At 41.5% G+C, this 55,994-nt stretch carries 61 protein-coding genes, 2 pseudogenes and 3 riboswitches (1 of these 66 running past the window's edge); of the genes and pseudogenes, 8 read left to right on the forward strand and 55 right to left on the reverse strand.

Annotation, left to right across the window (positions count from 1 at the left end; all coding sequences use genetic code 11):
- Positions 1–638: 638 nt before the first annotated feature.
- Together ACFX4X_RS15200 and ACFX4X_RS15205 are read right to left on the reverse strand one after the other, a co-directional pair.
- Positions 639–833, reverse strand: a complete 195-nt coding sequence (locus ACFX4X_RS15200; protein ID WP_377384567.1) for an NUDIX hydrolase — start codon at positions 831–833, stop codon at positions 639–641.
- Positions 787–984: pseudogene (locus ACFX4X_RS15205) on the reverse strand (NUDIX domain-containing protein); the annotation flags it as partial. The pseudogene ACFX4X_RS15205 and the gene ACFX4X_RS15200, both read right to left, overlap by 47 nt.
- Positions 985–1,094: 110 nt before the next feature.
- On the opposite strand from ACFX4X_RS15205, the gene ACFX4X_RS15210 reads away from it, so the two are divergent.
- The gene (locus ACFX4X_RS15210; RefSeq protein ID WP_377384569.1) at positions 1,095–1,391 is read left to right on the forward strand and encodes a HesB/YadR/YfhF family protein; all 297 of its coding nucleotides are present in this window, start codon (positions 1,095–1,097) and stop codon (positions 1,389–1,391) included.
- A 38-nt stretch (positions 1,392–1,429) separates the two neighbouring features.
- Here the strand turns inward: ACFX4X_RS15210 and ACFX4X_RS15215 are convergent, their stop codons facing one another.
- The 7 genes from ACFX4X_RS15215 to acnA form a co-directional block, all read right to left on the reverse strand.
- Entirely contained in the window at positions 1,430–1,723 is a 294-nt protein-coding gene (locus tag ACFX4X_RS15215) for a hypothetical protein (RefSeq protein ID WP_377384570.1), read from the reverse strand.
- A 25-nt stretch (positions 1,724–1,748) separates the two neighbouring features.
- The gene (locus tag ACFX4X_RS15220; protein ID WP_061462985.1) at positions 1,749–2,180 is read right to left on the reverse strand and encodes an acyl-CoA thioesterase; all 432 of its coding nucleotides are present in this window, start codon (positions 2,178–2,180) and stop codon (positions 1,749–1,751) included.
- A gap of 146 nt (positions 2,181–2,326) precedes the next feature.
- Positions 2,327–2,572 carry a small acid-soluble spore protein Tlp gene (gene tlp / locus ACFX4X_RS15225; protein ID WP_061462984.1) on the reverse strand — a complete coding sequence of 82 codons (246 nt, stop codon included), beginning with the start codon at positions 2,570–2,572 and terminating at the stop codon, positions 2,327–2,329.
- Positions 2,573–2,628: 56 nt separating this feature from the next.
- Positions 2,629–2,772: an acid-soluble spore protein N gene (locus ACFX4X_RS15230; RefSeq protein WP_048678620.1), complete on the reverse strand. Its 144-nt coding sequence runs from the start codon at positions 2,770–2,772 to the stop codon at positions 2,629–2,631.
- 139 nt (positions 2,773–2,911) lie between these two features.
- Positions 2,912–3,040 carry an FbpB family small basic protein gene (locus ACFX4X_RS15235; protein WP_081108788.1) on the reverse strand — a complete coding sequence of 43 codons (129 nt, stop codon included), beginning with the start codon at positions 3,038–3,040 and terminating at the stop codon, positions 2,912–2,914.
- 248 nt (positions 3,041–3,288) lie between these two features.
- Positions 3,289–3,822: a TlpA disulfide reductase family protein gene (locus ACFX4X_RS15240; RefSeq protein ID WP_284470912.1), complete on the reverse strand. Its 534-nt coding sequence runs from the start codon at positions 3,820–3,822 to the stop codon at positions 3,289–3,291.
- 205 nt (positions 3,823–4,027) lie between these two features.
- Positions 4,028–6,739 carry an aconitate hydratase AcnA gene (gene acnA, locus ACFX4X_RS15245; protein ID WP_125163057.1) on the reverse strand — a complete coding sequence of 904 codons (2,712 nt, stop codon included), beginning with the start codon at positions 6,737–6,739 and terminating at the stop codon, positions 4,028–4,030.
- 385 nt (positions 6,740–7,124) lie between these two features.
- Between acnA and sspO the strand changes: the two genes are divergently transcribed.
- Positions 7,125–7,277: a small acid-soluble spore protein O gene (sspO, locus tag ACFX4X_RS15250; protein WP_034312428.1), complete on the forward strand. Its 153-nt coding sequence runs from the start codon at positions 7,125–7,127 to the stop codon at positions 7,275–7,277.
- Positions 7,278–7,393: 116 nt separating this feature from the next.
- Here the strand turns inward: sspO and ACFX4X_RS15255 are convergent, their stop codons facing one another.
- Entirely contained in the window at positions 7,394–7,657 is a 264-nt protein-coding gene (locus tag ACFX4X_RS15255; RefSeq protein ID WP_061462981.1) for a hypothetical protein, read from the reverse strand.
- A gap of 113 nt (positions 7,658–7,770) precedes the next feature.
- Here ACFX4X_RS15255 and ACFX4X_RS15260 point away from each other — a divergent pair, with 113 nt between their 5' ends.
- On the forward strand, positions 7,771–7,905 hold the full coding sequence (locus ACFX4X_RS15260; protein WP_061462980.1) for a small acid-soluble spore protein P: 135 nt from the start codon (positions 7,771–7,773) through the stop codon (positions 7,903–7,905).
- Between the two features lie 188 nt (positions 7,906–8,093).
- On the opposite strand, the gene ACFX4X_RS15265 is transcribed toward ACFX4X_RS15260, so the two are convergent.
- The 29 genes and pseudogenes from ACFX4X_RS15265 to ACFX4X_RS15405 form a co-directional block, all read right to left on the reverse strand.
- Positions 8,094–9,113 (reverse strand): thiazole biosynthesis adenylyltransferase ThiF, encoded by a 1,020-nt coding sequence (locus ACFX4X_RS15265; RefSeq protein WP_377384573.1) that lies wholly within the window; start codon positions 9,111–9,113, stop codon positions 8,094–8,096.
- Positions 9,110–9,877 (reverse strand): thiazole synthase, encoded by a 768-nt coding sequence (locus tag ACFX4X_RS15270; RefSeq protein WP_284470915.1) that lies wholly within the window; start codon positions 9,875–9,877, stop codon positions 9,110–9,112. Before ACFX4X_RS15270 ends, ACFX4X_RS15265 begins: the two co-directional genes overlap by 4 nt.
- Position 9,878: 1 nt before the next feature.
- Positions 9,879–10,082: a sulfur carrier protein ThiS gene (gene thiS, locus ACFX4X_RS15275; protein WP_061462977.1), complete on the reverse strand. Its 204-nt coding sequence runs from the start codon at positions 10,080–10,082 to the stop codon at positions 9,879–9,881.
- Positions 10,083–10,096: 14 nt separating this feature from the next.
- A complete protein-coding gene (gene thiO, locus ACFX4X_RS15280) occupies positions 10,097–11,221 on the reverse strand; it encodes a glycine oxidase ThiO (RefSeq protein ID WP_377384575.1) in 1,125 nt (374 codons plus the stop codon).
- 1 nt (position 11,222) lies between these two features.
- The gene (locus ACFX4X_RS15285) at positions 11,223–11,834 is read right to left on the reverse strand and encodes a thiamine phosphate synthase (protein WP_377384577.1); all 612 of its coding nucleotides are present in this window, start codon (positions 11,832–11,834) and stop codon (positions 11,223–11,225) included.
- Between the two features lie 40 nt (positions 11,835–11,874).
- Positions 11,875–12,651 (reverse strand): energy-coupling factor transporter transmembrane component T family protein, encoded by a 777-nt coding sequence (locus ACFX4X_RS15290; RefSeq protein ID WP_089363060.1) that lies wholly within the window; start codon positions 12,649–12,651, stop codon positions 11,875–11,877.
- Positions 12,652–12,667: 16 nt separating this feature from the next.
- The gene (locus tag ACFX4X_RS15295) at positions 12,668–14,128 is read right to left on the reverse strand and encodes an ABC transporter ATP-binding protein (protein ID WP_377384579.1); all 1,461 of its coding nucleotides are present in this window, start codon (positions 14,126–14,128) and stop codon (positions 12,668–12,670) included.
- Positions 14,129–14,140: 12 nt separating this feature from the next.
- Positions 14,141–14,725, reverse strand: a complete 585-nt coding sequence (locus ACFX4X_RS15300; protein WP_377384581.1) for an ECF transporter S component — start codon at positions 14,723–14,725, stop codon at positions 14,141–14,143.
- 13 nt (positions 14,726–14,738) lie between these two features.
- On the reverse strand, positions 14,739–15,422 hold the full coding sequence (gene tenA, locus ACFX4X_RS15305; RefSeq protein ID WP_061462971.1) for a thiaminase II: 684 nt from the start codon (positions 15,420–15,422) through the stop codon (positions 14,739–14,741).
- A gap of 136 nt (positions 15,423–15,558) precedes the next feature.
- Positions 15,559–15,686, reverse strand: a riboswitch (TPP riboswitch).
- A gap of 637 nt (positions 15,687–16,323) precedes the next feature.
- Positions 16,324–17,364, reverse strand: coding sequence for an NADH:flavin oxidoreductase (locus tag ACFX4X_RS15310; protein WP_377384583.1), 1,041 nt, complete (start codon positions 17,362–17,364; stop codon positions 16,324–16,326).
- 157 nt (positions 17,365–17,521) lie between these two features.
- Positions 17,522–18,307, reverse strand: coding sequence for an SDR family NAD(P)-dependent oxidoreductase (locus tag ACFX4X_RS15315; protein ID WP_377384585.1), 786 nt, complete (start codon positions 18,305–18,307; stop codon positions 17,522–17,524).
- A 236-nt stretch (positions 18,308–18,543) separates the two neighbouring features.
- Positions 18,544–19,785, reverse strand: a complete 1,242-nt coding sequence (locus ACFX4X_RS15320; protein WP_284470921.1) for an NADH:flavin oxidoreductase/NADH oxidase family protein — start codon at positions 19,783–19,785, stop codon at positions 18,544–18,546.
- Between the two features lie 240 nt (positions 19,786–20,025).
- Positions 20,026–20,862 carry an alpha/beta fold hydrolase gene (locus ACFX4X_RS15325; RefSeq protein WP_377384587.1) on the reverse strand — a complete coding sequence of 279 codons (837 nt, stop codon included), beginning with the start codon at positions 20,860–20,862 and terminating at the stop codon, positions 20,026–20,028.
- Between the two features lie 283 nt (positions 20,863–21,145).
- Positions 21,146–21,721 carry a TetR/AcrR family transcriptional regulator gene (locus ACFX4X_RS15330; protein ID WP_377384589.1) on the reverse strand — a complete coding sequence of 192 codons (576 nt, stop codon included), beginning with the start codon at positions 21,719–21,721 and terminating at the stop codon, positions 21,146–21,148.
- Positions 21,722–22,186: 465 nt separating this feature from the next.
- Positions 22,187–23,599, reverse strand: coding sequence for a dihydrolipoyl dehydrogenase (gene lpdA, locus ACFX4X_RS15335; RefSeq protein ID WP_377384591.1), 1,413 nt, complete (start codon positions 23,597–23,599; stop codon positions 22,187–22,189).
- Positions 23,600–23,641: 42 nt separating this feature from the next.
- Positions 23,642–23,874, reverse strand: a pseudogene (locus ACFX4X_RS15340) (2-oxo acid dehydrogenase subunit E2); the annotation flags it as partial.
- 310 nt (positions 23,875–24,184) lie between these two features.
- Positions 24,185–24,547 carry a TetR family transcriptional regulator C-terminal domain-containing protein gene (locus tag ACFX4X_RS15345; RefSeq protein WP_377384593.1) on the reverse strand — a complete coding sequence of 121 codons (363 nt, stop codon included), beginning with the start codon at positions 24,545–24,547 and terminating at the stop codon, positions 24,185–24,187.
- Positions 24,548–25,309: 762 nt separating this feature from the next.
- Positions 25,310–26,545 carry an MFS transporter gene (locus ACFX4X_RS15350; protein WP_377384594.1) on the reverse strand — a complete coding sequence of 412 codons (1,236 nt, stop codon included), beginning with the start codon at positions 26,543–26,545 and terminating at the stop codon, positions 25,310–25,312.
- A 26-nt stretch (positions 26,546–26,571) separates the two neighbouring features.
- The gene (locus ACFX4X_RS15355; protein WP_377384596.1) at positions 26,572–27,345 is read right to left on the reverse strand and encodes a 2-keto-4-pentenoate hydratase; all 774 of its coding nucleotides are present in this window, start codon (positions 27,343–27,345) and stop codon (positions 26,572–26,574) included.
- Entirely contained in the window at positions 27,342–28,361 is a 1,020-nt protein-coding gene (gene dmpG, locus ACFX4X_RS15360; RefSeq protein WP_377384598.1) for a 4-hydroxy-2-oxovalerate aldolase, read from the reverse strand. The genes ACFX4X_RS15355 and dmpG overlap by 4 nt, the downstream gene beginning before the upstream one ends.
- A 34-nt stretch (positions 28,362–28,395) precedes the next feature.
- Entirely contained in the window at positions 28,396–29,277 is an 882-nt protein-coding gene (locus ACFX4X_RS15365; protein WP_081108992.1) for an acetaldehyde dehydrogenase (acetylating), read from the reverse strand.
- 16 nt (positions 29,278–29,293) lie between these two features.
- Positions 29,294–30,076: a 2-keto-4-pentenoate hydratase gene (locus ACFX4X_RS15370; protein WP_377384600.1), complete on the reverse strand. Its 783-nt coding sequence runs from the start codon at positions 30,074–30,076 to the stop codon at positions 29,294–29,296.
- Positions 30,077–30,093: 17 nt separating this feature from the next.
- Positions 30,094–31,569 carry an aldehyde dehydrogenase gene (locus ACFX4X_RS15375; RefSeq protein ID WP_377384602.1) on the reverse strand — a complete coding sequence of 492 codons (1,476 nt, stop codon included), beginning with the start codon at positions 31,567–31,569 and terminating at the stop codon, positions 30,094–30,096.
- 41 nt (positions 31,570–31,610) lie between these two features.
- On the reverse strand, positions 31,611–32,072 hold the full coding sequence (locus ACFX4X_RS15380; protein WP_089363075.1) for a RidA family protein: 462 nt from the start codon (positions 32,070–32,072) through the stop codon (positions 31,611–31,613).
- Positions 32,073–32,082: 10 nt separating this feature from the next.
- Positions 32,083–33,081 carry an amidohydrolase family protein gene (locus tag ACFX4X_RS15385; RefSeq protein ID WP_377384603.1) on the reverse strand — a complete coding sequence of 333 codons (999 nt, stop codon included), beginning with the start codon at positions 33,079–33,081 and terminating at the stop codon, positions 32,083–32,085.
- Positions 33,066–33,626: a 3-hydroxyanthranilate 3,4-dioxygenase gene (locus ACFX4X_RS15390; protein WP_377384605.1), complete on the reverse strand. Its 561-nt coding sequence runs from the start codon at positions 33,624–33,626 to the stop codon at positions 33,066–33,068. Before ACFX4X_RS15390 ends, ACFX4X_RS15385 begins: the two co-directional genes overlap by 16 nt.
- Positions 33,627–33,671: 45 nt before the next feature.
- On the reverse strand, positions 33,672–34,421 hold the full coding sequence (locus ACFX4X_RS15395; protein WP_089363078.1) for an IclR family transcriptional regulator: 750 nt from the start codon (positions 34,419–34,421) through the stop codon (positions 33,672–33,674).
- 31 nt (positions 34,422–34,452) lie between these two features.
- Positions 34,453–35,934, reverse strand: coding sequence for a 4-hydroxyphenylacetate 3-hydroxylase family protein (locus ACFX4X_RS15400; RefSeq protein ID WP_377384607.1), 1,482 nt, complete (start codon positions 35,932–35,934; stop codon positions 34,453–34,455).
- An 11-nt stretch (positions 35,935–35,945) separates the two neighbouring features.
- Positions 35,946–36,413: a flavin reductase family protein gene (locus tag ACFX4X_RS15405; protein ID WP_377384609.1), complete on the reverse strand. Its 468-nt coding sequence runs from the start codon at positions 36,411–36,413 to the stop codon at positions 35,946–35,948.
- Positions 36,414–36,755: 342 nt separating this feature from the next.
- Here ACFX4X_RS15405 and ACFX4X_RS15410 point away from each other — a divergent pair, with 342 nt between their 5' ends.
- Entirely contained in the window at positions 36,756–37,544 is a 789-nt protein-coding gene (locus tag ACFX4X_RS15410; protein WP_377384611.1) for a protein kinase domain-containing protein, read from the forward strand.
- A 539-nt stretch (positions 37,545–38,083) separates the two neighbouring features.
- On the opposite strand, the gene ACFX4X_RS15415 is transcribed toward ACFX4X_RS15410, so the two are convergent.
- From ACFX4X_RS15415 to ACFX4X_RS15490, 16 genes are all read right to left on the reverse strand, one after another.
- A complete protein-coding gene (locus ACFX4X_RS15415) occupies positions 38,084–38,356 on the reverse strand; it encodes an HU family DNA-binding protein (RefSeq protein WP_061462953.1) in 273 nt (90 codons plus the stop codon).
- A 190-nt stretch (positions 38,357–38,546) separates the two neighbouring features.
- Positions 38,547–40,064: a cobyric acid synthase gene (locus tag ACFX4X_RS15420; RefSeq protein WP_377384613.1), complete on the reverse strand. Its 1,518-nt coding sequence runs from the start codon at positions 40,062–40,064 to the stop codon at positions 38,547–38,549.
- Positions 40,065–40,076: 12 nt separating this feature from the next.
- Complete coding sequence (locus ACFX4X_RS15425) at positions 40,077–40,613, reverse strand: cob(I)yrinic acid a,c-diamide adenosyltransferase (RefSeq protein ID WP_125162129.1); 537 nt, start codon at positions 40,611–40,613, stop codon at positions 40,077–40,079.
- Between the two features lie 14 nt (positions 40,614–40,627).
- A complete protein-coding gene (locus ACFX4X_RS15430; protein WP_061462950.1) occupies positions 40,628–41,191 on the reverse strand; it encodes a nitroreductase family protein in 564 nt (187 codons plus the stop codon).
- Entirely contained in the window at positions 41,170–41,979 is an 810-nt protein-coding gene (cobA, locus tag ACFX4X_RS15435) for a uroporphyrinogen-III C-methyltransferase (RefSeq protein ID WP_284470938.1), read from the reverse strand. Before cobA ends, ACFX4X_RS15430 begins: the two co-directional genes overlap by 22 nt.
- Before the next feature lie 35 nt (positions 41,980–42,014).
- Positions 42,015–43,409 carry a cobyrinic acid a,c-diamide synthase CobB gene (locus tag ACFX4X_RS15440; protein WP_377384616.1) on the reverse strand — a complete coding sequence of 465 codons (1,395 nt, stop codon included), beginning with the start codon at positions 43,407–43,409 and terminating at the stop codon, positions 42,015–42,017.
- Positions 43,410–43,422: 13 nt separating this feature from the next.
- Positions 43,423–44,547 carry a cobalt-precorrin 5A hydrolase gene (locus ACFX4X_RS15445; RefSeq protein ID WP_125162126.1) on the reverse strand — a complete coding sequence of 375 codons (1,125 nt, stop codon included), beginning with the start codon at positions 44,545–44,547 and terminating at the stop codon, positions 43,423–43,425.
- Positions 44,544–45,320: a precorrin-4 C(11)-methyltransferase gene (gene cobM, locus ACFX4X_RS15450; protein WP_089363086.1), complete on the reverse strand. Its 777-nt coding sequence runs from the start codon at positions 45,318–45,320 to the stop codon at positions 44,544–44,546. Before cobM ends, ACFX4X_RS15445 begins: the two co-directional genes overlap by 4 nt.
- Positions 45,317–46,024 carry a precorrin-2 C(20)-methyltransferase gene (gene cobI, locus ACFX4X_RS15455; RefSeq protein WP_284470942.1) on the reverse strand — a complete coding sequence of 236 codons (708 nt, stop codon included), beginning with the start codon at positions 46,022–46,024 and terminating at the stop codon, positions 45,317–45,319. The genes cobM and cobI overlap by 4 nt, the downstream gene beginning before the upstream one ends.
- Entirely contained in the window at positions 46,017–47,219 is a 1,203-nt protein-coding gene (gene cbiE, locus ACFX4X_RS15460) for a precorrin-6y C5,15-methyltransferase (decarboxylating) subunit CbiE (protein WP_375166299.1), read from the reverse strand. The genes cobI and cbiE overlap by 8 nt, the downstream gene beginning before the upstream one ends.
- The gene (locus ACFX4X_RS15465; RefSeq protein WP_377384618.1) at positions 47,194–48,327 is read right to left on the reverse strand and encodes a cobalt-precorrin-5B (C(1))-methyltransferase; all 1,134 of its coding nucleotides are present in this window, start codon (positions 48,325–48,327) and stop codon (positions 47,194–47,196) included. The genes cbiE and ACFX4X_RS15465 overlap by 26 nt, the downstream gene beginning before the upstream one ends.
- A 3-nt stretch (positions 48,328–48,330) precedes the next feature.
- Complete coding sequence (locus ACFX4X_RS15470; RefSeq protein WP_089363089.1) at positions 48,331–48,978, reverse strand: precorrin-8X methylmutase; 648 nt, start codon at positions 48,976–48,978, stop codon at positions 48,331–48,333.
- 12 nt (positions 48,979–48,990) lie between these two features.
- The gene (gene cobK / locus ACFX4X_RS15475; RefSeq protein ID WP_377384620.1) at positions 48,991–49,761 is read right to left on the reverse strand and encodes a precorrin-6A reductase; all 771 of its coding nucleotides are present in this window, start codon (positions 49,759–49,761) and stop codon (positions 48,991–48,993) included.
- Complete coding sequence (locus tag ACFX4X_RS15480; protein WP_377384622.1) at positions 49,758–50,663, reverse strand: sirohydrochlorin chelatase; 906 nt, start codon at positions 50,661–50,663, stop codon at positions 49,758–49,760. Before ACFX4X_RS15480 ends, cobK begins: the two co-directional genes overlap by 4 nt.
- Before the next feature lie 18 nt (positions 50,664–50,681).
- Positions 50,682–52,337, reverse strand: a complete 1,656-nt coding sequence (gene cobJ / locus ACFX4X_RS15485; protein ID WP_377384624.1) for a precorrin-3B C(17)-methyltransferase — start codon at positions 52,335–52,337, stop codon at positions 50,682–50,684.
- A 14-nt stretch (positions 52,338–52,351) separates the two neighbouring features.
- Positions 52,352–52,720, reverse strand: a complete 369-nt coding sequence (locus ACFX4X_RS15490) for a (2Fe-2S) ferredoxin domain-containing protein (protein ID WP_377384626.1) — start codon at positions 52,718–52,720, stop codon at positions 52,352–52,354.
- A 151-nt stretch (positions 52,721–52,871) separates the two neighbouring features.
- Positions 52,872–53,061: riboswitch (cobalamin riboswitch) on the reverse strand.
- Positions 53,062–53,263: 202 nt separating this feature from the next.
- Positions 53,264–53,461, forward strand: a riboswitch (cobalamin riboswitch).
- 179 nt (positions 53,462–53,640) lie between these two features.
- Here ACFX4X_RS15490 and ACFX4X_RS15495 point away from each other — a divergent pair.
- The 4 genes in view from ACFX4X_RS15495 to ACFX4X_RS15510 are tightly spaced (at most 40 nt apart) and all read left to right on the forward strand, a layout consistent with a single transcriptional unit that may run on beyond the window.
- Positions 53,641–54,384, forward strand: a complete 744-nt coding sequence (locus ACFX4X_RS15495) for an energy-coupling factor ABC transporter permease (RefSeq protein WP_061462939.1) — start codon at positions 53,641–53,643, stop codon at positions 54,382–54,384.
- Between the two features lies 1 nt (position 54,385).
- Positions 54,386–54,697: an energy-coupling factor ABC transporter substrate-binding protein gene (locus ACFX4X_RS15500; RefSeq protein WP_089363094.1), complete on the forward strand. Its 312-nt coding sequence runs from the start codon at positions 54,386–54,388 to the stop codon at positions 54,695–54,697.
- Positions 54,698–54,737: 40 nt separating this feature from the next.
- Positions 54,738–55,460 carry a cobalt ECF transporter T component CbiQ gene (cbiQ, locus tag ACFX4X_RS15505; protein ID WP_284470949.1) on the forward strand — a complete coding sequence of 241 codons (723 nt, stop codon included), beginning with the start codon at positions 54,738–54,740 and terminating at the stop codon, positions 55,458–55,460.
- An 18-nt stretch (positions 55,461–55,478) separates the two neighbouring features.
- A protein-coding gene (locus ACFX4X_RS15510; RefSeq protein WP_284470950.1) for an energy-coupling factor ABC transporter ATP-binding protein crosses the window boundary here: on the forward strand, positions 55,479–55,994 show its 5' portion. It continues 330 nt past the right edge of the window; the window shows 516 of its 846 coding nt (coding positions 1–516); it begins with the start codon at positions 55,479–55,481; its stop codon lies off the right edge, out of view.

Raw genomic sequence — 55,994 nt, forward strand, 5'->3', positions numbered from 1 at the left:
CAGGCAAAAATTCAAAGGGAATCTCAAAAAGGGGTTCGGAATTTTTTAATTCCGGACCCCTTTTGTCTACAAACTGATAGCTGCAGGAATCTGCAGCTATTTTTGTGTGCGTTCATATATGTGTGAAACGACCTTACGGATTACCCTTGAAAGGCGTTCAATTCTTCCCATTGATCTTGAAACTGAGCAATACCCAACTTCGTCGCATAATAATTTTTCCTTTTCGGTCCTTATGTCCTGCCAGTAACTATTTACATACTCTTTCTCCTCCAGTCTTTTTAAAGCTGGATATAAAACATGCTTTCTTTATAATGTAAATAACCATCACTTAGCTGTTTGAGCTGTTCGATATTCTCATACCCTTACATTTTCTTTTGAGCCAATAATGAAAGCAACACCATTCCTGTACTCCATTTTAACAGCTCTGTTTTCCGCATTCAGCTGCCCCCTCTATATAAGGAAATTAATTAGATGGCATTTCACTTTTATCATCCAAATATATACTTTCCAGAATATTTGTTACCCATTAAATATACAAATATTCAGAATTTAATTCTACCTCTTTGTGATATTTAGCCCATGAAACAAAATATGCAAAAAAACCCCTTATGGGCGGTTTTTCAATTGGTGAAAGTCATTTAAATTAAATCAGGCAACGGCTTAGGAACAGGCAAATTCCTGTGTCTGTCATCCTGTAATATATCTTTTAGATAATACTCTATGTTGGAAACAACTTCATTTGCCTCCATAACCCTTTGATATGGCTTCCAGGCAAGTTCCCCTTCATCACAGGCAGGAAAGCCCGCCTCCTGCCTCTTCAGCTCTGTAAACATACATTCCACCCGTTTGATTAAATGTCACAACCCCTCGAAAGGCCATACCCTTTACCTTCAATCCAGTTTCTTCTAGAATTTCGCGTTCCATCGATTCATCAATGGTTTCACCTTGTTCTATTTTCCCGCCTATACCATTGAATTTATGCCTATTCGGATTCTTTTGGCGATAGTCGTTTCCTTTCTTAAATCCACATTATTCGCATCTACTTCATAATTAATTTATACTTAAATAACGAACCTCTAGGAAGGAGAATTAGTATGAAACTGACCATTTCCGATCAAGCAGCTAAGTGGTATATTGATGAGCTGGGGCTTCAAGAAGGCTCTCATTTGCGCTTTTATGTAAGATATGGCGGGCATAGTTCCGTCCAAAGCGGCTTTTCATTAGGTATCATGAATGAAGAACCTGAAACTGCAGCAGCCGTAACAACTATGAATGAGATTAATTTTTATGTAGAAGAAAAAGATTTATGGTACTTTGATGGTCACGATTTACTTATTACTTTTAATGAAAAACTGACTGAACCTGAATTTCACTATGAAAAGAGTGCTTGACAATAAAGCAGCGGTGTAAACTGCTGTTTTTTCTTGCTTCAATCGAGCAGATGCTCTTTAATATTTTCCGACCTAAGAATTTCCTTTTGCTTGTCCCCTAAAAGATCGAAATGCGAGTAGCCATCCTTCCTGTGATGAATCCACTCTTTTTTAAGCCCGTATTTCTTACCCCACTCCGATAAACGCCGTAAATCTTTGCATCCCACTTTTGTAACCGTCTTGCAACCAGGAAATCGGTCGTCTAGCCAATAATGAGTTAAAAAAGCTATTTGACCTTGATCGATTTTCTGCTTCCAGGTTACTACGTCTGCCCGTTTAATCCCAAAAGCCATTTCTTAATCACCTCAATGATTGTCATTAAACCAATTCATCCTGCTTTTTATTTTTCTCATAGGCCTCATGCCAATCAGGAAACATCCGTTTAATGGATATCGGGCGGAAGGTCTCCTTTTTAACGCAAACGTGAGAAGAATGACCTGTAGCCGCCACTTCATTTTTCTCATTTACGATCTCATATCCATAAATGACCCGTAAGCCGTCATATTTTTCAATCCAGGTTTTAACCTTTACCTTATCACCATATCTAACAGGGGTTTTATACGAAGCCTGAATATCCATAACAGGTGAGAGGATGCCATCCGCTTCCATATCAGCATAATAAAACCCTAAATCATTTATCAATTTTGTCCTGCCTAGTTCCATCCATATAAAATAATTCGCATGGTAAACGACACCCATTTGATCCGTCTCTGCATACCGCACTTCAATTTCGTTTTCAGCTATGAACATTTTGTTTCCTCACTTTCATTTCTATTGCAATAAACATTTTAACATAACAACTGTTCAAATTTCATTTAAGCTGTCTCAACTGTCTGCTTCACTATATAAAGAAGGGGAGAAAGATTACGCACCTCTTTCTCCCCATTACCTATTTGTTAAATATTATCGTTATTATAACCGCTTTCCCGTGCTTCTTGTTCATCTTGCATTTCTTCCTTCATTCCCTCGATGCTCTTTCTTCTTCGGTCATTTTTGGCCTTAATTGACATTTTTTCCACCTCTGAAGAGAATGATAACGTTTCATTTGCAGCGTTTATGTTTTCTTCTGTATTTTGAATTGCATCCTGAATTTTTTCAACATTATCCAATCGGTTATCCTGATTGTGTTTATATGAGCCCATTAATTTCACCTCACGTTATTTGTTTACATAATATTATTACGATTACTATCCCCTGGTTACTCGCCTTTAGTTTGAATGACCTGAGCATGTTTGCCGGATTTGTCCTGCATTTTCTTACCGTTATTCCCACCCGCTGCTATCGGTTGTGTCCCTTGATGGCTCGGTCTAAAGTGTTTGGAATCTTTTTTTGGATTACCCATTCTATCGCCTCCTCCTCTTATCATGGATAAAAAAGCGGAAATTCATGAATGCCAGTTTTTGAAAAAGCCATGAAAAAAAAGCCAGCACTTTGAAGGGACCTTCATGGCATTGGCTCTTTTAAGGAATCTTTTGCAAAATCTATTCAGCCTTTTGCATATGTTTTTTTTCCAGACGTTCCTCAAGTCTTTCCATTTGTTTAACGTCCATCAATAATTCCTTTTTGTTTTCTTTAATTAATTCTTCAAATGTCCTTTTTCTTTTTTTCATGATTTTCACCTACTTATTTTTAATATACTATTCAGTATTGCCTAATTAACGTAAAATTATGACTATATGGTCTTCACTCCATCAATTGTCATAATTATCAGATTTTTAATCTGATAAAAATCTTCTCTACTCTCTATACTTTAACCCTTTTTTCATAAACATTAACTATATTTTTTTAATTTTTTTGATTTTTCGATTAACTTTTGACAAATTTGTTAACAAATAAACGGAACCATATAAAGGTTCCGCTACTGCATGCTATTAATGTTTCGTTCCATATCTGTAAGTTGCATGGGTGATATTACCTTATTCCTGATAATGCCTTTTTTGTCGATGAAGTACGTTGTTGGAATAAAAGAAATATTATAAAGATCATTCACTGGATTTTTTGCACTTTGACTGTCCAAAGGTATGGTAAAAGTAATTCCATTATTATTTACAAAGGACTTCACATCATTTTCCGGGTCAATATTGACAGCTAGAACGACGACATCATCACCAGCCTGTTGTGTATATTTCTCCATATCCGGCATTTCCTTTTTACAAGGCGGACACCACGTTGCCCAAAAATTCAGCATTACCTTTTTTCCCTTATAATCCGATAATTCAACCTGTTTCCCATCCAAAGTTTTCAGGGTGAAATCCGGTGCTTTAGCTCCAATTTTCAATCCGCCCAATGAATCTTTTTCGTCTTTTCCCTTCGGTTCATTATCCATCGCCTGCACGATTGCTATCGTAATAAGTGACAGTAAGACCACCAAGGCAATAATTTTTTTAATCATACTCGTCCCCCTAGTCCCATTACAATAAAAATATTAGTCCATTTCCAGAAATAGAACAACTTCCCTGTTCATCTTATCAATAAAAGGACATTCGGAAAAGTGAATTTCCTAAAATCTTATCGTGATTTCCCTCTGTTTCATAAACTTGACACAAAAAAAGCGGCAAACCTACACATGTAGGTTTGCCGCTCCTCAAAAGCTTAAATTAGCCTTTTAATTTATTACGTAATACCATTTGAAGGATACCACCGTGACGGTAGTAGTCGATTTCGATTTCAGAGTCGAAACGAACAAGTACATCAAATTCTTTTACGTTTCCAGCTTCATCAGTAGCTGTAACTGTTACGATATCACGTGGTTTAACTGTTTCGTCGATTTTAACAGCAATCGCTTCTTTTCCAGTTAATCCTAGTGTTTCAGCGTTTTCGCCTTCTTTGAATTGAAGAGGAAGAACACCCATTAACGCAAGGTTAGAACGGTGAATACGCTCGAAGCTTTCAGCGATAACTGTTTTAATGCCAAGAAGGTTAGTACCTTTTGCAGCCCAGTCACGAGAGCTTCCCATACCGTAGTCTTTACCAGCAATGACAGCAAGACCTGTTCCATCAGCTTTGTATTTCATACAAGCATCATAGATAGCCATTACATCGCCTGTTGGCCAGTAAGTAGTGTAACCACCTTCTGTACCTGGAGCAACTTGGTTACGGATACGAATGTTTGCGAATGTTCCACGCATCATTGCTTCATGGTTACCACGACGAGAACCGTAAGAGTTAAAGTCACGTGGTTTCACACCATTTTCGCGAAGGTAGATACCAGCTGGTGTATCTTTACCGATTGCACCTGCAGGAGAAATGTGGTCAGTTGTTACTGAGTCACCGAATTTACCAACTACGCGCAAGCCAGAAAGTGGGTTAACTGAACCTGGTTCTGGTGATAATCCTTCAAAGAATGGAGGATTTTGAATGTATGTTGATTTAGAATCGAAAGCGTAAATTGCTTCGTTGCTTGTTTGGATTTCATTCCAACGTTTGTTATCGTTGAATACTGTTTCGTATTCTTTACGGAATAATTCCGGTGTAACTGTTGCTTTAACAGCAGCGTTAACTTCTTCTTGTGATGGCCAGATATCAGCAAGATATACATCGTTGCCATCTTTATCTTTACCAAGTGAATCATTGTTTAGATCAAAGTCCACAGTTCCAGCAAGAGCATATGCCACAACTAAAGTAGGTGAAGCAAGGTAGTTTGCTTTCACTAGTGGATGAATACGACCTTCAAAGTTACGGTTACCAGAAAGTACTGAAGTTACTAGAAGATCTGCTTCAGCAACTGCTGCTTCGATTTCGTCCGCTAATGGACCTGAGTTACCGATACATGTTGTACAGCCGTAACCAACTACGTTGAACCCTAATTGATCAAGGTATGGTTGAAGACCTGCATCACGAAGGTAACCAGTAACAACTTTAGAACCTGGTGCCAATGATGTTTTTACATAATCCGGAACAGTCAATCCTTTTTCAACTGCTTTTTTAGCAATAAGACCTGCTCCAAGCATTACGTATGGGTTAGAAGTGTTCGTACAGCTTGTGATTGCAGCAATTGCAATCGCACCTGTTTTCATTACCGCTTCTTTACCATCGGCAAATTTAACAGTTACTTCTTTATCCAATTCAGAATTGTCCATGCCGAAACCTTGGTTACCCATAGGTGCATTGATAGCATCATGGAAAGATTGTTTCATTTGAGAAAGTGGAATCAAATCTTGTGGGCGTTTAGGGCCTGAAAGGTTTGGTTCAATTGCTGAAAGGTCGATTTCCACAACATCATTGTAAGCTGGATCTTCGTTTTCAGGAGAATAGAACAATCCATTTTCTTTGCAGTAAGATTCAACAACTTTAATTTGTTTTTCATCACGGCCTGTTAAGCGCATGTAATCGATAGCTTCTGCATCAACTGGGAAGAAACCGACTGTAGCACCGTATTCAGGAGCCATGTTAGCAATTGTTGCACGGTCAGCAAGTGGAAGATATCCTACTCCAGGGCCGTAGAACTCAACAAATTTACCAACTACGCCGTGTGCACGAAGAACTTGAGTTACTTTCAATGCAAGGTCAGTAGCTGTTGTTCCTTTAGGAAGTTGACCAGTTAGTTTCACACCAACCACTTTTGGTACTGGGAAGTATGAAGGCTGTCCAAGCATACCTGCTTCTGCTTCAATACCGCCGACGCCCCAACCAAGAACACCAATACCGTTGATCATAGTAGTATGTGAATCTGTACCGAATACAGAGTCAGGGAATACTTCAAAGTCGCCGTTTGGAGATTCAACCGCATGTACTACGTTCGCAAGGTACTCAAGGTTAACTTGGTGAACGATACCAGTTGCTGGTGGAACCGCACGGTAGTTGTTGAATGATTTTTGAGCCCAGCTTAGGAACTGGTAACGTTCTGCATTACGTTCGAATTCAAGATCCATATTAGCATCAAGAGAATCAATTGTACCTGCTTTATCAACTTGTACAGAGTGGTCGATTACAAGGTCAACTGGAATTTCCGGGTTGATTTTATCAGGATCTCCACCAAGTGCAGCGAATGCATTACGTAGAGATGCTAAATCTACAACAACTGGAACACCAGTGAAATCTTGTAGGATAACACGTGAAGGCTTGAACGGAACATCTATATCTTGTTGCTCACTTGTTCCCCACTTAGCAAGGTTCGCAACGTGTTCTTTTGTGATTACTCTTCCGTCTACTTGGCGAAGTACTGCTTCAAGTAGGACTTTAATGGAATATGGAAGGCGTGATACTTGGCCGTCCCCTGCTTTTTCAATAGCGTCTAGGCTGTAGTAGTTGTAGCGTTCCCCTTCAATTTCAAAGGATTTACGCGCTTGGTATACGTCATTTTTCGTCATGAATATTACCCCCAATTAAACTGTCAGAACTTATTCTGCACATAAAAGTAAAACCTGGTTCTCTGAAACCATGTCTACTATAAATATAAGTAAAAAAAGTTAGTTTGTCGAATTTCTTCTCTCTTCTCCCACCCTAACTCTTCCTTCAACCTAATACTAATATAGAAATGAGTATAAGTAAATAACAAGAAAGTTATTGTTTTTGATAAGTTTCTCTTATAGAAAAAAATTCTCCACATATTAAAGTGCATTTAGGAAGCCTTACTGATATGCAATTTATCGAAAATACCCCTATTTTGGCCTGATAAATTATTCCAGTAAAACATATTGGTCATTCATACATAATCATTCAACATTATCGCATTCTATGGGTGGAGGTGTCGAAATGACAAAACAAAAGGCAAATCATGTTATACCAGGTATGAATGCTGCAAAAGCGCAAGGTAATGGAGCTGGGTATAATGATGAACTGGGAAATGAACCGCCATTATCGGAAATGCAAAGGCAAAATAATAAAAAAAGAAAGAAAAACCAATGATTTCCCTCATTTCTAGGCTTTAAATAAGATAGGCTTTTTGAAATGGCAGATATACTGCATTTTTCAAGAAGCCTATTCCATTCTAAAAACAGGAAACGCCGGATAGAACCAGTCACTCAATAGTCCTCTGAATTGACCTCATTGACGATTGCCTGAATATCCTGCTCGAATTGTTTCAATTGTTCTCTCTGATGCTCGGAAGCGGTGACTAAAGCAGATTGAATTTGCTGATAGGCCTCGTTCACTTCCTGCTTCACATGTTTCAATTCCGTTCCGTAATTCGGTGCGTTCTTCTCGATGGATGAATATACATCAAATACTTGTTGATAGCTTTGCTGGGCTTCCTGGAATGTCCTTCGCTTATCTTGTTTATCCTGCATTTGGTTCAGCTCCTTAATTAGTGTCCATCCATAGCATGTACGAGGTTTGCAAATATATGTATGTGAATAAAATTTCACGGACTGATTATCTTAAGAAGTAGGAGGGATCGCACATGAACAAAAATGATGGTAAAAATAACGCACCTAAAGGAAATAACACAGGTCAACCTGCACCGTTAAGCGGTTCTCATAAGGTAAAAAATAGACAGCACTCCCGTCAGAAGCATAATAGCAGTCATGATATGTAGGCAGCTTTTATAAACGTTTCCATAACGAAGCGGTGCCGCCCTTAGGGCAGACACCGCTTTCGTTTGATGTTTACGCAGCAATCAAGTCGCAAGAAGAATGTTCGATAACTTCCTATTATAATGCAGAAATTATCGGTACCTCTTTAAAACACTTTACCTTGGATTTCAGATCCGTTCATTACAGTTATTCAGCCAAAATAACGATGATATAAAGTTTTGGCTTCTGAGATTTCTTTTGTTCCATGGATCAAGGCACGTCCATCTTTAAAAACAACCATCCGATGGGTTCCGATTGAAAATGAAAGTAAATAGGGATTTCTAATGATTTTGCCACCTTGTGGTAACAGATTTTTTTCAAGTTCCGCTAAGTCTCTTTCAAGTTTCATCGCCGGCCGAATCTGGACAGAATCCCTCCCGCATAATACGGCAGTCTTTATACGATTTGAATAGGATAGATGCGGATAAGTACGATTTGTCCCACAAGACAAACAACTGTCTTTTTTTAATTTCGCTACATCTATGGACGAATGCTCATTTTTCCAAAGATCGAACGAAACGATCTTGTTTCTAAGTGATGCATAATCTTCTACAAGGATTTTTAAGGCTTCCGTCATTTGGTGGGCAACGACCGTTTGAACAGCAGGACTAATGATTCCCGCCGTATCACAGGTCATTCCTCCAATCGGAACCGTTTCCAGCAAACAATTCAAGCATGGGGTCACCTCTGGGATCACCGTGTAACTTATCCCATAACTCCCTACACAGGCCCCGTAAATCCAGGGTATTTTATATTTTTGTGCGCTATCATTAATTAGCATCCTGGTATCGAAATTATCAGTGGCGTCCAATATTAAATCCACGCCTTCAACGAGCTTTGCCAATTCATCCACCGAAACATCCGCAACATGCGATTTTACGATAACATCTGAATTTAACGCATTCAAACGATTCTTCGCTGCCACAGCTTTCGGTATTCTTTTTTCAGCATCTTCTTCACAATAAAGCTGTTGTCTTTGCAGGTTGCTCCACTCTACATAATCTCTGTCAACAATGGTCAGTTTCCCAATTCCTGCTCGTACAAGGCCTTCTGCACTTCCCGTACCGAGAGCACCCGCTCCAATCACCAAAACGTGTTTATTGCGAATTTTCAATTGTCCTTCATTCCCTATAGGGCCAAAAATTTCTTGTCGTGAATAACGTTCAGTCATCCAATGCTCATTCCTTCAACTGGACTGCTTGCAATGGCGTACTCATTTTTTTCTATTCTGCCCGCTTCATAACCCATGCGACCTGCCTCAATGGCAAGTTTCATTGCTTTCGCCATTTTGATTGGGTTTTTTGCTCCGGAAACTGCAGTGTTAAGCAACACGCCATCCGCACCTAATTCCATGGCAATTGCCGCATCGGAGGGTGTTCCAATCCCTGCATCAACAATTACAGGAACCTTTGATTGTTCCATGATGAATCGCAAGTTCAGTGGGTTTATAATTCCTTGACCTGAGCCAATCGGTGAAGCACCAGGCATTATTGCATGACAGCCCACTTCTTCCAAGCGTTTTGCAAGCAAAACATCATCCGAAGTATAGGGTAATACAGTGAATCCCAGTTTCACTAATTCTTCAGCAGCTTTTAAGGTTTCAATCGGATCAGGCAGAAGTGTTTTTTGACAGCCGATGACTTCCACCTTAATCATGTCACATAAACCAGAAGCCTTAGCAAGTTGGGCAATGCGCACTGCTTCTTTTGCCGTCTTGGCTCCTGCTGTATTGGGAAGGAGTGTATATTTTTTCAAATCAAGCTTTTCTAAAAAATTTGGTTGACTGGCTTCGAAAATATTCATTCTCCGAACTGCAAATGTTAATATTTCCGTCTCCGAAACCTCCACTGATTGCTTTTGAACATCGAAGTTTGGATATTTCCCAGTACCTAATAATAACCTAGAAGAAAATTCATAAGAACCAATCTTTAACATATCATCCGCCTCCTACAAAATGTACAATCTCGACCTTGTCCCCATTTGACAAAAGTGTTTCACTTTGATTTTCTTTTGCTAATATTTCATCATTCAATTCAACGATCACTACTTTTTGATGTAAATTAAAGTGTTGCAAAAGTCCTGTAACTGTTGACTCATCAGCAGGAATACGTATTTTTTCCCCGTTAATAATCAATTCCAATTCATTCACCTCCATTATGAAAATTGGGTCTGTATCGAACGCTCCAATCGAAAAGCGGACCATTCAGGGTTTGTCTTCCCTTCCACAATATCCGCAATAAGTACACCTGTAATTGGAGAAAGCAGGATACCATTCCTGAAGTGACCCGTTGCAATGAAAAGTCCTTTGTATGCTGGATGTTCACCAAAGTACGGAAGGCCGTCCCCTGTTTGGGGGCGTATACCTGCCCATGTCTTTTCCCACTCGGTTTCTTTAATTGCCGGAAGCAATTGCGTTGCCTTTTCTATTAACGTTGAGATCCCTTCCATACTTACCTTTTGATCGAAAGTGTTCGCTTTTACCGTTGCCCCGACAATGATTCTCCCGCCAACTTTGGGTACAAGATAGCAGCCGTGTGAAAAGATCGTTTTTTCAAGCAATGGACGATCAGTCAGGACGGAGAAGCACTCCCCCTTTATCGGATAGGTATCGAGGTTTATTCCTGACTTTTCAAGGAGGAAAGCACTCCACGCCCCACTTGCCACAATTACATTTTCACTTGAAAATTCGCCTATATTAGTGGACACTCCTTTTACATATCCATTTTCCGTACGTAAATCAAAAACATGGACAAATTCCTTTATATCCACACCAAGGGCAGCTGCAGATTTATTAAAAGCGAGCGACAGCCTTGTTGCTGAAACTTGTCCATCCCCCGGAATGAACATGCCTCCCTTAATCTCATCCGATAGAAGCGGTTCCGTTTTCCTCATTTCGGCAGTAGATAACCATTCCGCCTCAAGTCCCGCATCTTGCTGGACTTTGATCATTTTCTTCAACTCTGCAACCTGGTTATCCGTAAGCGCCACCTTAAACATACCCTTATTCACTAATTCGATGTCTATTCCACTTATGTCTTTCAATTCTTTCGACAGTGCAGGAAACATCCCCCTGCTTCGGCTTGCCAATGTAAAGAGCGGGTTATCTGCATCCAGCTCAGCCTGTGCTCCTAACATCCCGGCTGCAGCACTTGAAGCTTTACTGGCAAGTCTATCTTTTTCCAATAAAAGGACCTTTTTACCTCGTTTGGCTAATTGAAAAGCAATGGATCCACCAATTACTCCTCCCCCAACAATGATTGCATCATATATGGAATTCATCTTATGTCTCCTTTCCTAAAGACTTCGAATATTCTTTAACGGCTCTAACCGGATTTTCCGCTTCAAGCACACCTGACATGACTGCAATTCCTTGTGCCCCAGCATCCCTTACAATTTGGCAATTGGAGGGTGTTATTCCGCCTATTGCAATAATCGGAAGATTGACATTTTTTGTGATTGCATGAAGCTCCTCAACTCCCTTAGGAGGAAGGCCGCGTTTTGAATCCGTTTCAAAAACATGACCATAGATCGCGTAATTGGCCCCATAGCGGAAAGCGGCTTTTGCTTCATCCATGGAATGGATCGAACAGCCAACACTCATCCCAGGAAATGCTCTTTTTACGACTCCTGCATCTAAACTATGAAAAGCCAATTGCACACCAAATACGTTGCGCGCCCAGGCTACATCCACCCTGTCATTAATGATGATCTTAGACAGCGGAATCTTATTATTATGTAACAGGGTCACTGCTCGATAGAGTTCTGATGCATTCATATTTTTTTCCCTTAGATAGAAGAAATCAACATGTTCTTGAATGTTTGAAGCGATTTCTACGAACTTTTCAATTGGCTGTTTTCCAGTAGAAATAATATGCAATTCTTGTGCATTCATACTTAGAACCCCTAACTAGTAAACTTGCAATCTCATAAAATCAAATAGGAAGTAACGGGAAATGAACCGATAGATAAAACCCTGCCAACAGCAGGATGATAAAATACAGAATGAATCCATGGTCTTTTATTGAAAACCCAAATTCATAATAGTATGTTCGATCCCGAGTGTCTGTAAATCGCTTCGCCTCCATCGCAACCGCGATTCTGTGAGCACGTCTGATGCTTCCGGATAACAATGGGATGGAATAGGCTTTCATTTTATAATATACCGATCTGATCCCTTTTCCCCTTTCGAAACCGCGTACCTTCATCGCGTTTCGTATCGTTTGTAACTCTTCCATCATGATGGGGATGAGCCTTAAAGCTGCCATGAAACTATAAGCATATTTCGGTTTAAGCTTAACTTGCTGCATTAAGGAATAAAACAAGTTCACAGGTCTCGTCGTCAAGGAAAAAGTTAAACCAAGTGCCGCAAAAAGCAAAGCTCGAAAGCCTACCAGTAATCCCCTCATGAAACTTTCTTCCGTAATCGATATAAGACCCCACTTAAACCAAAGTGTCTCACCTTTACCGAATAAAATCATTGCTAGAGAAGTGGATATAAAAATGAAACAAAAAGGGATTGACAAAAGTAAGATGCGTTTCATCGAATGCCCCGTAAAACACAAAAATAAGAATAAAACACCAATGGTCACATTCATCATATAATTCAGATCATGAATGAATAATGCCACAATGCATAAAACAAGCAATGCGCATAGTTTAAGGCTTGGATTAACCTTATGGAGCCATGTTTCTGCACTTGAAACATTCATCTACATGACACTCCTTTTAAAATGATAAAACTTTGGTCTCCATAAATCCGGATTGCGTGTTGACCTTTTCATCACTTATTACATTTCCGTCTTTAACCGTCCAGATCCTGGTTGCAAAGTTTCTTGAAATATGATCGTCATGAGTTACCATGATCACTGTTGTTCCGCGCCTTCGATATTCCTCAAACCATTCCAGTAATGCAAAGGTATTTTTCGAATCTTGGCCAAAGGTAGGCTCATCCAAGAGAATGATTTTTTTGTCTATGACGATAGAGGCAGCTACGCTTAAGCGACGCTTTTGACCCATTGATAATTGAAATGGATGTTTATCCCGATGGGCCTCTAGGCGGAACACTTCAAGCAATGATTGAACTCTCTCCATTATTTCTTGGTGTGGCCTTTTTCCAATTCGCAATGAATAAGCAATCTCTTCATATACAGAATTTGCAATGAACTGAAACTCAGGATTTTGAAAGACAAACGTCATATGATCGGTTAGATTTTTCACCCTTTTAATAGGGGCTCCCATTAATTCATACGTACCATTCGTTTTTATGAACTGCATCAGTGCATGCAAAAGAGTACTCTTCCCCGCGCCATTTTCTCCCCTGATTACAATCCATTCCCCTGAATGGACCATCAATTCTTCAACCTTGATTTTTTCCTCTTTATTCCGAAAACCGCTAAAGCCCTGCACATGCACTAAGGGTGAACCGTCTGCAAATTGTTGTTCCCGAATGGGGGCATTCTCTTGTATATATTCATCCCAAACACCAGGGAACCAAATTCCATGTTCTTTCATTTCCTTTTTATATAGTGAAAGAATGGTATCTCTTGGACCATCAGCCATGATTTCACCTTCACCGTTAAAAAGCACGATTCGTTCGATGAATTCTAAAACATGGTCGATTTTATGCTCGACGATAATTACCGTTTTGTCTCGACCGACTTCCTTCAACAAACCCCAGATTTCTTTAGTTCCTTCCGGATCAAGCATGGCGGTTGGTTCATCTAAAAATATCACTTCCGGTTCAAGGGCCAATACTGAAGCGATTGCCAGACGCTGTTTCATCCCGCCTGATAATGTTTCTATACTTGTATGGCCTAGGTTCAATCCTACTTTACGAATATGATTTTGGATTTTCTCATTCATTTCTTCTTTAGGGACGGAAAGGTTCTCAAGGACGAAGGCAATTTCCTCATCAGCAAATGGCATGCAAAACTGACTATCAGGGTCTTGAAAAACATATCCCCATGAAGAAGCGCATTTCAATTTCTCCGCTTTCATCGGGACTTCGATGGAATTCGGAATCAATCCGCTTAACACTTGCAAAAGAGTCGACTTACCACATCCTGATGGTCCCAACAATAGAACTTTTTCACCTTTATCAATCGAGACTGATAGGTCCTTGAAAATCAAAGACCCATCACCTGGAAATTTCATTCTTAACTTCTCAACAGAAACGATTGGTTTCATGGCCATCAACCTCTACTTTTGGTCCAGTTCTGCATAATCTTTACTTGAAACGGGACGAACTAGATTAGTTACTCCTGTTGCTTCCAGGACTTTAACTAGATAAAAAGCAGTTACACCTGCAAAGAATATGGAACCCACAAACCTCGCTATCATGAATAACGATAAATTCCAAAGAGTGAGAGCACCTATTTCCCCGTAGGCAAAATCCATTAATACTGATGCAAGGCAGGAAGCTATCGCAGCTAAAACGGCCACCGGCATATTGAATTTTTTATATTTGAACGCCATGAATACCAGTTCAGCGAACAAACCTTGGACCACCCCATATAAGAGTACGGACAGCCCCCATGGTGAACCTAGAAAGAATTCACCTGAAGCTGCAGCTATCTCTGCCAGAAGTGCCACACCCGGTTTCCGTAAAATCAAAAAGGCGACGGGGCCAGCTATAAACCACATTCCATAAATAAGTTGATCTAGATGTAATCCTAATGGTTTAACGGAATAATAAATCGAACCCCAAAGGATATAAACGATTCCAAATGCTACGGCAATCACGATCGTGACTAATATATCCGTTAATTTCAATCCTTTTTTCATATTTCAATCTCCTTTATACTTCTAGTGTTTCCTTATGCACAGGCCATGTCTCTAAACGATAAGCCATTTCCCAAAATGAGTACTCATATTGGCTGCTAAGGATAAAATGCTCCTTCATTCTTTCCTTATCTTCATCTGTTACCTTTTCAGCAATCTCATCAAGCCTCGCAATTTGTTCTTCTACCAAAGAGCGGAACCACTCTCCGCCGTAAGCCGCTATCCATTCTTGATAAATCGGCTCTTCCGGTTTACACTCTTGCAGCTTTTCACCTATTTCATAATACAGCCAATAACATGGCAAGATAGCCGCAATAACGTCACCTAAATGTCCAGAATATGCCGCACGATACATATGGGAAGTGTAAGCATAGGCAGTCGGGGCAGGTTTGAAATTTTCCCGTTCTTCTTTGGTGATGCCTAATCTCTCAGAAAAATTTTCATGAAGCTTCAACTCCGCTTCATATGTTCCCTGTGCGTGGCCGGCAAGCCTGCTTGTTGTATGTAAATCTGTAGCCTTGACTGCTCCTAAAGCTTGAACTCTAGCAAAATGAGATAAATAATAGGCATCCTGCTTGACATAAAAACGAAAACACTCTATTGGCAATGTGCCATCTCCTATTCCTGCAACAAACGGGTGATTAAAGCTAGCTTCCCAAATATGATCAACTTCCTGGCGGATTTCCTCTGAAAACTTCATGTCCATTACCTCCAAATTCTATTTTTTTATGAATGATACGGATAAAAGCCTTTTATAACCCCTTTTTTTTGCAAATAAAAAACCACTTTCTTTAACGTAAAGAAAGTGGTTGTACTTGAAAAAATACAGAAACGTATTGTCCCAGACCCCACTTCCCTACGCTGGTATAAACCAGATCAGGTTCTAAGGGTCTTAAAGTCATACTTTAATCTCAGCTTCTCAGGTAAAATCAGTTTTACCTATAAAGCACCCCTAGTGGTACAAATTGTATATATATTTCATTTGCCTTTATATTAACACGATAAATCCAATTGTCAAACGTATTAGAAAAGTTTTCAATCAAAGATGTTCATTATTAATCTTTTGGATTACTAGTCTTTCAATCTTCTAATACGTTAAGGATGAAGAAAAGAGGATGCCGCAGCCCCCCCATTCTCTATGGAATAATAAGATACTCTTATCCTCTTTTTTTAAGGCTGTTTTCACATACTTTGTTGCTATTTACCAGGTAGTGAGTTGTGGTTGATTTCCCCTCCAGATGCTCGCTTTCCGCGGGGCGGGCGGTGAGCCTCCTCGGCGTAAACGCCTGTGGGGTCTCACGTGTCCTGCTGCTCCCGCAGGAGTCTCGCACTTCTGCTCCAATCAACCTTAAATAGTTTCGTTTTAAAAACAACAATCTTTACGAAAAGAGCCTTTTTTAAAGACAGACATAACAAAATATTAAACATCAAAGTATTGGATAGATTGGATCTACTTAATTTGAATTCATAGTTTTTCGTCTACAATCCCTACAACTTTATCGCTGTCATGAATCTCCATATGCTTCGCTGTGCGGCAATCGTACAGCACTTTTATCCATAAACTCCAGAATGTATCTTGTGTTAACTAATCAAACGGAGGCTTAATGAAGTGTTCTCACTGACTCAGATGTAAAGGGAACCAATTCTGCTGTTCGGCCGTCACGAATCTTGTTTACCCAAGCAGGATCAACCATTAATGCCCGACCCACGGCTACCAGATCAAATTCTTCACGTTCAAGCCTTTCGATTAACCCGTCGATCTTGGTATTTTTGGCACTCTTTCCTTCCGTAAAGTGACTCGTAAAATCGTTATCCAGACCGACTGATCCAACCGTAATCGTCGGTTTACCCGTCAGCTTTTTTGTCCATCCGGCGAGATTCAGATTGGAGCCTTCGAACTCAGGCTCCCAGAAACGGCGGGTCGAGCAGTGGAAAATATCGACGCCCGCATCGGAAAGTGGCGTCAGGAACCGTTCCAGCAGCACCGGCGTTGCTGCCAGTTTCGCTGTAAAATCCGTCTGCTTCCATTGCGAGAACCGCAGCACAATCGGGAATTCCGGTCCGACGGCACGGCGGCAAGCTTCGATGACTTCGACCGCGAAGCGGGTGCGGGCAACCATGTCGCCGCCATAGCTGTCGGTACGCGGGTTCGTTTTCTCCCAGAAGAATTGGTCGATCAAATATCCATGCGCACCGTGAAGCTCAATGCCGTCGAACCCAAGCCGCTTGGCTTCGAATGCTGCCTGCGCAAAGGCTTGAACGATTGCGGCGATATCCAATTCCGAATAATCGCCAACATGGCCTCGCGCACCCATATGCCAAATCTGCGGAATAATCCGTCCGCCTACTTCGTGTACAGCAGCCACGACGTTTGCCCAACCGTTTAATGCAGCTTCGCCATAGAAATGCGGTACATTGGCTTGATTGGACGAATCCGAATGATTAATCACCGTACCTTCTGTCACGATAAGTCCAACGCCATTTTCAGCCCTGCGGCGATAATAGGCGGCCACATCAGGACCAGGCACTCCTTCAGGAGAAAATTGTCTCGTCATCGGTGCCATCACTATACGATTTGCCAGGGTCGTATTTCCGAATGCGAATGGTTTAAACAAGTTTTGAATAGATTGAGAATAATTCATAATTGACCTCCAAATAATTGAAATAGTGTTGTAGAATATATCCGCAACAGATTAGTAATTGCGTTCTTTGCTGAGAGCATCGTTCGGATAAGTTGGGAGCCCTTGGCTGGGTTGTCAGGCCGTAATCAACAGCCAATCCTGGCCGCCCTCCATAAGGTCAATCCCCCGTTCTGTCCTGCATGGATCTGACCATACGGGTCACCATCTTGCGCGGCATTAATCGCGGAATGAACGCCACGAACCGGTTGCGAGCCCCTGGCATTATGAGTGTCTTCCCGCGAAAGAAGCCTCGGTACCCTTCCTCAGCCACCTGCCCGGCCTCCATGATGGCCCCACTCTGGAACAGCTTCGAGGCGCCCATACCCGAACGATCGACGAATCCGGTTGACGTCAGCCCCGGACATAGTGCCGTCACAGTAACACCCGTGCCGCTCACCTCGTTCTCGAGAGCCTCGGTGAACGACAGCACGTACGCCTTCGTCGCGTAGTAAACCGACATCATAGGTCCCGGGAAAAAACCCACCAACGAAGCAACATTCATAATGCCCCCTTGGCCCCGTTTGACCATATCTGACAAGAACAACTTCGTCATAACAGTCAGAGCCTTGATATTGACATCAATCATATTCGTCTCTTGGTCCAACTTCGTTTCCAAGAATGTCCCGTACAAACCGAAGCCGGCATTATTGACAAGATAGTCGACGACAACCCCCTTCTCCTTAAGCTCCGCGACAATCTCCTCCGGTACGCCGGGTGATGCGACATCCTTGGCGATGACTGTCGTTTGGATGCCATATTTATTCCGATATTCCTTCGCTAGTTCCAAAAGTTTACCCTCGCTCCGCGCCACCAGCACTATATCATGTCCATCTTTGGCGAAACGATCCGCCAACTCTTGGCCAATCCCACCCGACACTCCAGTGATAAGTACAGTTTTTCTCATTTTGCAATCCACCTCTGTTTTTAGTGTAAAACTTTAAACCGTTTTGCAGCGTTTTCTAACCCCTGATTGTGACTATGGATGGTGTTTAGCCATACAGCAGAATCCGCTGGTCGGACCGTACTCAAGAAAAGTTGCCCGCCTCGCCCAACATTAAAGAACGAACATTCTAGTAAAGTGAAAAAATAGTAACGCAAACAGTTTTCTCAAAAGATTTCATTGACATGAAGTAGATACTCTTATGCTCTTCTTTTTTTAAACACTGAAAGTCCATTCTTAGAAATATTGTGAAGTAGGGACAACCAAACACTATAATTAGGTTTAGGAAGTTTTGATTTGCCTATTCGTGCTAATTGCTGCTCATACCAACCTAGCTCTAACATAGATGACGCTTTTTTATCTAAACTTGTAATTCCTGTCTTAATTGGTTTAATCTTTACCGTTTCATATTTCCCCTCAAAGATTTGGTTTGGTAGATCGGGTACAAGTGCAAATGGTTTTGCTAAGCCAACCATATCTATCGTCCCACTGGCTATAGCTTCAGTCATACCTTCTTGAGAACGAAACCCTCCTGTAACAACTAATGGTGTAGAGACTAATTTTCTCGCCTTATTAGCATATTCCAAGAAATAAGCTTCCCGTTTCTTTGTGCTTTCTTTCACTTCGCCCCCCATCATCTTGGGATTTTCGTAATTCCCCCCGGAAATTTCAATTAAATCAATACCGACTTCAGATATTCTCTGAAGAACCTCCATTGATTCCTCTTCCGTGAAACCACCTCGTTGAAAATCAGTGGAATTTAGCTTGATACCAATGGGGAAGTTGTCGCCTACTTGATTACGTATTTCCTGATAAATTTCCATTAAAAATCTCATTCGATTCGTTAAACTTCCACCCCATTCATCTGTACGTTGGTTATGATATGGCGATAAAAATTGATTAACTAGGTATCCATGGGCTGCATGAATTTGAACACCTGTAAATCCAGCATTTTTTGAAATTTTAGCTGCATTTCCGAAGCGTATAATCAGGTCTTTGATTTCCGGTGTAGTAAGGGCGCGCGGTTTATTAAAAAAGTCCTTAACATCCCCAGAAAGTGGGACAGCACTTGGCGCGACAGGTTCCTTTGATATGGTCTTAGGTGACTGTTTTCCAGGATGATTTAATTGCGTCCAAAGGTGGGTTCCATTTTGCGTGCCAGCTTTTGCCCATTTCTTGAGTTTGTCTAAGTCACGCTCATCTTCAATAACAACGTTTCCAGGTTCCCCTAAGGCTTGTCTATCAATCATAACGTTTCCTGTCACCAGAAGCCCCGCACCGCCATTTGCCCATGTTTCGTATAAAGTAATTAAGGGCTGTGTAGGATTATTATCAGCTGTCGCTAGTGTTTCACTCATGGCTGATTTAAAAAATCGATTTTTGATGTTTACTCCATTTGGGAGTTGTAGAGAATTTGCTAAGATAGTATTGTTATTTTTCATTTTTTTCTCTCACCTCAATTAATTTCTTTTATATAAAGAGCACCTATACTCTTCCTTTGTTAACAAATATTATACCGACTTGACCATCTTTTAATTTAGGGTAAATGTATTTTAATCCATTCTAATCCTTCATTTTAAAATCACATTCTTTAATGTAAATATCACCAACTGTAAGAATCAGGATATAATAAGTTGGTGCCTCGCTGTACAGAGAGGCAAAACTGACGATCTCACCTGAGACTATGCATCAAGAAACAGCTTCACATGTGCGGCAAACAGTTCAGGGTATTGGAACAGGTGTCCATGCCCGGAGTCCTGGTAAATGATGAGCTGTGCGTTAGGTAGTTGCTGAGCAAGAATGTAACTGTTTTCGGTAGGAACCATGATATCCTCAACACCGTTAGTTACAAGCACTGGTTGCTTAATCTTATGCAACCATTCATACGATTGGTTAGGTAACCGATCAGCCCACTGTTCTATCGCCTTCAATTGTGCGTCGCGTACCTGCAGCGAACTTTCAAATTTTTTCTGGGCAATAATACGCTTCAGTGAAGCACTTCCAGCCGCGCGACTAGTTTCGGTAGGATTATAAAAAAGGAACATGAATCTTTCGAAGGCGCCATTAGCATCTTCGCTAGGCATAGCCTCATTAACATCCTGCCGAAATTTATTAACGCCTGATTGTGGAGCGGTACCCGCCAATACTATACGGCGAATTAAATTCGGATGTTGCAATACTAACTCCTGAGCTACGAACCCACCAATTGAGAAGCCAAGCACATCGACCTGTTGTAAACCAAGGGCTCTAATGAAGGACGCTGCATCTTTGGCCATTTCAGCTATAGTAGAAGGAGTTTCGCCACTGGTTTCACCTACACCGCTATTATCGAAAAGAATAATGGGTCTATCTTCAGCTAGAGCCCCAATAAGCTCTGGATCCCAGTTTTCCATTGTTCCTCGGAAGTGGATAAAGAACACCAGTGGAATACCAGTTTCTTTGCCAAACTTCCTATAGGCAAACCGAATTCCCTCCGCTTCGACATATCTTGTTGTACTTGGAATAGTAAATGTTGACATAATTTTTTCTCCTTTCGAACTAATCGTTCGGGTAGTTGTTGAAGCGAGACATCGCCTTACGCAATGATTAACTTGTTGATTACGCGAATAGTTCCCAGTCATGTTCATTACTAATGCGGCGAAATTATCTGCTTCTAGTTATTATTTCATCACAATGTTTCACTTTGGATAAGCAAGCGTTAACGCACACGCTTGGCTTGTTGGCTTTTTGACAAGTGTGGGTGCCGTTGAAACACTTATAATTTGAGAATGACCGTTCTTAAATTATCAAAAAAAAGAAAACTTAATCCAAGACAGACAGTGTTATGTCGATAATGTTTTCCAGTTTTTGTTTGTCATCGGTGGTTTTCGCCAAGACGCGTAATCCCACTAATGAATTATGGATAAACTGGGAGAGCCTTTCCACAGTATGATGTTCGGATACTTCCCCCGATTTTTGACCACGCAACAATAGCTCATACAGCAGACTTTCTGTCTTGGTAAAACTCTCCACAACCTTTTCTGCTGCTTCTTCGTCATGCAAAGACAATTCAACTGCTGTATTCACTGTCAAGCATCCGATCTGTTGTTTTTCGTTTGTGTGGATCACCATCTCAAATAAACGCCTGATAGCCTTCTTGACCGAACCGAGCTGCTTTACTTGGGTGTCAATTTGGGTTTCTACTACCTCGTCATAGCGTTCCAATGCTTTCATGAACAACGTATGCTTGTCACCAAATGTATCATAGATACTTCTACGGTGAACGCCCATATGGTTCACCAAATCTTGCATGGATGTTTTTTCATAACCCTGCTGCCAGAAAAGCTCCATTGCTCTCTTTAATGCTTCTTTTTCATCAAATTCTTTACTTCTAGCCATGTAGTCCCACCTTAGAACGTATTATCTCTTACTTCTGAAAAGGTCTGAGAATCATTTGTCGTACTTAGATTGCAACAATTTTTTATCACCCCTCCCTCAATCAATTCTTCAGAATTAAAGAATGATCATTCTCATTTGGAAAGGGAAACAAAATTGTAGCTTGCTTTAAGCATATCAATTTAAGAACGATCAGTAAAGAATTATTAATGATGGTGAAAAACATTAATTTCAAACTTGTTAGAACTTATTCATGCCGATGAAAGCAAAAAGCATCTTATTCCTCAAAATACGTATAACGCATTAAAAGTAATGGTTGGGAGTTCTTTATTGAACTCCCCTTCAATTCAAAAGTGATTTTACGACTGAGACCATATTTTAGTTATTCAAGAAAATGGCGCTTTTCTGGAGTACAGATTGCAAGTTTACTTTTGCTTATATTGATTAGTTCGGCACATAATCCATAAATTATTTAATGATATGAATTGGGGTTCCAAGTGCAACTTCGGCAGCTTCCATTGTCATTTCTCCAAGTGTGGGATGGGCATGGATTGTCAAAGCGATGTCTTCAGCTGTCAATCCTGTTTCAACAGCCAAAGCTAACTCCGAAATGAGATCTGATGCATTTGCTCCGGCAACTTGCGCTCCGATAATAAGTCCATCTTCTTTACGAGTTACAAGCTTAACGAACCCTTCTGTGCTGTCAAGTGACAACGCACGTCCATTTCCCGCATATGGGAATTTTGCAGCTACTACTTCAATACCTTCATTTGTTGCTTGTTGTTCAGTATAACCTACAGTTGCAAGCTCAGGGTCTGAAAATACGACTGCTGGAATGCCTATATAATCAATTTCAGATGGATGTCCGGCAATCGCTTCAGCAGCAATTTTTGCTTCATAGAATGCCTTATGTGCTAATTGCGGACCTGGAACAACATCCCCGATTGCATAAATATTAGGAACATTCGTGCGGCATTGCTTATCGATTTCAATAAGTCCACGGCCAATCACTTTTACGCCTGTTTGTTCAAGACCTATTCCATCCGTATTCGGGCGGCGTCCAACCATTACAAACACATAATCAGCGTCTATTTTCTGTTCTTCGCCTTTTACCTCAAAGGTTACAGTGACGCCATTTTCTGTTTCTTCTACACCTTTTGCCATTGCTTTGGTATAAAATTCTACACCTTTTTTCTTCATACTCTTCGTAACAACGGCTGACATTTGTTTTTCAAAACCTACGCCTAAAATTTCATCTGCACCCTCTAAAATCGTTACTTGGGTACCAAAGTTTGCATAGGCACCGCCAAGTTCAATTCCGATAACACCGCCGCCAATAACAACGATTTTTTCAGGAATTTCATTTAAGCTGAGGGCACCAGTCGAATTTAGAACGCGTTTTGAATATTTAAATGTAGGCAACTCGATTGAACGCGATCCTGTTGCAATAATTGCATTTTTAAAGGTGTATGTTTGAGCATTTTTTTCGCCCATTACGCGTAATGAATTACTGCCTACAAAGAATGCTTCACCACGTACAATCTCAACTTTATTTCCTTTTAATAGTCCTTCGACACCACCAGTTAACTTTTTCACTACACTAGCTTTCCACTCTTGTACTTTTGAAAAATCAACCTTTACATTCTTTGCTGTAATCCCAAATGCATCCGAATGCTTAGCTGTTTCATAGCGGTGACCAGCGGCAATTAATGCCTTTGAAGGAATACAGCCGACATTACAACATACACCGCCCAAATATTCCTTTTCAACAATTGTTACTTTTTGTCCCAGCTGGGCAGCACGAATTGCTGCTACATAACCCCCAGGACCTGCACCGATGACTATAGTATCTGTTTCAATTGGGAAATTTCCGACAACCATTACTTACGCCTCCATTAACAATAGTTTTGGGTCGTTTAATAATCACTTAATATGATTCATTGCATTCAGCGCTGTAGCTCCGTCGATCCTTCTGTGGTCAAACCTTAATGAAAGAGTAAGTACAGGCGCTATTAGAATTTAACCATCTGGAACAATTGGTTGCTAAGCAATACGGCCAACCCACGAATAGCCTATTTCAGGATGGTGTTAATAACAGTTGTAAACCATTGTCAGTCAGCTGAACCAATGTCTGAAATCTTACTGGTGCACCCCTCATTTCATTCGGTGCAAGTTTGTAAAAGCATATTCCATCGCAGCAGCTTTATCACAGTAACCCACAAGTAGCATGCCCCTCAGATTTCGATTCTTCCAGAAAACCCCACCCCAATAACAACTCTGCCTTCTTCACACATCTACAATCTTAAAACCAAGCACTTTTGCAACTGGAGATTCAGGTATTTCACCCGTCCTCATTTTCTTATAGAATATAACTCACTAAAAAAACCAAACGGTCTTTTTTTATCCAAAAAAAGAATCAATAACTGAATTAGAAAAGAATCGCTTTTATCTGCATGATAACCATGTCTAAAAATCGCTAATCCTTACCAATCTACTGAGGATCAATGCACCTATAGAAGAAAGGATGAACACTGCCATCTGTTCAGAATCAATCTGTTTATCAATTTCATTTTGACTCTTTCCAAGCTCAATAATGGCTTTGATGGTATTTATTAAGCCAGTAAAACCCTCCTTAATTGAATCTTCAATCAAAATATTTGAGTCATCTGCTTCAATGGCCGTATTCATTAAAGGACAGCCACCCACTAATATATCATTTTGGAACAAAGTCATAAAAATAGAAGTAAAAGCCTGAAATTGTTCGTTTGCAGTTTCCTTGGATTTAATAGCTTGTAAATAATTTTTTTTCGTTCGTTCACCTTTATTCATCTTTTCTAAACTCCTTTTCTAAAAAAAGAACAATCGGTCTTTTTTATTATTTAACATCATTAATACCGTTTATGTCAAGTATTGAACATGATAATAATTTAATGCACTTTTTGTTCTACGCTTAAATCAATTCGCGAGCCGCGTTCACCTTTTTTCATAATCTGGATAATCCGTCATTCCTTAAGGGATTCTATGTACCGAATCAAGTTGTTCTCGGCCAGAACGAATATAAGAAGTTAATCCAATTAGAGTGCTTTAATGAGAACTTCTGACTCCCACCAACCCTTTACATTCTTATCTCTTTAGTGATCTTTACGTCTAGAAAAGATAATCCTAAGGTTAAGCCAAAAGTTGTACCAAAATCATAAACGTCAATTTCAGATGTTCGAAAAATATAATTTAAAATATATGTCGCAGCACTAAAGAAAATAAGCAAAGTAATTATTTAAACGTCAAGTAGCTCCAAATACACGATAAAAACTGTGTTTTCGGGACTACTTTTTGTTGCTTCCCTTTTATCACATAAAATAACCTCCACATATTTGTAAGGAGATTACCACATTTATTGCCCAGCAAATACTATAACAAAAGGGGTATTCATTTCGGAAAGTTTACTCATGAATTCAGTCGGTTTACTCGTGAATTTGACGATTTCACTCGTGAATTCTTTTTCTAAAAAATGGCCTATATGTCAGGGAACAGTCTGCATGTCTGTCACCTGACATATAGGCAATCTACTACCCGAAGAAAGCATAATATTATTTATACATTCGATGTTGCTTTTAGTTTTATATTTTCCTCCATCTGTGGTTTATCATAGCTACCATACCTCTCTTTTACAACCAGTAACGCCAAGGCCCAACCTATCCCGGTGGTCCTTATCTCCCGTGGATAATACTCGGAAATATACGTATTGGCCAAATTCATCGTACCCACTGTACAGGCACCTCCAAAAGCGATTAAAATATATAATGCTACTACATTTGAGGTTAATCCTAATATTACAAAGCAGACCGTACCAATGGCACAGAGGGATACAAGCACTCTTCTATGGCCCATTTTCCCAACTAAGTACCCTCCAATTATCGATCCGCCAATTTGCCCAATCCCCGATATAAGATTGAAAGATAAACTGGATGTAAGGCCGTATCCGGACTGCTGCATGATTTTTGGTAACCATGTATTGAGTCCGTATACCATAAGTAAACAATTAAAGGCAGCTACCCAAAACGCAAATGTACTAAGAGTACGCTTATCTTCAAAGAGTTTCTTGACTGGAAAGCCCTTTGCCTTTTCTTGGACTTTGGCAAACTCATAATCGTCCAAATCTTTATAGTCGCCCTCTGGATCAATGCGGTTCAGAATTCCGGCAAGCTTTACCCCTTGTTTTCGAATAGCATAATAGGAAAGGGATTCAGGAAATTGCTTCATGAAAAAAGGAAGTGCCAATAAGGGAAGCGCCCCAATCCAATACAAAACCCTCCAGCCCATTTGCTCCATCACATACATTCCAATTAAAGAAGCCAGTATGCTTCCTATGGAATATCCACAGTACATAGAGGTTACAATGAGCACCTTGTTCTTTTTGGGTGAGTATTCCGCCATTAAGGAGATAACGTTTGGCATTAATCCTCCCATTCCCAAGGCTGCTATAAATCGCATAATCGAGAAAAAGGCAGGATTTGGGGCAAAACTTGAAAGTAATGTAAAAACACTGAATATACAGATGCAAATGGCAAGCACTCTTTTTCTCCCCATTTTATCCGCCAGGGGTGCAAAAATAAGGGCTCCTACCATCATTCCGAACAATGAATAACTTGCTATTCCGCCAGCTTCCACTGGCGTCAAGTTCCATTCCTCCATCATCAAAGGCAAACCTACTCCATACATGGCTATATCAAAGAAGGTAATTGCGAACAAACACCACATAAAGACCATTAAATGAAAACGGCCAAATTTACTATTACCCACCACTTCTGAAGCATTTACTTCACGCAATTAATTCCCTCCTCTTAGCCCTTAGTTCACGTTATAACATGTAAAGTCAGTTTCCCTAATTCACCATAATCAGCTATAACTTCATCGTTTGCCTGTATGGGAATGGCATCTGTAATCCCGCCCACTAAAACAATCATTCCAGCCTGGATGGAGAGTCCTTCACGGCTAATCATTTTTACAAGTTCCACAATCGAATGAATCGGATGATCCAGTACAGCTTCTCCAAGACCTTTCTTTTGTATTTCACCATTTTGATAAAGCCTAACTTCTGCTTGAGCCCAGTCCGTGTGATACGGTGAAAAAGCTTGATTGCTAAGCAAAATCTTAGCTGAGGATGCATTATCCGCTACTACATCTGTAAGTGTAAAGGAAAAATTTTTATAACGGCTGTCAATAATCTCTAAAGCTAGAAATACGCATTCTACAGCCGGCCAGACATCTTTCGCCGTTATATTTGCACCTTTCAGTTCTTCTTTGAATAAAAAAGCAAATTCGGGTTCCACTCTTGGATGAATGAATTCCCCAACTTTTAATACTGGTTTGGTTAGTTCCATGGCAGATGTCAACCTGCCATAGATCGCTTCTTCTACCCCTACTTGCTGTTGTTTGGCTTTGCTGGTCAAGCCCATCTTCCACCCGATGAATCTGTTATCACCAGTGATCGTCTCATTTATGCTCAACTTCTGAATTTCATATGCTTGATTTACTGTTAGTTCAGGATTGGATAATGTAAGCTTATCCATTTCACGGCCATTTTTTTGAGATTCGGCTACCCTTTTTGCTAGTTGAACTAGTTTCATCTTAAAGTCCCTTCCTTCTGCAGCGCCATTTGCTCAGCTACTTCAATTATGGTATCTTCCTGACCACCAACCACTTTTTGTCGACCCAGCTCCATCAAAATATCCCGGGCGTCCACTCCATACTTTTTCGCCGCTATGTTTGCATGCAATAAAAAACTGGAGTAAACGCCACTATAACCCATGATTAAACTCGAGTCTGTTATTTCCTGGGGCTTTGGCATGATCGTATTTCCAACTTCCTCCGAAAGATCAAGCATTTTATATAAGTCAATATCAGTACGGATACCCAGCCTATCCAGCACGGCAACAAGCACTTCGGTCTGGGTATTACCAGCACCTGCACCGAGACAGCGAATGCTGCCATCGATCCTATTTGCCCCCTCTTCAATTGCCACAAGGGAATTTGCCACAGCAAGAGATAAATTATTGTGAGCATGAAAACCGATATCGATATTCAGTTTTGATTTTAATAACCTGATCCGCGTCTTGACTTCATTTGGCAAAAAAGATCCAGCGGAATCAACAACATACACAGCATCTGCTCCATAAGATTCCATTAAACTGGCTTGCTCAAGAAGTTTTTCCGGTGATGCCATGTGAGACATCATTAAAAACCCGATTGCTTCCATACCGAGATGTTTCGCAGCTTCCAAATGTTGCTTTGAGACATCCGCTTCCGTTACGTGGGTTGCAATCCGCGCCATTTTCGCCCCAACGTGAGCAGCTTCCCTTAATTGATCAATTGTCCCGATACCAGGAATTAAAAGCACTGAAATAATCGATTTTCCGGCAGCTTCAACAGCGGCTTCCACCAATTCAATATCATTCACTTTTGAAAATCCATATTGCAAGGATGATCCGCCTAGGCCATCTCCATGCGACACTTCAATATAAGGGACACCTGCAGCACTAAGTTTCCCAGTCATGTTCTTTACTTGATCGATTGTATATTGATGTGCCACTACATGGCTCCCATCCCGCAATGCAACTTCAGTCACCAATACATCTTTACGCAAATGAACCCCACCTTTACAGTTCCGATTACTTTTTTCAAACATAATGTTCGAATTGGCTTTTAGCGATCTCTTCCCCTACTTTTACAGCTGAGGCCGTCATTATATCCAAATTACCTGCATATACGGGAAGAAAATCTCCTAACCCTTTCACTTCCAGAAGGACTGTTATTTGTTTCCCATCAAATATCGGCTCTGTCTTAAGACGGTAACCTGGAACATATTCAGATACCTTTTCCGCCATCTTATTGACAGACGTTGTTATCTCTTCCACATCAAAGGAATCTGATTGAAGCAGACAATGAATGGTATCCCTCATAATGAGGGGCGGTTCGGCCGGATTTAGCAGAATGATAGCTTTTCCTTTTTTTGCTCCACCCACCTGTTCCAGGGCCCTTGCCGTCGTTTGGGTAAACTCATCAATATTAGCCCGAGTTCCGGGACCGGCACTCTTGCTGGAAATTGTCGCAATTATTTCGGCATATTCGACTTGGGCCACTTGACTGATTGCATGAACGATAGGGATTGTCGCTTGACCGCCGCATGTAATCATGTTAACAACCGCTTCATTCAAATTTTCTTTTAAATTCACGGAAGGAACGATAAACGGTCCGATCGCGGCAGGTGTCAAGTCTATCAGCTTCTTGTTCATCTTTTTCAAGGCTTCGCAGTGAAAAACATGCGCCTTCGCAGATGTGGCATCGAATAAAATGTCTGCAAGTTCAGACTTTTCCAAAAATCCATCCATGCCATTTTCAATGACATGATGTCCGTGCATCCTAGCCTTCTTCAAACCCTCTGATTCCTTGTCGATACCAATCATTACCGACATTTCGAGAACATCCGACCGATGAATTTTCATCATTAAGTCCGTGCCGATATTCCCTGATCCAATAATGCCTACTTTTAGTTTTTTCAAGGCCGCTGGGCTCCTTTCACTCAAAATTAACCGAGACCTTTCCAAGTTTATCTCCAAAGTCAGCAGAAAAACGGTCACCTGGTTTCGCTTCGATTGCTGCGGATAATGCACCGGATAAAATTACTTCGCCCGCATTCAATGAACCTTTAAACCCATTTAGTTTATTTGCGAGCCAGGCTACGCACGTTGCTGGATTTCCAAGTACTGCATCACCTGTCCCTTGGTTCATGAATTCGCCATTTTTATATAGGCTCATTTGAATGGAAGGGAGGTCGATTTCACTCAAGTGAATTTTGCGATCTCCCAGAATATATAAGCCCGATGATGCATTATCCGCCACAGTGTCCTGGAGTTTAATCTTCCAGTCCATCACACGGCTATCAACGACTTCGATCGAAGCAACCACATAATCAGTGGCTTCGATTACATCATCAACCGTAATATTTGGACCGTGCAGATCCTTCTTTAAAATAAAAGCCACTTCTGCCTCCACTTTCGGTTGAATTAACCGGCATCTGGGAATATATCCGTTATTTTGCACTTTCATCCCATTAAGTAAATGTCCGTAATCTGGTTCATTTACTCCAAGAACCTGTTGCATAGCCTTTGAAGTCAAGCCTATTTTCTTACCTGATACTTCCAGACCGGACTGGATTTTGCTTCGAATGGTTTCAAGCTGAATTTGGTAGGCATCCTCCACATCCAAATCCGGAATTTCACTGGTGGGGGCCGAAATTCCTATTCCTGTTTTTTCCGCTTTCAAAAACCTGGCAGACCATTCTGTTAAACTAACGATCATGATGCTTCCCTCCTTCTTTATAATTTAATCGTGACGTTAGACAATTCACTGTAAAATTCGAAACTATGGGACCCACCTTCACGGCCGATGCCACTGTGTTTCATGCCCCCAAAAGGTGTGCGCAAATCACGTAAATACCAGGTATTCACCCAAATAATGCCCGCTTCTATTTTAGAAGCGACACGATGCGCCCTCCTTAAATCATTGGTCCAGATCGTTGCCCCCAGTCCGTAATGAGTATCATTAGCGTGCACTAGTACCTCTTCTTCCGTTTCGAAAGGCATGACCGTTACCACAGGACCAAAAATTTCTTCCCGTACGCAACGGGATTCACGCGTAACTCCGGCAATAATTGTCGGTTCAATGAAAAAACCTTTTTCAAACGGACCGGCTCTTCTTCCTCCAGTTAATATTTTCGCTCCTTCTTCTTTCGCCAGATCAATGTAACTCATCACTTTTTTATAATGTTCTTTTCCTATTACAGCTCCTACTTCCGTTTCGGAATCAAACGGATCCCCGACTTTCAATTTTTCTGTACGCACAACCATCTTTTTAAGGAATTCTTCATATAAACCTTGCTGAACGTAGATACGTGATCCACATAAACAAACTTCACCTTGGTTCATGAAGCTTGATTTCAATGTCGTTTCGATCACTTCATCGAGATTCGAGTCTGCAAACACAATATTCGGATTTTTCCCGCCCAGTTCAAAAGAGATTTTTTTCAACGTGGGCGCGGCAGCTTTCATAATCGCTGTTCCCGTTTTTGTTTCCCCAGTGAATGTTATCGCATCAACGTCAGGATGTTCGCTTAGAGCAGCTCCAGCTGAATTTACACCATATCCATGCACAAGGTTGACTACCCCGTCCGGAACTCCGGCTTCCTTACAAATTTCCATCAATTTTGTCGCTGTCATCGGGGTCAGTTCAGCTGGTTTCATAACCGCAGTATTGCCGGCTGCCAGACATGGTGCCAACTTCCATGTCAACAATAACAATGGTAAGTTCCAAGGATTAATCATCCCTACCACCCCTACGGGTCGTCTAATCGAATAATGAAGGGCAATGTTGTTCTGATTGTAGGATTCATTACCAAGTGTAGTGATATAATCAGCAAAAAAGTGGAAATTGTGAGCTGCACGCTTGATGTCCATTTCTAGTGCAAGGCTATACGGTTTCCCTGTATCGAGGGTTTCCAACATGGTCAGTTCTTCTTTCTTTTCTAAAATGAGATCGCCGATTCGCCTTAGAACCGCAGAGCGTTCATTATCGGTAAAAGATTTCCAAGGACCTTTAAGCGCATGCCTTGCTGCAGAAACAGCTTGATTCACCTCCTCTTTTCCTCCTTCAGCAACCCATCCAAGTTTTTCTTCCGTTGCGGGATTGATATTGTCAAAAGTTTTAGATTGATTTGGATTCAGGAATTCCCCGTTAATAAAGTGCCGGCAATCTATTGATTTAACAGTATTTATACTATCTTTTGCTGCTTGCATGAAACATCCCTCTCTCTTTATTGAGATAATTGCAAAAGGTCTCAATCTTGTATTTCCACAATCATTTCAATTTCAATTGCAGTATTATTTGGAAGCTGGGCCATTCCCACCGCTGACCGAGCATGTCTTCCCCTCTCTCCAAACACGTTAACAAGCAGGTCTGATGCGCCATTCAAAACTTTAGGCTGTCCTGTGAAATTTTCGGCTGAATTAACCATGCCGAGAATTTTGACTATCTTCTTCACTCTGGATAGTTCGCCAAGCTCAGCCTTCAGCACCCGCAGAAGATTAATCATTGACTGCCTCGCTGCCTGATACCCTTCCTCTTCCGTCAGCTCTTTGCCAAGCTTGCCGTGAAAATCATCAACACCTTGTCCGGATGTGAAAATCAAATTTCCCACCCGTACGTGGCTGACGTAGTTGCCGACCGCTTCCCTTGGCATATCAAGCATGATTCCAAGTTCCTCAAGAACTTGTTCCGGTGCTTTAATCTGTTTTTCCATGCTTCTCCCCTCACGATTCCAAATTTAAAAACCTCAATGCATTTTTCCCAAGAAGATTCGCTTTCACTTCATCTGAAAGATTTAGAGCGTCATCAATTACTTTACCTGGAGGCTTTTCTCTTAATAAAAATGGATAGTCGGAACCCATCAGCACTTTCTTATAACCAAAACGTTCAACCAGATACTGAATATTCCGGATATCATAGTTCAGGGAATCGAAATAAAACTTTTGTGCATAATGGCTTGGCGGCATTGAGGTTTTTCTTAAATCAGGCCATACTTCCCATCCCTGATCAATCCGCGGTAAAATATATGGGAATGAGCCCCCGCCATGAGCAAAACATAGTTTCAGATCCGGGAACTTTTCCATGACGCCACTCCATAAAATGCTTGCTGCCGCCAGTGCGGTTTCACCCGGCATCGCGATTGTATACATAAGGTTATGCCGTTCCGTTCGGTCTTTTGCCATTGTCTCCCAAGGGTGTATAAACAGTGGGACATTCCATTTTTCAGCCATTTGGAAGAATTCTAATAAAACAGGTGAATCTAGATTCTCTCCGTTTACGTTTGTACCAATCTCAATCCCCGCCAAACCAAGTTCAAATTTACAGCGTTCCATTTCGCCAATTGCCACTTTCAAATCCTGAAGCGGAACAGTCCCGAGACCGATGAACCTGTCAGGATGCCTGTTCACAGTCTCAGCAATAAAATCATTCTGGAATTGGGACATGTATAGCGCCTGGTCTATTGGCGCCCAGTATGAAAATGTCACTGGCACCGGTGACAGCACCTGCATATCGACTCCTTCGGCATCCATATCCTGAATGCGTTTTTCCGGGTCCCATACCTGGTCAGTCACTTTCCTGAACAGCTTCCCGCTTACCATAATATCCGCCCCGCATGAACATTTCTGCTCTAACACCGGCCAGCGTCCCTGACCAAATTTTCCGGTTAAGTCCGGCAGATCCAATGGCAGAATATGAGTATGAAAGTCTATTCGCATTTCCAAGCCTCAACGTTTTCTGACATAACATGACCACATTCATGACAAGTGCGAAGTTCCTTACTTCCGTTGAAAGCCTCAATGGCTTCTTTCACCTGAACCTCAATATTCGTCAATTGGATCGTAACTTTGTGCATCTCATGATTACATTTCCCACAGAACCAAACGAAATCTTCAAGCTCATCTATTGCACGCTTGCGCTCTATAACAATGCCGTATGTATCCGATACCCTGTGAGGGGAATGGGGTACATCAGCTGGCAGCATGAACATTTCCCCCTCTTTCACCTCCACTACTTCACGCTCGCCGTTTTGGGTAATGCATTCTACATAGCAGGAGCCTTTTATCTGATAAAATAACTCGTCTGAAGGGTCAACATGAAAATCACGCCTGTAATTCGGGCCACCCAGAAGCATGACAATGAATTCGGAATCTTCCCAAAGTACTTTGTTATTAACCGGCGGCTTCAATAAATTTTTATTGTCTTCAATAGCTTTCATTACATTTAATGATCTAGCCTGTAATTTTAAAGATTGAGCATATCCCTTCATAAATAAACTACCTCCCGTTTTCATTTTCGTAATATTTGCGAAAATTCACACTAACGACATATAACCAACCTGTTTTGAAATCATTTGTGCCGATCGAATTACAGATTGAATAATATTCGTCTTCTCTCTCCCAATCATATAATTTCGATCTCCGACAAGGTTAAGTGCTGCAATAACTTGACCATTGTAGGATTTAATGGGGGCAGCAACCCCGTATAACCCAAAATCATTTTCATCATCACTGATCGCAAATCCCTGTTTGCGGATGGCCTTTAATTCTTCATTCAATTGGTTAATGCAAGTAATCGTATTTGTTGAGTGCTTCAAAAGCCCTTTTGCAAGCGTAGGCTGAATAAAGGATGGGTTAAAAGCAAGTAATATTTTCCCGCTGCTCGTACAATACGCTGGTTTTCTTGCTCCTATATATGTGGTCATATGCTCAGCATGAGGGGACGACATTTTCATCACAAACCTGACTTCGCCTTCGTGAAACATTCCAATATGAGAATTCCCTCTAAATTGCAGGACAAGATTACTTAAAATAGGTCCTGCTTCATAATGAATATCCTGCTGATACATGACTTTACTGCTCCACTCAAGTAGCTTCCACCCAAGCCGGTATTTTCGATCTTTGCCCTGGATCAGCATCCCTTCCTTACACATCGTTTTCACGAGATGATGTGATGAGCTTGGACTCATATTCAATTTTTCAGCAATTTCCTTATTTCCAAGTGAGGGTTCTTCATTAGTGAATAAATCAAGTATCTTTATTACCTTCTCAACGGACGAAATCATGACGCCCCCCCTCCCTATTCAACTATTAAAATTACTGGTTGATCGCATCGATGGCTACTTGTATCGGTTTGTTAAGCACTTCATCTACCATGGTGAAGTTTTTGTTTTTCTTATATTTATTATAAAAAATGGCTCTTTTCCGAACTGGATCACCCGTGTAATAGCGCTCGTATTGAAGGAGGCGCTGCCCGAATGCTTCCCCGCATAAATCCCAGGCAAGTTTAAACACCCGTACGCGTTCTTCCGCTGAAACTCCGCTTCGTCCTCCATAATATTTATCGATATCACAGCGCAATTCCGGATTATCAAAGTCCGCCCCTGTCGGTGACATCAACAGCCCGCCAGCCCCAATTGTCTGGATAACCTCTATGGCACGGGGATACATCTCTGGAAGGAAACCGCGAATCGATTCCAAGGCATCTGGATTTGGCCGGGCCTCACCGTAGTCATTAATCGTGTACTCATATTCCGCTACCCGAAGCAGTGAACGGATGACTTCGACGGATTGAACAAGTTCACCCAAATCACGTTGGACATGCAGGAATCCATCAACTCCGATAGAGTCTGCCACTTTACAAGCAACTTCAACGGCAAATGCCAGTTTAATATATCCACGGACACCTGATTGGTGTGCAGGCTGTTCAGCGATTCCTGTCATTGGATACAAGCGGTTTGCCGCCTCTACATTGTTGTATAAGAAGACGCGATTCCAAGGAACCAATACATCATTAAATACAAGCAGGGCATCCATTTCCTCATAGCGTGAGGCCAGTGGATGGTCAAACATCGAGCGTGTTCCGTCCTGCATTGGTTCCCGGCAGATTATGCGCAGTCCCGGCGTATCGATCGGCAGCGCAAATGCTACCGCATGACGCTCATCTCCTGGTGTGAATCCCGGGAAAGAATAGATAATTACTTCATCAGTAATGGGAGCCAGGGTTGCTAACATTTTTGCACCTCGGACAAGTATTCCTTCTTCTTTTTCCTCAACGGTCCCCAAGTGTGTATATGTTTCTTTTTGCTCATGAGATTCCTTACTTCGATCATTTTGAGGATTAATGATTGCATGCGTAAGGAATAAATCATTGTCACGAATATAGGTATAATAATCCTTGATGTTCTTAGACCAGTCTTTGTTGTATTTATCAAGAAACCAGGAATTATGCGCCATGGAAGTGACTACAACATTTAAAAAGTCAGGCGTTCTCCCCATAAGTCCATATGTCATCCTGGCATACACTTCAAATAACTTACTTCTTTTTTGCAGGTCATCCGAAGTCTTCGGGAATAAAAAAGCATTATTAACAAGTTCTCCGGTTTCTTTACAAATGTGGGTGATTTCACCTTGATATTCCGGGTCATGTTGAATGTCATACAACTTCGCAATTTCTTGTATCGGCTGTTTAAAAATTGGTTCATTATAAATATCCTCAACCACTCTTCCACCAAGCCAGACTTCTGGCTTTCTGGATTTAATTCTATTAATATATTCTTCGCCGGTTTTAATGCCCATAAGAATCCCCCTTATTTTACGAGTTGTTTAGCAGACCCCATTTTCCCTTGATAAAAAGTAAGCGCTTCCAAATATTCGAAATGTAATTCCTGGATTTCACCTATGAACAAAACATGATCACCCGCATCATATTCTTTCCATGGTTTGCATTCCATCCAGGCGACACTTCCTTTTATTTTTGGTGAAATCCCCTTGTTATCCCAGTCAATTTCAAGTGCTTCCCGTTTATTGCCCGCAAATTGCCATGCAATGGATTCTTGTTCATCCGACAAAATGTTAATGGTAAATGCTCTATCTTTCATGCTATTGCAGGCTTTTGCTTCTTTATGAATTGACACTAAAGCAAGCGGGGGATCCAAGGAAACCGAAGTGAATGAATTCACAGTAATGCCATTTTGAACTTTCCCATCAAACCAGCTCACTATCGTAACTCCGGTTGGGAATTTACCAAAGCAATTTCTTAACTCGCGCCCATCCATCTTTTCACCTCCTACTCTTTGATTATGAATTCATTATATTAAACTTAAAAATTTAAAAAATCCAATAATTTCATAATATGAAATTACGAAAATTTTTTATTTTCAATAGTCATCTTTAATTTGTTCTTTTTTCATTGATAGGGAATTTATTTCCATAGATATATTGATCAACATTTTATTGAATATCGTGTAAAAGGACACTACCGAAGAAAAGACTTTCATTACCGCAATATCAAAAATCAATGGTACACTATCCATGATCATTCATATTTCCAGTTTAGTTATCATAATGGTCTTTTGAGTTTTCCACTCAAATATATGAAAGTGGTGAGGGAAGTTTCAATGTTGCGTTCCATTCGAAAGATCTATCAATTTTTTGTGGATATACCTTTAAAAAAAGGCGTGGTTTTGAAAAACCGCTACGAAGTAACGGCTGTAATAGGAACAGGTAGCTACGGTATTATCTATCTTTGCATTGATTTAAAAACGAATGTGAATACCGTAATCAAACAGCTCCGGACAAGTAAACGCCGCAGCAAAAAAGAGCTTGAACAGTTTGAGAATGAAATCTCCATATTACGAATGTTAAACCATAAAGAAATGCCTAAATTTCACGAGAAATTTTCACATGACGGAAATTATTATTTTGTGATGGATTTCATTGAAGGGGATAATTTGGAAGACCATATTTTTTTGAATCATATAACGTTCAATGAGAAAGAGTCTCTACTATTTCTTGGTGAGTTGGTCGAATTAGTATCTTATCTGCACAGCCATTATATTTTCCATCAAGATTTACGTATACCAAATATCTTACTTAAAGACAATCAGCCCATTTTGATAGACTTTGGTTTGTCTAAACGTGCCGTTTCGGCCGATCTCGCAAAAGAAGCCATTTTGCAGCTGAAAAGGCAGGATTTTTACGACTTGGGAGAAATACTCTTATATGTACTTTATACGACATACACTTCCAAAAATAAAATGGCTCTCCCTTGGACAGAAGAGCTTTCGTTGGAAAAAGATACCGAGCACATACTCAAAAGGTTATTAAGCATCCAAGAACCTTATTCTGATATCCAAGAAATCTCAATGGACCTGCATGCAGCATTAGAGACAAAGGAATTGAATTAGCTGCTACTGCCCCGCCCTTTTCTCTTGTAGCGGTCACTTCCACTCATGGGAGATCGTTTATACCCTCTGCTGCTGCTACTGCTGCCTCGGCGATAATGACCATGCCTTCGCTCACTGCTGCCTTGGGAAAGTTGTTTGATTTTTTTCATTATCTTTTTCAACATATTTATCACCTCTTTTATTTTGGTTTTAAAGCTTGTTATTCATTTAGCCTAACATAGCCTCAGTTTTAACCTTATTAATAAGTACTATAAATTCTTTTCATTTGTGTTACATTCCATGACTGTCTCCCTTTTTTTCATGGAGTGAGCTTATTTTCTTTCTTTGGTCAAATGATAAAGAAAGATTAAATAGCCATCATCATCCAAAATCACCACATTTTCAACACGATGGATTTATGCCAACTAATACGTTAAATCAAGCGCTTTTATACATCCTATAATCCATATCTTGTCACCAACCCTATTTGGAATGAAAATCAGGCAGTAAACAAAAAACCTGGCGAATATTGATCGCCAGGTTTTTCTTTGTTCATTTTTTTATTTTACAGCTTCTTTTAATTCCTTACCTGCTTTAAAAGCGGGTACTTTGCTAGCTGCAATTTGTATTTCTTCACCTGTTTGTGGGTTTCTTCCTGTACGAGCTGCACGGTCGCGCACTTCAAATGTACCAAAACCAACTAGTTGGATCTTTTCTTCTTTAGCAAGTGTAGTCGTGATTGTTTCAAACAATGCATCCACTACTTTTTTTGCGTCGTCTTTTGTTAGTTCAGCTTGTGCTGCCACACTACTCACTAATTCTGTTTTATTCATATGAACACCTCATCCTTTTATATTCTTAAAGTATGTAGAGAAGACAACATAACATATCTTATATACGTCTGTCACTTAATATGGCTAATTAAAAGGAAGTTTACCCTTATACCAATGTGTTTCCAGTCCATTTCATATAGGTTAAAAGGCTTTGATCAACAGGATAAAATGATTTTGCCGAGACCATTTTTCAGCTTTCCGTGGTTTCAAGCTGCAGCCATTGATAGATGGTATCCATATCAATGTTTTCCTCCAAATGGGATGCCAAGAGATTGTACGCTTCCTCCCTACGCTCCGAGTCGCTTTGGACGTTTTCCTTCACTTCTTCCAACCCCTTGTTCCGTCGAATTTGGTTAACTAGTAATCTAGTGAACAGGCGATTATGGAATATCCCATGAAGATATGTTCCCATTACTTTGTTGTCATTGGAAATGGCTCCATCTTCTCTTCCATCCTTCAATAAAAGAAAGGGCCTTACTTGCGACTTCAATGTCGTTCTGCCTAAATGTATTTCGAAACCGATAAGATTCATTCGACCTTCCATTATCCCGGCAGAAAGGACACCTTCCATTTGTACCGTTTTCTTTTCTGCTTGAAATACGGTTTCCACCGGAAGAAGCGAAAGCCCATCTGCGTTCTCACCGTCACCTTCGACCGCGTCAGGATCGAAAAGTTTAGTCCCTAGCATTTGAAAACCGCCGCATATGCCAAATATCATCGTTCCTTGTTTCCGCAGTTCATTGATGGCCCGATCCAACCCCCTACGATTCAACCACTCTAAATCTTCCATCGTGTTTTTTGTACCAGGCAAAATAAGCAGATCGGGATTACCTAACTCATGGACACTGCTTACTAGGCGGACACCTACTCCGGGTTCATCAAAAAAAGGATCCACATCTGTAAAGTTGGAGATCCGCGGAAATCTCAAGACGGCTACATCGATCGGAAACTCAGCCTTTTTAGGTTTTTTAAAACGTAAGGAAGAGAGGGCAAGTGAATCTTCCGCTTCAATATTCACGTCAAGATAGGGCAGCACCCCGAGAACCGGAATCCCGGTTTCCTTTTCCACCCATTCAATGCCATCGTCCAACAGTTCACGCATGCCACGAAATTTATTGATGATGATCCCCTTTACACAATCGCGTTCATCTTTGTCCAATAAGGCAAGTGTCCCGATGATGGAAGCAAATACGCCACCACGGTCAATATCTGCCACTAAAATGACAGCCGCATCCGCGAGTTTGGCCATTCGCATATTCGCAATATCCCGGTCCTTAAGGTTAATTTCAGCTGGACTTCCTGCGCCTTCCAGTACGATGATGTCATATTCATCTTGAAGTTTTTCCACCGATTTACGGATGATGGGCATGGCTTCTTGGACAAAATGATTCCGATAGCTTTTTGCATTCATATCAAGAAAATGCTTTCCGTGCACGATGACTTCCGAAACCATATCCTTCTTCGGCTTCAGTAATATTGGATTCATATCAGTTGTTGCCGTGATTCGTGCTGCCTCCGCCTGTACTCCCTGCGCCCGTCCGATTTCACCGCCATCCAAGGTTACATAAGAATTCAATGCCATGTTTTGTGATTTGAATGGGACGACACGTAATCCTTTATTAGAAAAAACCCTGCAAAATGCCGTGCAAATCAAACTTTTTCCTACATCAGATGACGTCCCTTGTATCATGATGGACCGTGCCTTCATTCCGCTCACCCCCTAAAACTCTAATCCTTTGACAGCTCCGATACCCTCGTCATAATAATGCTTGGTCGCCTCAATGGATGAAACCAAATCCGCCATTTCCATAAGCTCTGGCTTGGCATCCCTACCGGTAATGACAATATGCATATGAGCGGGACGATTACGAATCGCCTCGATGATTTCAGCCAATGGCAAGACATCTTCAATAGGGAATTTGGATATGGCTAACGCATTGTTCAACTCATCCAAAACGAGTAAATCAATGTCAGGATCACTAAGGGCCTGTTTCGCCTTTTCCCAAGCTAACGATAATGCGCTTCGATGCTCATCTGGTGTTTTGGTCCAGGTAAAACCAATACCAAGCTGTTCCATTTCAACGCCTAATTTTTTTAAAGCCAACGCTTCTCCATATGTACGCTCTGGAGATTTTATGAACTGAAGGAATTTGACATTCATTCCTCTGCCGATTGCCCGTAAAGTCACCCCTAATGAGGCAGTCGTCTTCCCTTTCCCATTTCCCGTATAAATAAGCATTAATCCTCTGCGTGCCACTCACTCACCTACCTTCATAACCAAACTGTTTTTTCTATGTATGAAGTCCTTTGAGTAGCAGGAATTGGTTGATCCCCTTTCGGATATCCGACAAAAATGGTGCCGATCACTTTTTTGTTTTCCGGTGAACCGATAAACCCGTGAAGTCGTTCATCCCTGACAAGACCCACTCCTCTAGTACGCCAAACGAATCCAAGACCCAGTTCTTTTGCGGCAAGCCACATCGAATGGACGGCACAACAAGAGGCAAATACATTATCTTCGGATGAATCTGGATCATCAGGCAAAATATCAGAAGTCACGACGATGATAAGCGGTGTCGTCTTAACAACTTCCAGTGAACTGTCTATCAATTTTGGTTTGGTCGGGAAGCGTTCATGTAAATACTTTTCTGCCAATCTTTCATAACGGTGCTTCGCTTCACCCTTGATTACATAAAAGCCCCAAGGTTCACGTAATCGGTCGTTAGGGGCATAGGTAGCCGCTTCCAATAACATCCTGATTTTTTCATCTTCCACTTCTTTATCTTCGTAGTTCCTTATTGCCCTGCGTTCCTTCAATTCCTGAATGATGGACATTCAGACTCATTCCCTTCTATAATGGATTCTGATTCAATCACTCTTTCAAACCATTGGATTTTTTCTCTTAATTGGACGACATCGCCTACTAGGAAGATTGACGGATTTTGAATTTTTTCTTTAATAGCAAGCAAAGGAATCGAACTCAACGTACCGGTGATCGTCCTTTGTTTATCTGTCGTGCCCCATTCAATGACAGCCACTGGCGTTTTACCGTCCCTGCCATGCTCCATCAATTTTTCACATATAAACGGCATATTACCTATCCCCATATAAAAAGCGATGGTATCGATGCCTTGAGCCAATGCCTGCCAATTCAGGTTATCCTGTCCCTTGTAATCACGGCCATGTCCTGTCACAATCGCATAACTTGATGCATGTTCACGGTGGGTAACCGGGATGCCCGCATAAGCCGGGGCCGCGATACCCGCTGTGATTCCCGGGACGATATCATATTCAATTCCGTTAGCAGCCAGTATCTCAGCTTCCTCACCGCCCCGACCGAAGACAAATGGATCTCCGCCCTTTAGTCGGGTGACATTTTTCCCCTGTAAGGCTTTTTCCACAAGAAGTTCATGAATTTCATTTTGAATGAGATGATGTTTCCCTGGTGATTTCCCGCAATACACCAGTTCTGCATTTTCTTTTGCATAGGTTAATAGTTCTGGATTGACAAGCCTGTCATATGCGATGACATCCGCCTTTTGGATACATTCCAGTCCATATACCGTAATCAGTTTCGGATCTCCGGGACCCGCACCGACCAGATGTACTTTTCCCGGTTTCATGCTCGTGCCTCCTCTTAATCTTCAAAAAATACCTTTTACTTGATGATAGTTTCCTGGGTAGATCTGTTTTTTTGTTTTAAGCAAGCATCGATCCAGTTCTTTGCAAGTTTTGGATTGGAAGCAAAATGAAAGTGGGTATACCCGGCAACAAGGTTACCTAATACACACCCTTCTTGTTTCAAACCGAATCTGCCTTTGGCTTCATAAGCATGTGTAAGATCACCATCTGCTTCAAATGTCGAATAGTGGAACTCATGACCTTTTGCCTGCTCAATTTCATTGATCAAAAAGTTGCTTTGTGTTCCTGTAATTTCACGATATCCAAGTGCTGCAAGTTTTTTCTGCATCTTAATCCTGCCTGGTATTATCCCTGCCATCTGGTGCGTTTCTCCGGAAGTTGTTTCAATTGATTTGCTCAAAAACATGAAACCACCACATTCCGCTAGAGTCGGCAACCCCTTTTCAATAGAGCTTCGGATGGATTTAATAGTACCCAAATGACCAGAAAGTTCGTCTGCAAATTCCTCTGGAAAGCCGCCTCCAAGGTATAAACCATCAGCATCCAATGGAACTTCTTCCCCTTTTAATGGAGAAAAATACTTGATGTTTGCCCCATTCGCTTCAAGCAACTCAAGGTTTTCCTGATAATAAAAATTAAAGGCCGCATCTTTTGCGACGGCAATGCACACGCCTTTTTTATTTTGGTGCTGAAATATATTTGAATTCCCACTGGAAACGGCGCTAGTCATGGACAAACGGTACAACTGATCGATATCAATCGTTTCCATGACTAAGTGTGCAAGCTTATCGAAAAACGGGTCAAGTTCCCCGCGCTCAATAGCAGGAATTAAGCCCAAATGACGGCTAGGAATATCAATATCCAATTCCCGCTTCATATATCCCAGCACCGGAACATCGCATTCTTGCTCGATGGCCGCTTTGACAATTTGGTAATGCCCTACACTTCCCACTTGATTGGCAATTACCCCAATGATGTTCGGACCGGTTGAAAAGTCCTGAAACCCTTTTACAATGGCTGCGGCACTTCTCGCCATGCTGGCACAGTTGACTACCAACAAGACAGGGCTTTGGGTGATCATGCTGATTTCAGCCGTCGATCCTGTATTGGCTAAAGGACTTTTGCCATCGAAAAAACCCATGACTCCTTCGATGATCGAGATATCAGCTCCGATACTTGCTTTGTTAAGAATTTCTCGGACGGTATCGTGTTCAAACATCCAACTGTCAAGATTGCGTGAAATTCGTCCTGTAACTGCGGTATGATAGGTTGGATCAATATAGTCAGGACCACATTTGAACCCTTGAACGGTATAGCCTTTCTTCTGGAGGGCTGCCATGATTCCGATGGTCAATGTCGTTTTCCCGACACCGCTTCCGGTACCTGCAATCACCAATCTTCTATCGTTCATTTATATTCCCTCCTTAAAAAGGAATGATCCCAACTGATATGGTTACATTCCCCGATTTTTTCTTAACCAGCTCCAATTGTTCAGCTTTAGTATAAATCCTGACAGCCGGTTCACTCACACCGTATGCACCTGTATATTTAAAAACTGTATCGGATGGCGCTTCGATTTGAGCTTGATTAAGCTCTTCCGGTTCATAATATACAAATTCCCAGCCAAATTTCTTAACTACTTCAATCAAGCCAATTTCGTCTTTCTTTAAGGAAATTGTACAGATCGCTTTAACGCTTTTTAAGGAAAACGATAATTCCTCTAGTGTTTCTGTAATCACATGCTCTATTTCAGCAGCCGATGTTCCCCTATTGCACCCGATACCAAGAACAATTACTTGAGGACGATAAACGATCCCATTTTCCAGGATCCTCTTTTCCGACTGGCTAAGCATGCGGTGAGTGACGACCAGAGCTGCTTGTGGCTTTGCTTGAAGCGCTTCTTCAATTGAAGGGTATATGATTATACGTTCAGGTAATGGCGTTTCATACGACCACCAGTTCCGTTCACCTGACTCCTGTACAACGGCAACATGCTCTTCATTTACAACGGACGCACTTACTGGCGTCAATTTTTCTGCTGAATCCCAAATCCAGCCAAAGCGCTGGCCAAATAAGTCGACAGGAATCGTTTTCTGTACATCCGAAGCCGTAGTGATTATAGCTTTTGCGTCAAGGGCAGCAGCAACTTCCTTAGTCAGTTCATTTGCTCCGCCAAGATGCCCTGACAATACACTTATAACATTTTCCCCTTTGTCATCAATGACAACCACACCTGGATCCGTTTTCTTATCCTTCAAAATGGGAGCAATCATCCTGACGACTGCCCCGAGTGAAATAATTAATATGATTCCTTTATATTCCTTGAATAAAGCTGGTAAAAGCATACGGACGCTTCCCGAAAAAAGCTGGATCTGTTTATGCTCTTCGTCCCCTTTTTCAAACTTGCTCATGTAATATAGATCGGAATTCGAAAAAACGGTATGTAATTTTCGTGCCAGCTCGACACCGTGCTTTGTAATTGCCACGATTGCATAAGTATGAGACTGTTTAATGGGAGCAAGTTCCTCTTCCTTCAATTCAATGATCATGGCTTAACACCTTTTCTGAAACCGTGGGTAAAACTCGCATCATATAGTTTTGAACGGTATTCATCTTTATCATGGATAGTAGGGTCTAACGCCCATCCAGCCAAAATCATTGCATGCTTGCGGATACCATTTTTACGCATATCATCATCTAAATTAACTAACGTGGTACGGACTATTTTTTGGTCCGGCCATGTTGCCCGTTGAATGACTGCGACCGGCGTATCATCCTTCCAACCGGCTTCCTTGAGTTCTTTAACGATTTTTTTAGTCAAGGTCGCACTCAAGAAGAGGGCAATCGTGCAGTGATGACTTGCCAAATCACGTAACTTCTCAAATTCAGGAACAGGAGTACGTCCTTCAGCCCTCGTCAAAATGAGTGTCTGGGTTAAATCCGGGATAGTCAGCTCTGCTCCTATTGCCGCTGCCGAGGCGAATACTGAACTTACGCCAGGAATCACCTCATAACCAATATCCTCTTTCTTCAATAGGACAATTTGTTCCATGATCGCCCCATACATAGCAGGATCCCCTGTATGGATTCTGGCAACCATCTTTCCTTCTTTAACACGATCAACCATAATGCCAACAATTTCTTCCAAATGCATTCCAGCCGTTTTTAGCACCTCAGCATCCGGTTTTGCCTTAGCAATTAATTCCTCATTCACTAATGAATCCGTATATAAAATCACATCAGCAGTTTGGAGAATGTTCAATCCTTTTACAGTAATCAAATCCGGATCTCCTGGGCCAGCACCTACAATATATATCTTCATTTTCTCACCACCATCAATGTTAAGTATTCTAGTTCAAGTCCTTCCAATTCACTCACTTTCCAAATCACTTCTTCATCGGATGTGACTTTTGTTACGACCGAGGCCTTTTCAAGCAAGTTTAAATCTTTTAAAACAGTAATCATTAAATCGATGACTTTTGCCACTTTGATGAACACCACAGCATCATGATCTTCAATCGCCTTCCTCATCGCTTCATAATCATCCCTTGCCGGAACAATCGCCACATGATCATCACCATCCGCCAAAGCGATACCTAACCTTGACGCTGATCCATTAAACGAAGAAATGCCCGGGACTGTCTTAATTTCGACTTCAGGATGTAACTCCTGCATCAATTTCATCATATGTATGAACGTACTATATAAAAGGGGATCACCTTCCGTAACGAAAGCAACATCTTTTCCTTCGTATAATTTTTGCCAAACCTTTTCAACCGTTCCGTTCCATTCCCGATCCAAAATTGCTTGATCTTTCGTCATCGGAAAAACTAGGCCCAGCATTTCCTTCTCTTCAGGACGAATGTAAACTTCAACGATGCGATGGGCGTAGCTTTTACTCCCTTTTCTTTTTTTGGGATATGCAATGACAGGAGACTCCTGAATCACGCGAAATGCCTTTACTGTAATAAGCTCTGGATCGCCCGGGCCCACGCCTAGGCCATATAATGTACCAAGATTACTCATTCATGTCTTCCTTTCGTTGTGCAGTAATGATATAAACCGGATTAAGCGGTACGAATCTGTTCATTCCCAATATCGGCTTACTTCGGGAAATTTGCGCATGCATGATGGAAGTGTGAAAACCAGCTTCCCCAAATGCCTCATTAGCCCGGTAAAGATTCTCGATCGTTGCAGCATTTAGAACGATCCTGCCGCCTTCTTTCAGCCGTTTGCAGCAAGTATTGATTAGATCTACCATTTCGCCGCCGGTCCCGCCAATAAAAATCGCATCAGGGTCTGGAAAAGTTTCCAGGCCTTGCGGAGCTTTTCCATGAATAGCTGTTATATCGGTACGGAATTTTCGTTGGTTTTGATAACAGTTTTCTAAATCAGGCTCATTTTTTTCAATTGCGAAGATTTGACCTTCTGATGCAAGCTTAGCCGCTTCAATTGCCATTGATCCCGTACACGTCCCGACATCCCAAACTATGCTATTTTTTTCGAGTTTCAACGCATGCAGGCTCAATACTCGAATTTCCTTTTTGGTTATGAGTCCTTTATCCGGCTTCCGTTGCAAAAATTCTTCATCATCTATCCCTAAAGACCAGCTTGGACCTTCTGATTTTCTTTTTAAAATGACAACATTCAACGGGGAGAATTCCCGCTCCATCATTTCATCAAGTTCATACCAGCCAGAGTCTTCAGTTTCTCCTTGAAGATTTTCAGCAACGAATGCCCGATATTCTGTCATTCCGTATGAAAGGAGATATTTAGCCAGTTGGTTTGGACTATTTTCGATGTCAGTAAGCAAGGCAACTTTTGCTTTCCCATCAATCCTTTGGGCCAGCCCTTTCATACTGCGGCCATGAATACTAACTAGGAAAGCATCTTGCCAGCTTTCACCCATTTTTGCAAAAGCAAGCTGAATGGAACTGAAATATGGGTAAACTTCCATGTTGATCTTGCTGGAAAGATAGCCTCCCATTCCGTAAAACAATGGGTCACCGGAAGCTAAGACAACAGTTGGACGAGTTTCATCCTGCAGTTGTTCCACCACTTTCTTCAAATCGCCCTTTATGACAATCTTCTGGCCAGAATAGTTCGGAAAGAAGGATAAGACCCGCTCGCCTCCGACCAGCACTTCACTTTCTTCAATCCATTGGGCATATTGCGGCAGTAAGCTTTCCTGACCGTTATCCCCTATCCCGATTAATTTCATCAATTGACTCAATTCCAACAGCCCTTCCCAGTAATTGTCCTTTCAACGAATAAATCGCCGTTTCCATTTCAATGCCACCCTTCACTTGCTTTATGGCAGAGTGACAGCAGGATTCACATAGTTTATTAAAAAAATCAAAATTATTGATCGCCGACATCATATCCCCAACTTGTGATGCTGTGTTTGCATTCTTGATTTCAAGAACAAGATCATCTCCTGCTCCAACGCTATGGGCTATCTCCGATAGAAAACCGAAGTCGACCGGGGCACTCTTTGAATGCACCATCATCACACCTTGGGCAACTTTAGAAAATTTCCCCATCATGCCGACCAGTGATACCTTTTTTATTCCCTGCCTCTTACATTGCTTAAGTGAGAAGCCCACAAAGTCACCCATTTCAATAAAGGCTTCCTCCGGTAAATCCTGAAGAAGGCCCATTGCATACTTTTCACTTCGCCCGCCAGTCGTTAAGACAAGATGCTCACAACCACTCGCTTTGGCGACACTTATAGCCTGGACGATACTTGCCATGTAGGCCGAACTGGAAAAAGGGACGACGGTGCCCCTTGTTCCCAAAATGGAAATACCCCCCACAATCCCCAAGCGGCCATTTAATGTTTTTTTTGCTATTTCTTCACCTGCGGGCACGGAGATGACGACTTTCACTCCTCTATTGATCTTAAATTCTTCCAATGTTTGTTGCACAGTGGTTAAAATCATTTTGCGCGGTACAGGATTAATGGCCGCTTCCCCTACAGGAACGGGAAGCCCGGGTTTGGTCACACGACCAACTCCTGTCCCTCCATCCAAGATAATCCCAGGTGCATCGGACCAGCTGACAGTAGAGATAATATGGGCCAGATGTGTGGCATCAGGATCATCTCCGGCATCTTTAACCGTTTCTGCACTAACCGCATTTTCCGATATTTCATATTTCTCAATAGTGAAAGTGGCATCTCGGCCAATTGGCAAGGAAATCGTTGCTTCCTCCAGCGCATCCCCCGTGATCAAGGCGGTCAATGCCGCTTTGGTCACGGCTGTCGAACATGCTCCCGTCGTATATCCATGACGCATTTGTGAGGGGTCTTTTTTCACTTTCTTTTCCATTTTTTAACTATCAGCTAAAAGGGAAATCGCGTTCAATGCGGCAACAGTGACAGTACTTCCACCTTTTCGGCCAATATTCGTAATGAATGGAACTTCTGTGATCTTAGCCAGTTCCTCTTTAGATTCCGCTGCAGAAACAAACCCAACAGGCATTCCAATGATTAAGTCCGGTTTTGCAATCCCTTCTTTAATAAGGCGAATGAGCTCAAGTAATGCTGTAGGTGCATTGCCAATGGCATAAATGCCCCCTTCATTTTCCTTTACGGCTTTTTGCATCGAAATGATCGCTCTAGTCGTATTCAAACGTTTTGCTTCGACCATCACATCTGGATCTGAAATATAGCAATGCACGTCCCCGCCATGTTTTTGAAATCTTTTTTTGCCTGTTCCGCTCTCGATCATTTGCACATCCGCAATGACATGCCTGCCTTTGCGAATGGCTTCCACACCAGCTTGAATAGCATTTGGATGGATGATGACACTTCTTCCCAATTCAAAGTCCGCTGAAGCATGAATGACCCGGCGGACGATCTTCCATTCATCTTCGGAAAAATCATGATTCCCCATTTCTTCAGCTATCATTGCAAAGCTATAATCATATATTTTGTCTGGATCTACCGTCAGTGGTTTAAAATCCGTTTTAAAGTCCATCTTGCATTCCTCCTATTTTTGATTTAGCTGTTTATTCAATTCAGAAATGACATGATCAAAACTTGAATGGACATTTTGATAGTCCACATCCGGTCGCGATATCATAATCGTCTCTATTCCACATTCCAAGGCGGCTTCCAATTTCTCATCAACCGCACCAACTTTGCCACTTTCTTTCGTTATCATCAATGTGACGCCATACTGTTCATATAGAGCTTTATTTAATTCCTTGGAAAATGGACCTTGAATCGCAACGATATTTTTTTGTTCAATGCCTAGCTCCACACATTTTTCCATATTGTCCATGCGTGGCAGCATTCTTGCTATGACTCTGGTATTCTCGAGTCCGACCAATTCTTTTGCGAATACAGCTAGGGTTTTACTTCCGGTCGTAAGCATGATGATTCCCCGTTTTGCCGCTGCAAGCTTGGCAGCTTCCTCATAATCACGGACAACTATCAATTTGTCATTCTTAAACCGTTGACTTTCACGCTCATAACGAATATATGGAACATTTGCTGCCTTTGCTCCGTTAAGGGCGTTTTTGGATGCTTCTTCCGCAAATGGGTGACTTGCATCAACTACAGCCTGAAAACCTTTTTCAGAGATTAAAGATGTCATATCCTCTGCAGTTAATCGGCCAATACGGGTGGATATCCCTTCATCTTGCAAACTCTTCGCCGCCGACCCGGTTACAACAGTTGCCAAAACCTCGAATCCCACCTGCTTCATCTCAATCGCTAATTCCCTTGCATCACTTGTACCCGCCAAGAACAAAATCATTTTGATGTCCCCACTGCTTGCTCATCGTGGTCGTGGTCGTGATCATGGTCGTGGTCGTGGTCGTGGTCGTGGTCGTGATGATGATGGTGGGCATGTCCATGTTCTTCGACATGTTTACGATAGTTTTCCAAATCTCGGACCCCACTTGATCTGCCTTCGCTAGCTTCAATTACACGTTCTTGCAAAATGTTCTGTAAGGTTGGATGATACCCAAAATACTTCGCCAAAATAAATTCTCGATCACGATATTGCTCTTGATAGCCTTTCAGCATATCTTCCATTCTTTCCATTAGCACACCCGTGAAAAGGAAATATGGCAGCATCACTATTTTTTTTGCCCCTAAGCGGATGCATCGATCAATGCCTTCATCCACGTGCGGTTCCGTTACACCCATGAAGGCACTTTCGACCCATTTCACGTTTAATTTTTCCCATAATAATCGTGAAATTTTATATATATCACTATTTGCATCAGCGTCACTGCCACCTCGGCCGATTAGCAAAATTGCTGTCTCAGGCTGTTTTGAGGATGTATCGAAACCAACTTCCTCAAGACGATCTGTCAGGATCGTCAATACATCATGGTGGACCCCGATCGTTTGACCATATGTGAATTTCACTTCTGGATACTTGGTTTTCCCATCCTCTATTTCAGCCGGGATATGTAATTTCGAATGTCCTGCATGCAACAAAATGATTGGTATGACGATAACTTCCGTAGCCCCTCGTTTTACACAATTATCAATGCCTTTAGATATATTCGGTGCCGCAAACTCCAAGAAGCACGTTTCTACCAAAAAGCCGTCATCCATTGCCGGAATCATATTTTTAATAAAATGAAGGACTTCTTCGTTTCCTGAAGCCAAGCGGCTTCCATGTCCTACGAACAAAACTGCTTTCATTTACTTTCCCCCTCTTGATTAGTCTTCACAAGGCGCAGGCTCTATGTTTATTTTGGGAGCAATGTCCTGATAAGAAAAACTCTGTATCTTTTTTGCACGTTTGAAGTATTTAAAAAGCCGCTCATTTGGATGGGCATTTTGCGTATACTCCCCGACAATGTCCGTAATCAGTTCAACAAGCTGTTCCGGTTCAATGCCTTCAGCAACCAGCTGACCTGGATGGGCTGTTCTTCCAACCGGTTTAGCTCCAAGAAATAAGTCGAACTTCCCTTTTCGGAAGACAATCCCGATATCATCCATCACAGCACTATAACAAGCCATTCCACACCCATTAAAACCGATGTTCAGTTCCTTAGGCATTTTCATTCCGCCGAGCACCCGGTGTATTTCATCCGCAAAAGGAATGGATTCCGCTTTTTCCCCATCACAGAAATCACAGGCTTTTAATGTCAGTACATCTCCAATCGGCGATAACAGAAAGTTTGCTGATTGCAATTTCCCCGTAATGACTTCCGGATCCGTTGTCGGAATCTTTAATACGATCTTATGGTTTGGCGTGTATTCCATCGATCCCTTTTCCCCAACAACTTCCGCAAGTGTCATCATTTGTTTGGGAGTGAATTGTTTATTCGCCACACCTGGACTGACCGCAAGTTCGAATACCGACTCCATTTTTTGCTGAACAAACGGCTTAATGGGTTGCTGAACGGTTTGGCCCTTAACTATAGACAGGGCTTCCATCGCCATTTCAAAAGATGTCGCCTTCTTTTCTGGTGCTTTTGTAAGTAATCCAACCCCTCCATCAGGCTCAGCGTAGGCTTCTTGCATGGAATCGGCTTCTTGATCTAATGCCCACGGTTCTGCTTCTTTTTGCAGACGCTGATGCGGCTTCAATGTTTGCTTTTCCGAATTCAATGTATATTTCCTCTGATAACCTCTTGGTGTGATGATTTTGTCATCATATAAAAAGGTAGATGAATTACCAATAATGACGGTGGTCAACATTCCAATATCGTGATTCAACATATCTTTCAAATTGGTTATGACAATATCCTGCCGATCGCGATAAGCACTTTTCACCAACCCGACAGGTGTATCCGGTGAACGGTAGCGAAGGAGAATTTTTTGTGTTTCTACAATTTGCCTAGTCCGCCTTCCGCTACGCGGGTTATAAAGTGCAATGACAAAGTCAGCCATTGCAGCAGCTTCCACCCTTTTAGCGATAAGTTCCCAAGGCGTTAAATGATCACTGAGGCTGATGGTACACGAATCGTGCATGACAGGTGCCCCAAGTAAAGACGCACATGAGTTGATTGCAGAAATACCAGGGATGACTTCAATGCCCACTCCAGTATCTTCTTTCCACCCTTTTTCAATCAATACTTCATAAACCAGCCCTGCCATCCCGTAAACTCCGGCATCACCACTGGAAATTACAGCCACTTTCTTTCCCAGCTCCGCTTGTTTCACTGCTTCCTGAGCACGTGATACTTCTTCAGTCATTCCCGTACTAATAATCGTTTGATCTGTAAGCAGTCCCTGAATGAGTTCAACATAAGTTTTATAACCAATGATGTAGTCACTTTCTTGAAGGGCTTCGACAGCACGTTTGGTAATGTGTTCAAAATTCCCTGGCCCAAAGCCCACGACGAATAATTTACCGTTAGTACTCATTAAGACATCTCCTTTTACGATTTGTTCTTTGAAATACCCGTATGAGCAGGAAAATCTGGATTAGGGATCATTTCCCCATCACTGAATTGGTAGATCATCTGTGGCACAAACTCTCCATCATCGATATTACTTACAATCTTCCGACCGTAATCTGGGGTATCCACCCGATACCATCTCCCTTGGGGATACTCAATTACAACGCAGGCGTCCTTACATCTTCCGTTACAGCGTGTCCTGGTTGTATGAACTTTCATATCCAGTCCCTTTGAAGTAATTTCATCGCGAATCGCTTGGGTTACTTCTTCCCCGCCTTTTTTCATGCAACTGCTTCCATTGCAAATCAACAGATGCGTATTAGTACCCTGCAAGTTCCAAGTAGTCATCTTCTTCCTCCTGAGTTCAGGGAAAAGGCAAAATAAAAAACCTTAACATAAGAGTTAAGGTTTTAAAAAAACTATATGAATGAGGAGCCTTCGGCAAATATGCTGAATCTCCCAAAATCGTCATAGTCCTTCTACCTTTCCCTCCGAAAAGTATCATACAATTTCAAAAGCAGGTTTCCTGGCTTACGCTTCATTTTACTTTGTCCCTTCCCGGCATTAAGCCAGTGGTCATCGACAATTTCATCAGCGTTTACAGTAGCGGGGGCTGCATCGGATTTTCACCGTTTTCCCTATTATCCCTTGATAATTCACACAAGAGCACTTTTAAAATGAAATATTTGGTTTTATTATACATTTCTAGCTAACTTTATCTATCATATAACAACTTTAGCAAAATTCAAAGTTTATTCCGACTGTTTAGAAAAGTTTAATAGGGTAAATCCAGCTCCATGCCTCGCTTCTCTGCGTTATTAGTCTTTTTAAAAAAAAGAGAGTGTAGCTGGAATTATTTCTTTATGATAAACTATACGAGATTTTTCAAAATAATTACATAAGTTTTATGGTGTTGAATTTTCTCGGAAATTCAGCTTAAAAGGGAAGCCGGTGAAAATCCGGAGCGGTCCCGCCACTGTAAAGGGAAGTCCTATTGCCTTAAGGTTAATCCACTGTCAAATGAGATGGGAAGGATGTAATGGGATGATGAACCAAAGCCAGGAGACCTGCCATGAAGCGTGAAACTGTTTCAGCCTACGAGGATGGGTGTGCGGATCAGGCAGAATAGCCCGTGGTTGGTTTATGCTGAGGAATTCCTGTTCATTACGCACTTCTTTCTTTTTTAGAGAAGTGCTTTTTATGTTGGGCGCCGCTTTTCTTCTAAAAGCCTTGATCAGAAAAAATTAAAAGTGTTGAAAGGAGAAAGAATGAAAAAAGACAATTGGAAAATTCTTTATTTTGTCATTTTATTGCTTCTTGTACCAAAACGTGCTATGGCCATGCATATTATGGAGGGATTTTTACCGATTGAATGGGCCATATTCTGGTGGGCCATTATCCTTCCATTTTTAATCTTGGGTTACCGGTCGATTAGGTCCAAAGTAAAGGAAAACCCAGAAACAAAAATGATACTCGGCCTATCGGGAGCATTTGTATTCATATTATCGGCCCTGAAGATTCCTTCCGTTACGGGAAGTTCTTCACACCCTACAGGAGTTGGTTTGGGTTCCATATTATTCGGACCATTGGCCATGAGTGTCGTGGGTTCCATCGTACTGTTATTTCAAGCTGTATTACTGGCTCACGGAGGGTTGACGACATTAGGGGCCAATGCATTTTCCATGGCAGTATGCGGACCGTTCATTTCTTACTTTGTCTTCAAGGGCGCGACTAAATTGGGGTGGTCTTTTTCTCTTGCCGTTTTCTTGGCAGCTGCTTTTGGAGATTTAGGAACCTATGTGGTAACTTCCGTTCAACTTGCTCTTGCTTTTCCATCCGAGGTAGGGGGATTCATGGCCTCATTCACTAAGTTTGCAGGGATTTTTGCCCTGACCCAAATTCCCTTGGCAATCAGCGAGGGATTATTGACAGTCGTTGTGATGAATTTCTTAAAAAAATACAATCTAGGCGAATTGAAATTGCTGCGAGTTTTATCTAAGGAGGCCCGTTAATATGAAAAAAAGTTTACTGCTGCTTTTCCTGGTCGTCATTCTTGCTACCATACCGTTAATCACCCAACAAGGAACGGAATTTGGCGGTGCCGACGGCGAAGCTGAAGAAGCCATCACAAATATCCATCCGGAATATAAGCCATGGTTCAACAGTATTTGGGAGCCACCAGGTGCAGAAACAGAAAGCTTATTATTTGCGCTGCAAGCTGCAATCGGAGCTGGTTTCATTGGATATTTCATTGGCGTAATGAGACAAAGGAATAAGCAAGCCAAACAAGCCATGCCCGAAGAATCCAAGCATGTTACTCATTGATAAATATGCCTATTTCAATGGGCTAAAGGATGAACATCCGTTGGAAAAAATGATTTTTGCACTCTCCCTTTTGCTTTTTTCCTTAACTGTAAGGGATATGGCCGTTTCGCTCATCACTTTTACGGTGATGAGTGCTTTAATCATTTTTGCGGCAAGAATCCCACTTTCTTATTATCTGAAATTACTCTTACTACCGGGGTTCTTTATATTATCAGGTACAATTACCATCCTTTTTTCTTTTACAAGCAAACCCACTTCAATATCCAATATATGGTGGTCCTGGAAAGCCGGAAACTGGCAAATATTCATCAGCGATGACAGCATTGGTACAGTGATCAATTTGATCACTGTCGTATTTGGCAGTATAAGTTGTTTATATTTCTTAACCTTAACAACACCCATTACCGTCATTCTATCCGTGCTGCGGAAACTTAAATTGCCGTCTTTATTGATCGATTTAATAGAATTGACCTATCGCTTCATCTTTATTTTTTTAGATACAGCTTTGGCCATTCACCTATCACAAGCTTCACGACTTGGATATGGCTCGATAAGGCAAGGCATTCGCTCTCTCGGGTTACTAATCTCATCATTATTTTTGGGAGTATTCCAGCGCTCTGCGCAATTGACGATGGCCATGAATGCAAGAGGATATCAGGAAAACCTATCATTTATCGATGATACTTACACCTATTCCTCGCGCAATTGGCTGATCGCCATTATCATACTAGGAAGCTTAATCTTTATTTATGGATATATGTAAATTGGAGGCAATTCAAAAATGGAAGAGCATATTTTTAATATAGAGGGCCTCACCCATCAATTCGCAGATGGAACGTTCGCTATAAAAGATCTTTCACTAACGGTTCAACAAGGTAAAAAGATTGCATTATTAGGCAATAATGGAGCTGGCAAATCGACTCTGTTCCTCCATTTAAACGGTCTTTTACAACCAACATCAGGAACTATCAGATATAAGGGGAAGAAAATTAAATATGACCGTAAAGCATTATTATCATTAAGAAAACAAGTCGGGATCGTTTTTCAAGATCCCGATTCTCAGCTTTTTTCCGCTAATGTGCAACAGGATATTTCGTTTGGACCGATGAATCTAGGATGGGAAAGAAACGTAGTCCACGAGAAAGTACAATGGGCGATGGCTCAAACGGAAGTAACGGAATTGAAGGACAGACCCACCCATTTTTTGAGCTTAGGGCAAAAAAAACGTGTCGCCATTGCAGGGGTACTAGCCATGGAACCCGATGTTTGGCTCTTGGACGAGCCTACCGCTGGATTG

It is taken from the genome of Peribacillus sp. YIM B13481, assembly GCF_042787985.1.
In the GTDB taxonomy this organism is placed as follows: domain Bacteria; phylum Bacillota; class Bacilli; order Bacillales; family DSM-1321; genus Peribacillus; species Peribacillus simplex_A.

What these genes read in the sequence shown, in the direction of transcription:
- lpdA (WP_377384591.1), bottom strand. Translation starts at nt 23,599, where the DNA reads ATGGTTGTCGGAAATTTCCCAATTGAAACAGATACTATAGTCATCGGT.
- ACFX4X_RS15430 (WP_061462950.1), bottom strand. Translation starts at nt 41,191, where the DNA reads ATGTCCATCATTCAGGAATTGAAGGAACGCAGGGCAATAAGGAACTAC.
- ACFX4X_RS15285 (WP_377384577.1), bottom strand. Translation starts at nt 11,834, where the DNA reads ATGAATGCACAAGAATTGCATATTATTTCTACTGGAAAACAGCCAATT.
- ACFX4X_RS15215 (WP_377384570.1), bottom strand. Translation starts at nt 1,723, where the DNA reads ATGGCTTTTGGGATTAAACGGGCAGACGTAGTAACCTGGAAGCAGAAA.
- cobK (WP_377384620.1), bottom strand. Translation starts at nt 49,761, where the DNA reads ATGATTTTGTTCTTGGCGGGTACAAGTGATGCAAGGGAATTAGCGATT.
- cobJ (WP_377384624.1), bottom strand. Translation starts at nt 52,337, where the DNA reads ATGAGTACTAACGGTAAATTATTCGTCGTGGGCTTTGGGCCAGGGAAT.
- ACFX4X_RS15500 (WP_089363094.1), top strand. Translation starts at nt 54,386, where the DNA reads ATGAAAAAAAGTTTACTGCTGCTTTTCCTGGTCGTCATTCTTGCTACC.
- cobA (WP_284470938.1), bottom strand. Translation starts at nt 41,979, where the DNA reads ATGAAACCGGGAAAAGTACATCTGGTCGGTGCGGGTCCCGGAGATCCG.
- cobI (WP_284470942.1), bottom strand. Translation starts at nt 46,024, where the DNA reads ATGAGTAATCTTGGTACATTATATGGCCTAGGCGTGGGCCCGGGCGAT.
- ACFX4X_RS15405 (WP_377384609.1), bottom strand. Translation starts at nt 36,413, where the DNA reads ATGGATGGGCGCGAGTTAAGAAATTGCTTTGGTAAATTCCCAACCGGA.
- ACFX4X_RS15230 (WP_048678620.1), bottom strand. Translation starts at nt 2,772, where the DNA reads ATGGGTAATCCAAAAAAAGATTCCAAACACTTTAGACCGAGCCATCAA.
- ACFX4X_RS15480 (WP_377384622.1), bottom strand. Translation starts at nt 50,663, where the DNA reads ATGAAAGCAGTTTTGTTCGTAGGACATGGAAGCCGCTTGGCTTCAGGA.
- tenA (WP_061462971.1), bottom strand. Translation starts at nt 15,422, where the DNA reads ATGAAGTTTTCAGAGGAAATCCGCCAGGAAGTTGATCATATTTGGGAA.
- thiO (WP_377384575.1), bottom strand. Translation starts at nt 11,221, where the DNA reads ATGAATTCCATATATGATGCAATCATTGTTGGGGGAGGAGTAATTGGT.
- tlp (WP_061462984.1), bottom strand. Translation starts at nt 2,572, where the DNA reads ATGGGCTCATATAAACACAATCAGGATAACCGATTGGATAATGTTGAA.
- ACFX4X_RS15355 (WP_377384596.1), bottom strand. Translation starts at nt 27,345, where the DNA reads ATGAAACTAGTTCAACTAGCAAAAAGGGTAGCCGAATCTCAAAAAAAT.
- ACFX4X_RS15255 (WP_061462981.1), bottom strand. Translation starts at nt 7,657, where the DNA reads ATGCAGGATAAACAAGATAAGCGAAGGACATTCCAGGAAGCCCAGCAA.
- ACFX4X_RS15410 (WP_377384611.1), top strand. Translation starts at nt 36,756, where the DNA reads ATGTTGCGTTCCATTCGAAAGATCTATCAATTTTTTGTGGATATACCT.
- ACFX4X_RS15380 (WP_089363075.1), bottom strand. Translation starts at nt 32,072, where the DNA reads ATGGAAAAACAGATTAAAGCACCGGAACAAGTTCTTGAGGAACTTGGA.
- ACFX4X_RS15470 (WP_089363089.1), bottom strand. Translation starts at nt 48,978, where the DNA reads ATGGACTTTAAAACGGATTTTAAACCACTGACGGTAGATCCAGACAAA.
- ACFX4X_RS15495 (WP_061462939.1), top strand. Translation starts at nt 53,641, where the DNA reads ATGAAAAAAGACAATTGGAAAATTCTTTATTTTGTCATTTTATTGCTT.
- ACFX4X_RS15235 (WP_081108788.1), bottom strand. Translation starts at nt 3,040, where the DNA reads ATGAAAAAAAGAAAAAGGACATTTGAAGAATTAATTAAAGAAAACAAA.
- ACFX4X_RS15490 (WP_377384626.1), bottom strand. Translation starts at nt 52,720, where the DNA reads ATGACTACTTGGAACTTGCAGGGTACTAATACGCATCTGTTGATTTGC.
- ACFX4X_RS15390 (WP_377384605.1), bottom strand. Translation starts at nt 33,626, where the DNA reads ATGAAGGGATATGCTCAATCTTTAAAATTACAGGCTAGATCATTAAAT.
- ACFX4X_RS15325 (WP_377384587.1), bottom strand. Translation starts at nt 20,862, where the DNA reads ATGTCAACATTTACTATTCCAAGTACAACAAGATATGTCGAAGCGGAG.
- ACFX4X_RS15220 (WP_061462985.1), bottom strand. Translation starts at nt 2,180, where the DNA reads ATGTTCATAGCTGAAAACGAAATTGAAGTGCGGTATGCAGAGACGGAT.
- ACFX4X_RS15330 (WP_377384589.1), bottom strand. Translation starts at nt 21,721, where the DNA reads ATGGCTAGAAGTAAAGAATTTGATGAAAAAGAAGCATTAAAGAGAGCA.
- ACFX4X_RS15270 (WP_284470915.1), bottom strand. Translation starts at nt 9,877, where the DNA reads ATGTTAAAGATTGGTTCTTATGAATTTTCTTCTAGGTTATTATTAGGT.
- ACFX4X_RS15420 (WP_377384613.1), bottom strand. Translation starts at nt 40,064, where the DNA reads ATGAAGGCACGGTCCATCATGATACAAGGGACGTCATCTGATGTAGGA.
- ACFX4X_RS15310 (WP_377384583.1), bottom strand. Translation starts at nt 17,364, where the DNA reads ATGAATTATTCTCAATCTATTCAAAACTTGTTTAAACCATTCGCATTC.
- acnA (WP_125163057.1), bottom strand. Translation starts at nt 6,739, where the DNA reads ATGACGAAAAATGACGTATACCAAGCGCGTAAATCCTTTGAAATTGAA.
- ACFX4X_RS15445 (WP_125162126.1), bottom strand. Translation starts at nt 44,547, where the DNA reads ATGATCATTGAATTGAAGGAAGAGGAACTTGCTCCCATTAAACAGTCT.
- ACFX4X_RS15465 (WP_377384618.1), bottom strand. Translation starts at nt 48,327, where the DNA reads ATGGAAAAGAAAGTGAAAAAAGACCCCTCACAAATGCGTCATGGATAT.
- ACFX4X_RS15295 (WP_377384579.1), bottom strand. Translation starts at nt 14,128, where the DNA reads ATGAAACCAATCGTTTCTGTTGAGAAGTTAAGAATGAAATTTCCAGGT.
- cbiE (WP_375166299.1), bottom strand. Translation starts at nt 47,219, where the DNA reads ATGAAATTAATCGGGATAGGGGATAACGGTCAGGAAAGCTTACTGCCG.
- ACFX4X_RS15260 (WP_061462980.1), top strand. Translation starts at nt 7,771, where the DNA reads ATGAACAAAAATGATGGTAAAAATAACGCACCTAAAGGAAATAACACA.
- ACFX4X_RS15400 (WP_377384607.1), bottom strand. Translation starts at nt 35,934, where the DNA reads ATGGGCATTAAAACCGGCGAAGAATATATTAATAGAATTAAATCCAGA.
- ACFX4X_RS15290 (WP_089363060.1), bottom strand. Translation starts at nt 12,651, where the DNA reads ATGAATGTTTCAAGTGCAGAAACATGGCTCCATAAGGTTAATCCAAGC.
- ACFX4X_RS15320 (WP_284470921.1), bottom strand. Translation starts at nt 19,785, where the DNA reads ATGAAAAATAACAATACTATCTTAGCAAATTCTCTACAACTCCCAAAT.
- ACFX4X_RS15395 (WP_089363078.1), bottom strand. Translation starts at nt 34,421, where the DNA reads ATGATTTCGTCCGTTGAGAAGGTAATAAAGATACTTGATTTATTCACT.
- ACFX4X_RS15240 (WP_284470912.1), bottom strand. Translation starts at nt 3,822, where the DNA reads ATGATTAAAAAAATTATTGCCTTGGTGGTCTTACTGTCACTTATTACG.
- ACFX4X_RS15300 (WP_377384581.1), bottom strand. Translation starts at nt 14,725, where the DNA reads ATGAAAAAAGGATTGAAATTAACGGATATATTAGTCACGATCGTGATT.
- ACFX4X_RS15345 (WP_377384593.1), bottom strand. Translation starts at nt 24,547, where the DNA reads ATGAATAAAGGTGAACGAACGAAAAAAAATTATTTACAAGCTATTAAA.
- ACFX4X_RS15440 (WP_377384616.1), bottom strand. Translation starts at nt 43,409, where the DNA reads ATGAACGATAGAAGATTGGTGATTGCAGGTACCGGAAGCGGTGTCGGG.
- ACFX4X_RS15415 (WP_061462953.1), bottom strand. Translation starts at nt 38,356, where the DNA reads ATGAATAAAACAGAATTAGTGAGTAGTGTGGCAGCACAAGCTGAACTA.
- cobM (WP_089363086.1), bottom strand. Translation starts at nt 45,320, where the DNA reads ATGAAGATATATATTGTAGGTGCTGGCCCAGGAGATCCGGATTTGATT.
- ACFX4X_RS15370 (WP_377384600.1), bottom strand. Translation starts at nt 30,076, where the DNA reads ATGATCGTTAGTTTAACAGAATGGTCTGCCAGGTTTTTGAAAGCGGAA.
- ACFX4X_RS15375 (WP_377384602.1), bottom strand. Translation starts at nt 31,569, where the DNA reads ATGCAAGCAGCAAAAGATAGTATAAATACTGTTAAATCAATAGATTGC.
- ACFX4X_RS15200 (WP_377384567.1), bottom strand. Translation starts at nt 833, where the DNA reads ATGTTTACAGAGCTGAAGAGGCAGGAGGCGGGCTTTCCTGCCTGTGAT.
- ACFX4X_RS15210 (WP_377384569.1), top strand. Translation starts at nt 1,095, where the DNA reads ATGAAACTGACCATTTCCGATCAAGCAGCTAAGTGGTATATTGATGAG.
- ACFX4X_RS15315 (WP_377384585.1), bottom strand. Translation starts at nt 18,307, where the DNA reads ATGAGAAAAACTGTACTTATCACTGGAGTGTCGGGTGGGATTGGCCAA.
- ACFX4X_RS15265 (WP_377384573.1), bottom strand. Translation starts at nt 9,113, where the DNA reads ATGACTGAACGTTATTCACGACAAGAAATTTTTGGCCCTATAGGGAAT.
- sspO (WP_034312428.1), top strand. Translation starts at nt 7,125, where the DNA reads ATGACAAAACAAAAGGCAAATCATGTTATACCAGGTATGAATGCTGCA.